The sequence below is a fragment of the Paraburkholderia sp. GAS334 genome (assembly GCF_050436625.1).
GTDB lineage: Bacteria > Pseudomonadota > Gammaproteobacteria > Burkholderiales > Burkholderiaceae > Paraburkholderia.
Genome location: NZ_JBNDMO010000017.1, coordinates 114,106 through 155,339, shown reverse-complemented (window position 1 = coordinate 155,339; position 41,234 = coordinate 114,106). Strand labels below are relative to the sequence as shown.

Here is a 41,234-nt window from a genome sequence, read left to right as displayed (position 1 = left end):
TTCACCAGGAATCATTTGTAGAATGCAATTGACGTCCTGCCAGACGGCAGGTCTCTATCTGCCTTGCACACAAAAATTCAGACACTCCCTCTATTGGCGTTGCCCCTGTGCGGGGCGGCACCTACTTTTCTTTGTCCTTGCCAAAGAAAAGTAGGCAAAAGAAAGGCGCCGAAAACTCCGCTCTTCCGGGTGTGTCGCTACCGGGGAATGGCACCCCATGAAGTGTCGGCCTCGCACTTCACGCAGCATGGGTCCGCGCGCGATCTGATTCCCCGCGCAGCACACTTCGTGACAAAGCACTCATTCATCCCGCTCCACGCTACGCGTGTCGCCGTAGGGCATAACCTGCACGCACACGCACACGCACACGCACACGCACACGCACACGCACACGCACACGCACATGCACATGCACATGCATGTCAGTGACGTAGGCACTGCAGTTCGCTGACTGCTTCAAGTGGATCTGGATGCGGCTCAAATGCGGACGAATCTTGTGGCGCGACCCATCCACGACGCACGTGGTGCGGAGTGGGGTGGATGAGCCCTGTGTCACGGACGGTACTGTGCGGGAGACGGTCTCGTGCGCGGACCGATGCCGCTTGAAGTGTGATGACGACACTTCATGGGTTGCCATTCCCCGGTAGCGACACAACCGGAAGAGCAGACTTTTCGGCGCCTTTCTTTTGCCTACTTTTCTTTGGCAAGGACAAAGAAAAGTAGGTGCCGCCCCGCACAGGGGCAACGCCAATAGACCGACATGACCACAAGGAAAGGCCAAAAAAACCCGAACAACAAAAAAAAAGCAAAAATCAGAAAAACAAAAAAAACCTAAACCCGATACCCAACCCTCACCCCACCCCAATGCCGCCCGGCAACAAGAACGGGCGCCGACGCATCTTTCATCAGCACAAACTTCCCACCGCCCATATCCCGCCGATAAGTCTGCAAAAGAAACCGCTTGGTACTCGAGCCAGCAGCCAGCCCCGTCCGGTCATTAAACATCCGCCGGTTACGGCAATTAGCAGCATTCCACACCGGATCCGAACCTTGAGGCTGCGAAAACTTCAGATTATGCGTAGGCAGATAACCCCGCACATCGACAGCCGCACAAAACGCGACGCGCTCATCGAGCTTGAGCAACGGCTCCTGAATCGCCGGTAAAACCCGATCGGTAAACGCAGTGAACCGCGTCATGAACTGCGGCGGATTCGTGCCGGGAACCGGCACATAGGTCTCATCGAACAGATCGGCCATCGTGATCTCGCCGCGCGCAAGCGCCGCTTCGAAAACCTTGCTCACCTTCGCCGCTGCATCCTCGACGGCTTCGATAAACCGCGTGTCGGCCGTCTCCACGCCCGTCGCGGCCGTCAGTTCGATCAGCGTCTCCGATACGCCCAGCAGATTCCCGAGCCTGTCCTTCGCCTGCACGAAGTTCTCGCTCGAATCCTCGACGCCACTCGCCATCTCCAGCACCTGCGCCTCAAGCCCGTGGCACTGTGTCTCGATCTCGCCCGTCAACGTCGCAATCTGCCCAGCTTCGGCGTTCAGCTGCGTGATCGCCTCGCCCGTCGAATGCACCACGTCGCCAATCATCCGCGTGCCTTCCCGCACTCGATGCGCGCGCGCCGTGTTAACCGAGCCCTCTGAAATCAGCTGTTCGGTCTGTTGCGTCAATTGCGCGAGCGTCGTCTCGATCTGACCGGTGGCCTGCGCCGTCTTCGCCGACAGGTTCTTCACCTCCGCCGCCACTACCGCGAAGCTCTTGCCGGATTCGCCTGCGCGGGCCGCTTCGATCGCGGCATTCAGGGCGAGCAGATGCGTCTGGCGCGCGATCAGCGAAATCTCCTCGGAGACACTGCTCACGTGTGCAAGAGCAGCCCGCAGCGCGTCGATCTGGCTCTCGATGACCGTCACGCCCTCCACCAGCCCGTGGATATCCGCCAGCGAAGCCTCCAGCGTCTGCTGCGATTCCTGCACGCCCGTCGCGGCGTCGGCGGTGACTGTGCGCATCCCGCGCGCAGCCGCGGCGATCCGCTGGTTGCCCTGCATCGTCAGCGCGGCAGATTCGCGCAGCGCACGGCACACCTGCGCCTGACGTTGAACACGCGCGGCGACTTCCTCGACATGTCCCGAGACGTCGCAGATCTCGATGCCCAGTTTGCCCGCCTGCGTCGCAATATCGCCGACCACCGAGCGCGACCGGCCCATCCGGCGAAAGCTGAACCCCGTCATTGATGTCTCCATGTTGGCGCGGTCACGTGGTCAAGCCGGGCGGGCAACCCGCGCGGATGCCGCTTCTTCTTCCCTGCGTTTACGGCACGCTTTCGCTCGACTTGATACGGACTATCCCTCGGTCGATATCATGGCGTCTTCGGCGTCGCGATCGTCGTCCATGACGCGACTGCCACCATTCAACTTCCTGCTCACCATGATCGAGGTTCTTTTTAGCGTTGCCGGCTGGCAGCAGCTCGTGCAGTTGTGGGAGCTGATCGTGCTGGTCTGCAAGTTCCTGTGGGGTCTGCTGCTTCTGCTCGGCGGCGGCTGAAAGTGGCTCGTCAGGCATTCGCCGGCGATCTCGGGTAACGTGGAGCGCGTCACAACGATATGGACAGGATCCGTCGATGAGTCAGGACTCCACCCAGCGTTTCACCAGCCGCGTCGCCGACTACGTGAAGTACCGCCCGAGCTATCCGCAAGACGTCCTCACGTTTCTGCACACCACCTGCGGTCTCGCGAGGGGCGCAAAGGTCGCCGACATCGGCGCGGGCACGGGCATCTCGGCGAAGCTCTTTCTGGACGCGGGCCACTCCGTTGTCGCCGTCGAACCGAACGAAGCGATGCGCAACGCGGCCGTCGCGTGGCTGTCGGGGTTCGATGGCTTCACGAGCGTCGCCGGCACTGCCGAAGCAACGACACTCGATGATGCCAGCGTCGATCTCGTCATCGCCGCGCAGGCGTTCCACTGGTTCGATCCGGCGACCGCCCGTCGGGAATTCGCGCGCATCCTGAAGCCGGGCGGACTCGTCGCGCTGTTCTGGAACAGTCGCGTGCTGAGCGGCACGGACTTTCTCGTCGGGTATGAAGCACTGCTGAAGCGCTACGGCGTCGACTACTCGGAAGTGTCGGAGCGATACGGCGACGATGCGTCGATGTCCGCGTGGTTCGGCGACGGCTTCGCGCACAAGGCGACGTTTCCCAATGCGCAGATGCTGGACTTCGACGGGCTGAAAGGGCGGCTGATGTCGTCGTCGTATGCGCCTAAAGCGGGGCATCCGAATCATGAGCCGATGCTCGCCGCATTACGCGATCTGTTCGACCGCACCAGGGAAAACGGGACGGTCGAATTTGCGTATGAAACACGTCTGTACGTTGGGGAAGCGTCGAATCGGTAAAGGAAGAGGGCGCATCTGGCCGTCTGCACCGACGGTGCTGGATCAGGATGACGTCGAGTGCACTGACGTAACCTGCGCGCCGGGAAACGCCTGCAGGCGCGGTTGTGATGGCGCAGCACGAAACCGCGCACTGAGCGAACCGACATCGAACGGAAGCTGAAGGCGCGCCAACGCCAACGCAAAAAAACAGGCTCCAGAATGAAGGAGCCTGTTTTTTGTTCTACCGTGCGCTACGAGATGCGCCGCAGAGGGTCAGGTATCGCTCCAGCCTCCACCGCCGGAGTCGTCACTGCTACCCGTATCGACGCCGCCACCACCGCCGTCGCTCCAGTCGTTCGAGCCTTGCCCGAAATCGACGTCGCCGCCGCCGGCTCGACGGCGCGCTTCGTCGGGATCGACCAGCACGTCGCGTTCGATGATGCGATCCCGGCCACCAGAGTTCAGCACCTGGCCGAGCAGCACACCGGTCAGCAGACCGCCCATGCCGCCGCCGAATCCGCCGCCTTGCTGGACGATCACCGGCGGCTGTTGCTGCGGCACCGGTTGCTGCGGATATGGGTAGGGCGCCTGCGGCTGACGACCGAAGCGCTCGTCGGCCTCGCGCGCATACGCCGATTCGCCGCTGCCGAGCGGGCCAGGACCATACGCGGCCGCGCCCGACGCATTCGGATCGGGACGGCCTTCCGCGCGCGCCTTCAGGCTTTCGACCTGACGTTCGAGATCGTCGAGCTGATACGGCGGCACCGGGTTCTGGCTGCCGGACAATGTTTCGACCAGCTGTCGCAGCTGTGTTTCGGCGCCTTCCACTTCCTTCTCCAGCGCCTCGTGTCCGGGCACCGTAGAAAGCTTCACATCGAGCTTCAGCGAACGCACAGCGTTGAGCAGTTCGGTCGCGCGCTTCAACTGCACGCGACGATCGTCGTCGGAGCGGGAATCGTCCTTCGCGCGCGCGCGCTTCAATGTCCAGCGCAGCACGAACGCGATTCCCGCGACGAGAAGCGCAAGGCCGACCCACAGGCCGATCGAAGGTCCATGACGTTGCGGAACCGCGGGCGACATACCCGGTTGCATCGTCGTCGACTGCTGGATCTGCGCGGCCGGCGCAGCCTGCTGCGCGAACGGCGTGTTCGCGCGATTCGTTTGCGTTGCGCCCGCGCGGGCCGCGTCGCTGCGAATGCGCGCTTCCGTCTGCACGAAGCGCGACGGATCGGTGAACCGCACTTGCGGATCGAGCGTTTTGGCCTGCTGGATCTGCGCGAGCGCGTCGGCGTAACGGCCTTCGCGGTCAAGCACCTGCGCGTACAGATAGTGCGCGCGCGCATTGTTCGGATGCGCCTGCAACACCTGCGTCAGGCCGGCGTCGGCCTGCTGCCAGTTACCCTGCTGCATGGCGGTTTCAATCTGCGTTGCTGTCGGCAGCGCGAAGGCTGCGCCTGACACCAGCATCAACGACATGAACGCCGCTGCAAAAAATCTTTTCATGATGCGGACCGGGCGACTTCACGCCCGTCTCCATGGCAATCGATATCAGATGCAACGTAACGCATCAGTCAAGGTGCGGATCGGCGATGATCGAACCTGACCGATGAACGCGCCGCACCGGACCGGCGACTTACTGCTGTCCCGGCGTGTTCAACTGCTTCTTCAATGCTTCAAGGCGATCTTCCACCGAAGGGCCGCGATTCAGTTCCGCGAGCTTGTCGTCGAGCGCCTTGCCGCTTTTCACGTCGGCGGAATTCAGGCGGGCGTCGGAACGTGCATTCGACAGCGCGACCTTATCTTCCAGCTTCTGGAAATCTTCGGAAAGATTCTTGCCGCCGATGCCACCGAGTGCCGTCGCCGCGACATCTTTCGCCTGTGCGATCTGCTGCTTCGCCTGCAGGATGTTCGAGCGCGCGTTCAGGTCGTTACGACGCTGACGCATTTCGTCGATCTGCTGTTTCAGTTGATCGACCGATGGTTCGAGCGTCGACAGTTCGGAAGCCAGTGCGTCGCGTTCGGCCTCAGCCGTCGCCTGCGCGCCGAGCGCTTCGCGGGCGAGCGCTTCGTCGCCGGACTGCAGCGCGCGCTTCGCGCCGTCTTCGTATTTCTTCGCCTTGTCGGCGGCGACGTCGCGCTTGCTTTGCTGCGTTGCGACCTGCGCCTGGATCTCGATTTGTGAGTTCTCCGCTTTCGCGATGCTGTCGTCGAGTTCCCGCACGATCTGGCGCGAATCGCGCGAAGGATCCTGCACGGAATCAGCCGCGTCGTTCAGGAGACCTTTGAGCGTGCGCGAGACGGTGTCAAATAGCGACATGAATACCTCCGTAGATTGAATTCGGCGCTGGGAAATCCGGGCGCATTTAACTGACAGCTTACGCCGCTGCGCGCTTCATTGCGCAGGCGACCGGTCCTGACATCGGGCCGATTCCGCGAATTGCAATGGCTGCGTTTTCGATCGCGCCACTGCCGTGGATTAACTGTCACGAAAAGTGCGAAGGCTGCTCCAGTCGCTCGCGGATATTACACCACGGCATGTCTTAAAACGGACTTAAGGTCGCGTTTCACAAAGGTTTCAAAACGCAGTCTGTTTACCGCGTTTCTACCCGTGTTTCAGTGGTGTGGGAAAAGTCATTCCGGATGGATCCGGCAGAGATCGGGCCGCAGCCGGCGGCCCGATGGGCGACGATGCCAGTTACGCAAAACGGCCGTCCGTGGCCGGGTCGCCGTGAGGATTGCTATCGGCGTCGTGCTCCGCGTCGATGCGCGACCGGGGCCGCAGTGCATCGCTCGCGCCAGGCGGATGTGCTGCGAGCGAAGCGGCTTTTGCCGCCGCCACGCGCGCAACGGCTTCGGCTGCGTTGCGCATTTCTTCTTCAGTTGCGGTCGCGGGGTCGAACGCGGGCGAATCCGGCAGGTCTTCCGCGGGTGCGTGCGTTCCGTCGATGGGCGTGGCGTCCGCATGAGACGGCGCGTGCGCGGCGTCGACATGACCGGCTTGACCGACAGCGCCCGGCGCCGGCTTCACAGGCACGAGCCCGGGCGGTAACGCCGCGGGTTCCGCTGGATGCGTGTGGCGCGTGCCGCGCGCAGCCTTGCGCAATGCCTCGTTCAGCGCGTCCGGTTCGCGTGGCGCGCGTAGCCGGTCGACGATGCTGGCCGCTTTCACCTGCTCGCTGGTCGCGCCGAAGTTCAATACGGCACGCCGCATCAGTTCGCTGACGCTGATGCCGAGTCCTTCGGCGGTCGAGGCGATCGCGCGTTTCTGCGCGGGCGTGACGAATACGACAATGCGTTCGCTAGGCTTGTTCATGGTCGGCTCGCGTGCGTTTTACGCGTTTATGCGTCTGACGGCTGGTTATGGCGGGCGGCCGCCCCGAAAAACCGGAGCGACAAGCCCATCATAAGGCGACTCGCGCGGATGCGAAATGGGCATCGCAGCAACAGCACACTGGCAAAACAACAACACCCCAACACAAAGACAGGGACAAAACCGTGCGCCGCGCGAAAAGGCCGTGACTTCAATGAGTTGTAGCCTTTCCAGCGCTATTGTCCACAGACCTTTGCACATTTTGTGTGGATAACCGCGCTTACGCTGACAAAAGGCCTGCAACATCTTGCGGGGAACCATCCGCAGGGAATTCTTACAAAAAAATCGGCTTGGCCGCTGCCCGATTTCTTTAAAATGCGCTGTTACGTTGCGCCGGCTGTTGTCTGCCGTGCGCTGTGCGACCGCCGGGGGTGTTGGGTCGCACGGGAGCGTCCGCCTGTTTTCGTTCTTTCGTATGGGGCGATGCGGCGCTTTTTCGCCAGCATGTAAACCCGTCGGTGTGGCCAGCGCAGTGTTGCGCAGCCCGCCACGACCATGATCCGTGCGCACGCAGGGCGTGCGCAGAAGGCGTGCAGCCAGGCGCTAACCATTCCAGTCATGCCAATTATCAAACGACCGCCTTCAAGTTATCCGGCCGACGACCGGAATCCCAACCGCCGCAACGCCGGCTCCCATTCAGACCGCTACGACGCCCGTGACGACGCGCCACCCGGCCGCGCGTTCGGCGCGACCATCGCAATCTGGTTTGCGGGACTGATTGCCATCGCGGCTGTTGTCGGTGCGCTGATCGTGGGTTATGCGCTCGTCGTGATGGGGCCGCAACTGCCGTCGCTTGACGCGCTCACGGACTACCGCCCGAAGGTGCCATTGCGCGTCTATACGGCGGATCACGTGCTGATCGGCGAATTCGGTGAAGAGCGCCGCAGCATTGTGCGTTTCGCCGATATCCCCGACCAGATGAAGAAAGCGGTCCTCGCGATCGAGGATTACCGCTTCTACGAACACGGTGGTGTCGACTTCGTCGGCATTCTTCGCGCGGGTCTGACGGACCTGATGCATGGCGGCAGTTCGCAGGGCGCGAGCACGATCACGATGCAGGTCGCGCGCAACTTCTTTCTATCGAGCGAGAAGACCTACACGCGCAAGATCTACGAAATGATGCTGGCGTACAAGATCGAGCGCGCGCTGACGAAAGATCAGATCCTCGAGGTATACATGAACCAGATCTATCTGGGCGAGCGCGCTTACGGCTTCGCAGCCGCTGCGCGCGTGTACTTCGGTAAGGACCTGAAAGACATCACGCTGGGGGAGGCCGCGATGCTGGCCGGCCTGCCGAAAGCGCCGTCGGCGTACAACCCGGTTGTCAATCCGAAGCGCGCGAAGATCCGTCAGGAATACATCCTGAAGCGCATGCTCGATCTGAACTACATCACGCAGGCGCAGTACGACCAGGCCGTGAAGGAAGAGATTCACGCGAAGGTGTCAGGCAACGAATACAGCGTGCATGCCGAATACGTCGCGGAAATGGTGCGGCAGATGATGTACGCGCAGTATCGCGACGAAACGTACACGCGCGGCCTGAACGTCACGACGACAATCGATTCCGCCGACCAGGACGCCGCCTACCAGGCCGTGCGCAAGGGCGTGATGGACTACGAACGTCGTCACGGCTATCGCGGGCCCGAAGCCTTCATCGAGTTGCCGTCGGATAGCGACGACCGCGATCAGGCCATCGACGATGCGCTTGCCGATCATCCTGACAATGGCGAAATCGTCGCGGCTGTCGTGACCGCGGCGACGCCGAAGGAAGTGAAGGCGCAGTTCGTCGACGGCACGGTCGCGACCGTCAACGGCGACGGGCTGAAGTTCGCCGCCGCTGCACTGAGCCCGCGTGCGACGCAGGCGCAACGTATCAGGCCCGGTTCGATCGTGCGCCTCGTCGCCGATGCGAAGGGCAACTGGCAGATCACGCAGCTGCCGCAGGTCGAAGGCGCGCTGGTCGCGCTCACGCCGCAGGACGGCGCGATCCGTTCGCTCGTCGGTGGCTTCGACTTCAACAAGAACAAGTTTAACCACGTCACGCAGGCATGGCGGCAACCTGGCTCGAGCTTCAAGCCGTTCATCTATTCGGCATCGCTCGAAAAGGGCCTCGGACCGGCGACCATCATCAACGATGCGCCGCTGTCGTTCCCGCCGTCGACACCCGGCGGCGACGCATGGGAGCCCAAGGACGACGACCAGCCGGACGGCCCGATGCCCATGCGGCTCGCGCTGCAGAAATCGAAGAATCTGGTGTCGATCCGCATCCTGTCGTTTATCGGCACGAAATACGCGCAGGACTTCGTTACGCAACGCTTTGGCTTCGACGTCGACAAGACGCCACCGTATCTGCCGCTCGCGCTCGGCGCCGGTCTCGTGACGCCGCTGCAGTCGGCGGGCGCCTACTCGGTGTTCGCGAACGGCGGCTACCGGATCAATCCCTATCTGATCGCCGAAGTCACCGATGCACGCGGCCAGCCGATTTCACGTGCGCAACCGCTGACGGCTGGACGCGATGCGCCGCGCACGATCGAGCCGCGCAACGCGTACATCATGAACAGTCTGCTGCACTCGGTCGCCACCGCCGGCACGGGCGCGGGCACGAACGTGCTGCATCGTTCGGACCTGCAGGGCAAGACCGGTACGACGAACGATGCGAAGGACGGCTGGTTCGCCGGCTATCAGAAGTCGCTGGTCGCGGTGGCGTGGATGGGTTACGACCAGCCGAAGACGCTCGGTAGCCGCGAATTCGGCGCGCAGCTGGCGTTGCCGATCTGGGTCGAGTACATGCAGCGCGCGCTGCGCGGCGTGCCGCAGGAAGAGCCGCCGATGCCCGATACCGTGGCCCAGATCGACGGCGAACTGTTCTATTCGGACATGACGCCGGGCAGCGGCTTCGTCGCGAGCATCGGCATGGATGCGGCGAATCCGCTCGCCGGTGGAATGAATGTGGTGGGTGGCGTGGGGCCGGCGGGCCTGACGCCGCCGGATGTTTCGTCGAACGAAAAAAAGCAGATCATGGACCTGTTCGAATCGAACAAGCCGTGACGCAAATACCAACGACGTAAGGCGCATCCGGACCGTTCTGGAGTTCGGTGCGCCGGCAGACTATAATCTGCACGTTTAAATAAGTTTCTTTCCTGCCCCGCGATTACGGCGGGGCAATTTTTCCCGCAACAGGCGCAGCGCTTCACCTGGTTTCAGGCGCGCGCGATGCAGGTCCGTTCTGGCCGTCGGTGTGTCCGCTTTCCCGCGCGACGCGTTTTCGCCACATACGCATCACTAACGGGTACTCCCTTGAAGAATCGCATTCTCCTCTGTCTCGCGACAGGTTTGCTGCGCGCGCTCGCGTGGCTGCCGTACGGCGCCGTCGCGCGCTTCGGGGTGGGACTTGGCTCGCTGCTGTATCGCATTCCCAGTTCGCGCCGGCGCGTCGTCCACACGAATCTGAAGCTGTGTTTCCCCGACATGAGCGACGCCGAGCGCGAGCGTCTTGCGCGCGCCCACTTTCGTCACGTGATCCGAAGTTTTGTGGAGCGTGGCATGCAGTGGTTTGGCAATGCGAAGTCGCTGGCGCGGCTTGTCGAAGTGGAGAGCGCCATCGATCTCTCCGAAGTACACGCCCGCCCGACGATCTTCGTCGGCTTCCATTTTGTCGGCATCGAGGCAGGCTGCATGATGTACTCGACGCGGCATCCAGTTGCGTCGCTCTATACACCGATGTCGAACGCGCTGTTCGATGCGATGGCGCTGCGTCAGCGGGCCCGTTTCGGCACGGAGATGATCCCGCGCAGCAACAGCGTGCGTCATGCGTTGCGCGTGCTGCGTGCGGGCAAGCCCGTGATGCTTGCCGCCGACATGGATTTCGGTCTGCGTGATTCTGTATTCGTGCCGTTCTTCGGCGTCGAGGCGTGCACGTTGACGTCGGTCTCGCGACTGGCGAAGGCGGGCAATGCGCGCGTCGTGCCGTTCGTTACCGAAGTGCTGCCCGAATATCGCGGCTACCGGCTGAAGATATTCGAGGCGCTGAGCGACTTTCCGTCCGATGACCCCGCGATCGACGCGCGTCGTATTACGGCGTTTCTTGAGACGCAGGTGCGCCGCATTCCGGATCAGTACTACTGGGTCCACAAACGGTTCAAGCATCGCCCGGCGGGCGAGCCCGCGGTGTACTGACGCGCGAGGCGCGATATCGTTGCAGCGGACGAAAGCGTCGTGCGATCAGCGAGTTACGCGCACTGTCAGAACGTTATCAACAGGCCTTTCAACATTATCTGTGGATAAGCGAAGCGCGTGAGCTTCGCACCACGCGATGGATGCCAGCGGGGATCGCGCTGCACGATCCTGATCCGCCCGTCGCAATCCTTTTCCGCTCAGGCACTTGACGCGTTCGCCCCTGGCTTATCAACAGCCCTGTCAACAGAAACTGTGGATAACCTGCGCGGTTCGATCCGTCCTCAGCGACACGCAAACCATCGACGCGACACATTTCGCGCCGCGGGACAAATTCGTTGCACACTCAACGTGTTATCGCGCCTGTCAGATAGTTCTCCACAGGCTCATCAACAAAAACTGGGGATAACCGCTGCGCGCGATCAGTTGCGCGCAACGCCATCCGTTCCCGGCTTCGCCTCCGGCAGCGGATTCCCCATCGCCTGAAACAGCGCGGCCGTATCGCTCAACCGCGCGCCGGTATAGCGGATCTCATCGAGCTGCGCATTACGGAACTGCTGCTCGCCCGAACGGGCAGCCGACACCGGCACCGCGCCGAGTCTGTACCGCGCCGACGTTTCATCGAACACACCATGCGCCGAGCGCGCCGCGAAGTTCGCCGCATCGAGCGACTGCGCATCGTGTTCGAGTGCGGCAAGCGTATCGGCGACGTTCTGGAACGCCGCCAGCACGGTCTGCTTGTACTGCGCGGTGGCGGCATCATACGAATCCACCGCCGCACGACGCTGCGCGAGCAATGCACCGCCGTGGAAGATCGGTTGCGACAGCGACGCACCGATGCTCCAGATCGCGCCCGCGCCCGATAGCGCCACCGGCCAGCTAAAGCCGCCCTGGCCCATCGATGCCGTCAGCGACAGGCTCGGAAACATCTGCGCGGTCGCGACGCCGACATCGGCAGCGGCGGCCTTCAACGCAGCATCCGCCGCCTGAATATCCGGTCTCGACTTCAGGAGATCCGAAGGCACCGAAACGGGCACCTGTTCGGGCACGTGAATGTGCGCGAGATCGAGATCGGGCGGCGCCGCGTCGGGCGTTCGACCGAGCAGCACAGCGAGCGCGTGCCGCGTCGTCGTCCACTGCTGGCGCAATCCCGGCAGACTCGCCGCGAGCGACGCCGCGCTTTGCTGCGCATTGAGCGCATCGCTGTGTGAGACCGCGCCGAGATCATAGCGACGCACCGTATCGCGCGCCTGGTCGTTCGCGAGCGAGACAAGGCGCTCGGTGGCGTCGATCTGCGCGTGCAATGTCGCGGATGCGATCGCCGCCGACACGATATTGGCCGCAAGCGCCCGACGTGCCGCGTCGAACTGATACGCCTGCACATTCACGCGCGAGGCAAGCGCGGCGTTTTCGAGTCGCGCCGCGCCAAAGATATCGAACGTGTAATGCGCCTGCACCTGACCGACAAACGTGTTGTACAGGAACGTGTTCGGCCCGGCTTCCGGAATCGCCAGCGCGCGTTGGCGCGCCGCCTGGCCGCCTGCATCGATCGTCGGCAGCAGTGAACTGCCGATCTGCGCGCGCAACTGTTCGCGCGCTGCAGCGAGACTGCGGTCGGTGGCCGCGAGCGTTGGGCTGTTGCGCAAGCCTTCGTCGACGAGCGCGTTCAGATCGTCCGACTGAAACTGCTTCCACCATTCGGGCACCGCTTTCGCGCCCACGACAAACTGCTGCGTGACGCCTTGTGCAGGCACGGTTTGCGTCGGCTGCGCTTCGGCGCCGTAATGCGCTGGCGACGGCATCGCGGGCGGATCGCCGTTCGGCCCGAACGAGCAGGCCGCGAGGACGAACAGCGTCAACACAGCGCCGGACGTGACCCTGAGACTGCGCGTGGAAAAAACATGACTCATGATCAGACTCCCGTTTGCGCAGACGAGGGCGGCGTCGGCTCGCGCTCGTCCTTGCGCACCCTGAACGACACCGCGTAGAGCGCCGGCAGGTAGAACAGCGTGAGCACGGTCGCGCTCGTGATACCGCCCATCAACGCGGTCGCCATCGGCCCGAAGAAGTTCGAGCGCAAGAGCGGAATCAGCGCGAGCACGGCGGCCGCCGCCGTCAACGTAATCGGCCGGAAGCGGCGCACGGTTGCGCCGACGATCGCATCGAAGCGCTTGTAACCCGCGGCGATATCCTGCTCGATCTGATCGACGAGAATCACCGAGTTACGCATGATGATGCCGAACATCGCGATCACGCCGAGCATCGCGACGAATCCGAACGGCTGGCCAAACAGCAGCAGCGTCGCGACCACGCCGATCAGGCCGAGCGGCGCCGTCAGCACGACCATCAGTACGCGGCCGATGCTCTGCAACTGGATCATCAGCAGCGTCAGAACAGCGATGATCATGATCGGCATCTGCGCGTTGATCGACGTTTGTCCCTTGGCACTTTCTTCCACCGAGCCGCCCACTTCGATTCGATAACCGACCGGCAATGTTGCCCGGATCTGCGCAAGCGATCTGTCGACGCTGTTCGTCACGTCGATGCCCTGCGCACCGGCGGCTACGTCGGACTGCACGGTGATCGTCGGCTGCCGGTCGCGTTCCCAGATCACACCGTACTCAAGGTCGTTGCGCAGATGACCGAGCGTGCCGAGCGGCACCGCGCCGTTCGGCGTCGGCATCGCGAGCGTGAGGAGGTTCGCAGGGTCGACGCGTTCGCTCTTCGGCGCGCGCAGGTCGACGCTGATCAGCTTGTCGCGTTCGCGATATTGCGTGACGGTGTAACCGGAGAGCGTCATCGCGAGGAAGCTCGAAATGTCTTCTGATGCGACGCCGAGTTCGCGCGCCTTTTTCTGGTCGACTTCGAAACGTACCGAGCGCTCGGCCGGTTCGTCCCAGTCGAACTGGACGTTGCTTGCGCGGTGATCGGCGCGCATCGTCGCCGCGACGCGTTCGGCGATTGAGCGCACGGTCGCAATATCGTCGCCGCTGACGCGGAACTGCACCGGATAGCCCACCGGCGGCCCATTTTCGAGGCGTGACAGACGCGTGCGGATCGCCGGAAACTCGTTGCGCAGTTTAGGTTCCAGCCACTGCGCGAGCTTCTCGCGGTCTTTCACCGATTTCGCCGTGATCACGAACTGCGCGAAATTCGGCAGTTGCAGTTGCTGGTCGAGCGGCAGATAAAAACGCGGCGCGCCGGTGCCGACGAAGTCGACGGTGTGATCGATTTCCGGCCGGCCTTCGAGTGCCTTTTCGAGGCGCTGCGCCTGGCGCAAGGTTGCCTCGAACGACGCGCCTTCAGGCAGGCGCACGTCGACGAGCAGTTCCGGCCGGTCCGAACTCGGGAAGAACTGTTGCGGCACGAGCGTAAAGCCGGCGAGGGCGACGATGAACAGCAGCACGGTGATGATAAGCACGATGAAGCGCCGCTCGACGCACCAGCCGATCCAGCCACGCAGGCGTCCATAGAAGCGCGTGTCGTAAATGTCGTGTTCGTGATCGTGCGCCTCGTGTGCCTGACGCTTGCGCTCGGGCAGCATGTGATAGCCGAGCATCGGAATCAGCACGACGGCCGCGAGCCACGAAGCGATCAGCGCAATCGCCGATACTTCGAAGATCGAACGCGTGTATTCGCCGGTGCTCGATTTCGCGAGCGCGATCGGCAGAAAACCGGAGACTGTGACGAGCGTGCCCGTCAGCATCGGAAACGCTGTGCTGGTGTAGGCGAACGCAGCGGCACGCGTGCGGCTCCAGCCCTGTTCCAGTTTCACGGACATCATCTCGACGGCGATGATTGCGTCGTCGACAAGCAGGCCGAGTGCGAGCACGAGCGTGCCGAGCGACACCTTGTGCAGGCCGATATCGAACAGATACATGCACAGCGCGGTGACGGCGAGCACGACCGGAATCGAGATCACGACCACCATCCCAGTGCGTACGCCGAGCGAGATCAGGCTTACCACGAGCACGATCGCGATGGCTTCGGCGACGGCTTCCAGGAAGTCGTCGACCGAACGGGCGACCGCGTGCGGCATGCTCGACACTTCGACGAGATTCAGACCCGCCGGCAGATGCGCGCGCAGCATGGCGACCCTTTCGTCGAGCGCCTTGCCGAGGCGGATCACGTCGCCGCCGGGATCCATCGTCACACCGATGCCGAGCACCGCGTTGCCGGCGAAGCGCATCTGCGTCGCAACGGGATCGTCGTAGCCGCGTTTGATGGTCGCGATATCGCCGAGACGGAATGAGCGGTTGTTGATCCGGATCAGCGTGTCGGCGAGTGCGTTCACGTCCTTGAACTGGCCCGTCGGACGCACGAAGACGCGGTCGTCGGTGGTGGTCAGCGTGCCGGCCTGCGACACCGCGTTCTGCGAGTTGATCGCCTGTGCAAGCTGCTGCGGCGAGATGCCAAGACGCGTCAGCTGCGTGTTCGCGATCTCGATGTAGATGTGCTGGTCGGGATCGCCGAAATAGTCGATCTTGCCGACGCCCGGCACGCGCAATAGCACGGTGCGCAGTTCGTCGGCGTAGTCATGCAGTTGCGCGGCCGAAAAGCCGTCGCCTTCGAGCGTGTAGATGTTGGTGTAGACGTCGCCGAATTCGTCGTTGAAGAACGGCCCCTGCACACCTTGTGGCAGCGTCGCGGCGATGTCGCCGACTTTCTTGCGCACCTGATACCAGGTTTGCGGCACGTCCTTCACGGGCGCGGAATCCTTCATCGAGAAAAACATCAGCGATTCGCCAGGGCGCGAATAGCTGCGCACGAAATCGATCGCGGGCGTCTCCTGCAGCTTGCGGCCGATGCGGTCGGTAATCTGCTCCTGCATCTGGCGTGCGGTCGCGCCCGGCCAGAACGTGCGGATCACCATCACGCGGAACGTGAACGGCGGGTCTTCCGACTGCGCGAGCCGCGTGTAAGCGAGGATGCCGAAGGCGGTCGCCATCGCGATCAGAAATACGACGAGCGCCTGATGCCGCAGTGCCCAGGCGGACAGATTGAAACGGCCTTCCTCGCTGCGATGATTGTCCGGTTGCGCGTCGTCCTGACGCGCGTTTTCCTGCGATTGCGGTGCGGTCATGACGCGAAGTCCTCGGGATGCAGCGGCGCCATCACGCGGACCTGTTCACCGGCGGTCACCGTATGAACGCCTTGCAATACGACGCGGTCGCCGTCGTTCAATCCCTGCGAAACGGCGATCGTGCGTTCGTTATAGCGCGCGACCTGCACGCGACGCAGTTCGAGCTTGTCGTCGCCGGCACGCACGATCCACAGCGCGGGCGCGTTGCCGTCGTGGAAGAGTGCGGTGGCGGGCACGATGAACGAACTCGCGGCGCTCGCTGCGGAGGTGTGCTGCATGAGCGCGATATCGGCGGTCATGCCGAGACGGACATCGGGACCGGCGTTGTCGAGCGTGAGTTTCGCGCGATACGTGCGGCTTTGCGGATCGGCAGCCGGCGAGAGTTCCCGCACGCGCGCCGTAAAGGTTCGACCGGGCAAGGCGGACAACGTGACCTTCGCGACCTGTCCGACGGTGAGCGCGGCGAGCGTGCCTTCCGGCACATCGCACACCACGTCGACATCGCCCGTCCACGCGAGATTGTAGACGGCCTGACCCGCCGATACGTTCTGCCCCGTATCCGCCTGTTCCGCGGTGATGACGCCTGCGTGATCGGCTTCCAGCGTCGCGTACTGCAACTGGTCTTTCGCGAGCGCGGCCTGCTGCTGCGCCTGGTCGCGCTGGGCGATCGCCGACGCGTATGAATCTTCCGTCTGTTCGAGCTGGGCCTGCGAGATGAGGTTGTCGCGCGCCTGGGCGCGATCGCGGTCGAACTGCTGCCTGGCGTAGACGGCGCGCGATTTCGCGGCGTCGAGTTGCGCCTGCGCGCTTGCGGCGTTTTTCTGCGCGTCGGCCGGATCGAGGCGGGCGACGATTTCGCCGTTCTTCACCGTATCGCCGAGCCGCACGCGCCGCTCGATGATCTTGCCCGCGATACGAAACGACAGCGGCGTGGAGTAGCGCGCCTGCACTTCGCCGGGCAGCGTGGCGGCTACCGGCTGACCGTCCGGATGAACAGCTTGAGCTACGACCGGACGCGGCGAGGGCGCGGCGGCCTCCTTGCGATGACAGGCGCTCAGCACCGTCAGGACGCTCAACACTGCGACGAGAGCAGCGGTGCGCAACGGCGCGACACCTGCGTGCTGGCGGGACTGCCTGCGCGGCAAAACTGACGCGCTAAAACCAGGACGATTCACGATAACCCCAAAAACTGACGTGGCGAACAGGACGGCAAACAGGGACTGCGAACGGGTCCGACAGGCGGCAGCGGCGGCCAGCGGGCGCGGATCAAAAACGTGATGCAAGACGCTTGCTTCAGATTACGGTATGGATTCTAATACACACCTGTATCTGAATGCAAAGCAGAATCGGATCAATCTGAATGTTAGACTCCGCCGATGAAACGAAAACGCCTCACTCGCGAGCAGAGCAAAGACCAGACGCGCGAACGTCTCTTCGACGCTGCGCTCGTCATGTTCATGAAGAAGGGATTTGTCGCGACGAGCGTCGAGGACATCGCCGGCGCGGCGGGTTATACGCGCGGCGCGTTCTATTCGAACTTTCGCAGCAAGCCGGAGCTGTTCCTCGAATTGCTGAGACGCGATCACGAGCAGATGCAGGCGGATCTGCAAAGCATCTTCGAAGGGGAGTCGACGCGCGAGGGCATGGAAAAGCGCGTGCTGACCTTCTATAGCCGTCTGCCGTTCGACAACAAGTGCTTCCTGCTATGGGTGGAGGCGAAGCTGCTGTCGGCGCGCGACGCCCGTTTCCGCACGAAATTCAATGAATTCATGCGTGAGAAGCGGGAGCAGATGGCGGCGTACATCGTGGAATTTTCGGCACGCGCCGGCACGCCGCTGTCCCTTCCGGCTGAAACGCTGACCCTGGGCCTCTTTGGTCTGTGCGATGGCGTGCAGTCTTTCTATACGGCCGATCCGCACATTACCGACCAGATGGTCAAAACGGTGCTGTCAGAGTTTTTTGCGCGGGTCGTGTTCGGTCGCGGCGCGGACGAACTGCTTTAACCGGCGGCCTGCTTCTGCCGCTGCAGGCGCTTCCAGCTTTTCCGGCGTTTGCGGTGATCAGCTTCCGAGGCCCGGCCCGTAGTTGCTGCCGATCAGCTTTGTCACGGACGTGATATCGGTGTAATCCTGCTCGGGCAGGCCGTCGAGCATCGACAGCACTTCATTGCTTGCGCCGGCTTCGCGCGCGGCGTCGACGAGCGAGTCCTTGTTGGCGGGATATGAAATGGCTCGCAGGATGTCGGAAATCTGCAGATCGATCGATTCGCCGGGAATAGGAGTGCCGGTCATGCGCGAGGTCCTTGTTCTACGTACGTTGCTGCTGCGTGCATGGGTTTGAAACGCTCCGGCGGCGCCGGTCGCGCTGTGCCCGACGCGTTCAGGGGAAAATTCGGGTGAATCAATTCGTGCCGCTGACCGCTCAGGTCTGCAGATGCTCATCCCTGGCGACAAAACCGCGGTCGAGGTGCTTCGACTTCGGCAGCGCGATGAATTCCCAGCGCTGCGTCTTGCGATCGTTCATGACGGCGACGTCCGGCGCTGCCGGGGCGACCGGCGCCTCTTCCGCTTTCAGCGTCGCCTGAGTGGGGCTTTGATTACGACCGGATGCCGTGCTTTCGTATGCCGTGTGAACGGGCGCAGCAAAACACGACGCCGACAGCGTCACCATGGTCAACAGCGTCGAGATTTTCATCGCCCGAGCTCCTTTGCTCTTGCAGCGCTGAGGCTGCAGCAAGCGCTGTGCCAATGCGTCATCCCGCAGCGTGACACCCGCCTGGCGCGGACCGCGAAAGCGGGCGCCATCTACCATCTTAGGTCGCAAATCGACCGGACGCCGCAGCAAAAACGACAAGGCCGCGTCAATGCGATGGTGAGATTTGCAATTTTCGCAGCCAGCTGTGGTTCCGTCGCGAACGATCGTGCCGCGTTGATGTTGCAACGCAGTATTTTCTGCTGCCGGATGGCGATGCGACGACGTTAAAGCGACGACCTATCCGCGTTCAGACAACGCGCTATCGCAGCACATCGAACTGCGTCCACGGCCACGACGGCCGGTCGTGCATGTAGCCGTTCAGCCAGTTCCATTGCGGGTGGCGCTTCATGAAAGCCTGCGCGTCGAACGGGCGGCCGCACGGATGACCCCAGCGGGCCCAGAACGCCATCTCGCGCGCCATTTCGCTGTCGACCACCTTGCCGTCGTTCGCGCCCCACGGGTTGAACGGGCCGTGATCGGAGCCGCCAAAGCGCTGGTCGTCGAGTTCCAGATGGCCGCAGATCGTGCGAGAGCACGGGTTGTCGCTGCGATCGAGGTAGACGTCATGATGGTCGGCGATCATTTCTTTCGCGACGTCGATATCGATCTTGCCGTGATGCTGCTCGGCCAGTTGCATGAAGCGCAGGCGCCGCGCGCCGTTCCTGCGCACGTCGGTGTAATCCTCGCCTTCGCCGACGCATTCCTGATTGCGGATCTTCAGGTCGGTCGCGGTGTTGTAGCCGCTGTAGAAGCCGTTCTTCGTGCGCTCGAAGCCCGAAAAGTGCAGGCCGAGTTCGTAACGGGCGATCTCGCCCGTCTTGACGTCGCCGAGCAGCCAGCTGTTCGCGTAGCCGCCGTTGTTCGCGACCGCGAATATCTCGCACCATTCGCCGATGCTGTTCGCGTACTGCGTCGCGCGCCGCGAGCGGTAGAACTCGGGCGCGCCGGCCGCGTTGTAGCCGGCAAAGTTGGAGATGGTCGTCTCCGTCACCATCAGGCCGGCGGACGTGACCCAGAAATCCGTCAGGCTCGAAATGCAGCCGGGCAACCCCTGCATCAGGATGCGGTGGCCAGAATCGGGGACGATGTCGAACACGACGTTGAACGCGTCGCCTGCGGCGTAGCGGTCCCACGAGTTGTGCGCCATGACGATGCGACCGTCGCGCGTCGCGTCGCCGGTGGCGATGAAGGCGCTGCAGTGGTGGCCGCGGCGTCCGCGCCATGGCTTCAGGCCGAGACGCGGCTGCTGCTGGGCCACGTGCGCCGGCCACCAGCTTTGCAGCAGATCCATGTAGCCGTTCCATGCCAGCACGTCGGCGAACGGCAGCTTCGCGCCGTCGGCGATGCCCTGGATTTCGTCGGCGAATTCGGTGTCGAGGCGCGGCGCGAATTGCGAGACGGCGGCATTGACGAACGTGTCGAAGTCTTCGCCGGTGTCCCACTTCGCGAGATAGCGGGCCGTGCTGATCGCATGCTGGATCTCGGCCGCGAGAAGCTGGCCGTGCTGTTCGCCACGGTCGTACGGTTCGCCTTCGATATGCACGAAAATCCAGCCGGCATGATCGCGGCGGACTGCGTCGCCTGAAGGGTCGCTCATCTTCGCTCCGGGTCGAAAAGACGGTCACGTGGGGTCACGCTTTCGTCTGCGCTCAACCGGAGAGCGCGGCTCGGCGTGCTGCGTGGCCCGTTTTCAATTCTAGAACCCTAACGCGCCGGATTCATCCGGAAATATGCATCGAGCAGCGACGTCTTGTACACGACGCCCGCGAGCGTCGGACACGCGGCGCTTTCGATCACCGGCAGCCGCTCGCCCTGAAACGCCATGAAATGCTGCAGTGCGACGCCGAGCGGCATATCGGGCGTCAGCACGTCGAAATGCGGCTGCAGATAATGCGCGGCGGTGCGCGTCGAGGTGTCGTGTTTGTCCAGCAGGTCGGAGGTGATGTCCTTTAGCGCGACGACGCCCAGAAAGCACGCCTTGTCGTCGACCACGTACAGATATTTCACCGGATATTCGAGGAACACGCGCGTCATGTCCTGCACGGTCGCGGTCAGCGGCACGATCGTCTCGGCGGGTTTGATCAGCTCGCGCATCTGCGTTGCACGCAGGCGCATGCGTTCCTGTTCCTCGCGGTTGCGCACCAGCGTGATCTCGTACATCGACGTCTTGCCGATCGCGCGCGACACGAAATACGCAACCACGCACGACAGCATCAGCGGCAACACGACCTGATAGCTCAGCGTCATCTCGAAGATCATCAGGATCGCCATCAGCGGCGCCTGCGTCGCGCCCGCGAGGAACGCGCCCATGCCGACCATCGCATACGCGAACGGTGCCGACGTGCCGTGCGGCCACAACGCGTGCATGCCGAGGCCAAACAGCGAGCCGAGCACGGCGCCGACAAACAGCGTCGGCGTAAAGATCCCGCCGACGGCGCCCGAGCCCGCCGTCGCGGCCGTCGCGACGAGCTTGAAGATGAGCACGAAGATCAGGGCGGTCCACGTCCACGGCGAATGCAGGATCGAGTTCACGACGCTGTAGCCGTTGCCCCATACATCCGGCGACCACACCGACAGAACGCCGACGACCAGCCCGCCGAGCGCGAGCTTGACCGGCAACGGCAGTGGCATTTTGCGAAAGCTCGCCTTGGACAGATCGAGCAGCCGCAGGAACTGCGGCGCGGCCGCGCCACACAGGAGGCCGAGCGCGACGAAGAGCAGCACCTCGACGCCCGTTACCGGCGGGAACACGGGCATCTCGTACGGCGGCTTGTAGCCGGCGAATTCGCGCATCGTGATGTTCGCGACCACCGAGGCGACCACCACCGGCCCGAAGCTTTCCATCGCGATCGAGCCGAGTACGATCTCGGTCACAAAAAACGCGCCGGCGATCGGCGCGTTATAGGCGGACGTGATACCCGCGGCCGCTCCGCAGGCGACCAGCAGGCGCAGACGCGGCGGGTCGAAATGCACCCAGCGGCCGATCAGCGAAGCGCAGAGCGCTGCGAGCTGCACCATCGGACCTTCACGGCCGATCGAGCCGCCGCTTGCAATCGTGAACAGCGACGACACGCTGCGCCACAGGCTCAGCCGCACCGGCACGATGCCATCGCCGATCGCGACGGCTTCCATGTAGTCGGTATGACTTTTTTTATCGGCGCCCCGACGCGCGACCAGCAGAAAGAAGCCGGCGATCAGACCGCCCGCCGCCGGCAACCAGATCCGCACGGTCCACGGCAGCCGTTGCGCCATTTCGACGATGCCACTTGCGCTGCCGGAAATCGCGAACTGAAGGAGCGCGATGCCTTCGCGAAACGCGACTGTCGCAAACGCGCCGGCGACGCCGACGATCACCGACCACACCAGCATCGTATGGTCGTCGGACAGGCGGAACAGTGTCTGGGCGCGCGTGCGCAGCTTCAGCAGGAATGAAAGCACGAAAGAAACAGGGTAGAGAAGAGGTTGGAGGGCGCGCGCCAGCATAGCAGCACGCGTGTTGTGTGAGTCGCGTTCAACGCACGGCCTTGTCGAGTTCCGGGTAGTGCCGGAAGACGCACGCTTCGTTGTGCGGAATGCGTCGGTCCGACTCGAGATACGCCGCGAGTTTCGGCCGCGCGATGACTGCGTCATGCAATGCGGCGAGCCGCGGCCAGTGCTCGCCGAAATGCTTCATCGCGAGCGGGAACGCGTAGTACAGACCGTCGATCAGCTGGAACATGGACAGATCGACGTACGTCAGCGCACTGCCGACAAGCCAGGCGTCGCCATCAGGGTTCTGCTTCAGCACGCGCTCGAAGTATTTCATGAACTTCGGAAGGCGATTGTCGATGAAATCGTGCGCGCGTACCCTGGCGGCATCTTTCTGGTCTTCGTAATACAGGCCGGTGGCGAGCGGATGATGCGTGTCATGCACTTCGGTGACCATATCGGCGATGGTCAGCTGCAGGCCGTTCACGACGTAGCGCAGCGCTTCGTCATCGGGCGTGAGGCCGAGTCTGGGGCCGAGGTAAAGCAGGATGTTGGCGGTCTGCGCGATGACGAGATCGCCGTCCTTCAGGAACGGTGGTGCAAACGGCGGATGCGGCTCGCTTTTGCTCCTGAGCACGTTCATCATCGCGCCGGTGCCCAAACCGTCGCTGTCCGGCTCGCGGGTCACTTCGATATAGTCGGCGCCGGCTTCCTCCAATGCCAGCCGCACGAATTCGCCGCGGCCTTGCAGGCCGTCCCAGTAAAAGAGTTCATAGGCCATCGATCGATCCTCGCTCGGGTTGTGAGTTCGACTGCGCGAGCAGAAAGTATGCCGCGCCGGCGCGCGATGTTGTTGCTGTTTAGGCGCTCTTTGAGCGGTCGACAGAAACCTGCACGTGAGCGCGATCGGGCAGCCATGCGAACTCGCGTATGAACGGGCGCGCACCATCGCGCCGCGAAACGCAAAAAGCCCCGCGCGAGGCGGGGCTACCGATCGGGCCGGTCGGGCGGGGCGTGCTAGCCGAGCAGGCGTTCGACGGCCCACGTAATCCCCAGTCCGCCGCCGACCAGCCACACATACAGGATCAGTCCGGTCGTGAGTGCACGCGGGCCGGCCTGCTTCACCGCCGAGATGCGGGTTTCGATGCCGAGCGCGGTCATGGCCATCGTGAGCGCGAAGGTGTCGAGCGTGTTCAGCGTATGCGTCGCGGCTTGCGGCAGCACGTGCATTGAGTTGACGATCACGAGCGCGAGGAAGCCCAGCGCGAACCAGGGTACAGCAAGCTTGCGCGTCGTGGCCGCGCCGTTCGCCTTGCCACTCGCAACTGCACTGCGTGCCGACCGGTTGAGCCACACACCGAGCGCGAGCAGCACCGGCACGAGCAGCATCACGCGGGTCATCTTGACGATCGTCGCGATATGCGTGGCTTCCGGGCTGACATTGCTCGCCGCGCCGACAACCTGCGCAACCTCGTGGATCGTGCCGCCGAAGAAGAGACCCGCGCCAAGCGTGTCGAGATGCAGCCAGCCTGCGTGATAGAGCACCGGATAGAGGAACATCGACAGCGTGCCGAACAGCACCACGCTGCCAACTGCCATCGCGCTTTGATGCGGCTTCGATTGCAACGTGGATTCGAATGCGAGCACGGCGGCCGCGCCGCAGATCGCGCTGCCGGCGGCGGTCAGGAGCGCCGTGTCGCGATCGAGCTTCATCAGCTTCATGCCGACCCACGTGCCGATCGCCAGCGTGCTGACGACGATCAGCACCGATTCCACCAGCCCCGGCAAGCCGACCTGGGCGATTTCCTGCAGGCTCACGCGCAGCCCGAAGAACGCAACCGCGATGCGCAGCAGCTTGCGCGCCGAAAAGTTGACGCCAGCGGCCCAGCTTTCGGGCATGCCGTCACGCAGCGCATTGCCGTAGATCGCGCCGGCCACGATGCCGATGATCAGCGGGCTCATCCCGAGCCCCGCGATGAACGGGAGCGACGAAATGCTGGTGACGGCCGCGGCAAAAAGCGCGACGAAGAGAACGCCGTTGAGCTGGCCGCGCGTTGACGGCGCCTGACGGGCAATAGCTGGAGCGGAGGCGGTGGACATGGTGTTCGTCCTCAATGAATCAGTTCGATGCGATGGCCTAATCCTAATTTGAATATATCGATATGAAAAATCGTCATTTGTGACGTAAAATATCGGTTAATCTGATATTTAAGCGCCATGACCCCCGATCAACTGATAACGTTTGCCGTAGTTGCCGAGCACCGGAACATCAGCCGGGCCGCGGTGGCGCTGCATCTGTCGCAGCCGGCGGTGTCTGGCCAGTTGCGCCAGTTGCAGGACGAGTTCGGCGAGGCGCTGTACCAGCGTGACGGGCGCGGTGTTCGCCTGACGCCAGCGGGCGAGCAGCTCGCAAGCTACGCAGCGCGACTGCGCGACACGTGGCAACAGGCGCATGCGTATCGCGACGCACTGCGCGGTATGGAACGCGGCACGCTGCGCATCGGCGCGAGCACCACGCCCGCGAGCTATCTGCTGCCCTATCTGATCGCGGAGTTTCACCGGCGCTATCCGGAAGTCACGCTCCATACCGCCGACGGCAACACGTCGGACATCGTCGGCGCGCTCGGGTCGGTCGACATCGCGATGGTCGAAGGGCCGGTCGGCTCCGACCTGCCGCCCGATACAGCCGTCCACCCATGGAGCGAGGACGAGATCGTCGCGATCATGCCGCGGACGCATCCGTTGGCCGCAGCGCGCGAAGGCTCGCCCGCTTCTGACTGGAATTTGACGCTCACCGAGCTCGGCGCGCACGCGCTGGTGCTGCGCGAAACGGGCTCGGGCGTGCGACAGATGGTCGAGCGGGCGTTTGCCCGCGCGGCCGTGCCGATGCGGGTGGCACTCGAGATCGCGGGCGTCGAGGGCGTCAAGGAAGCGGTGCGGGCAGGGATGGGCATCGGTTTCGTGTCGGCGATGTCCATGCGCCACGAAGACCACGTACTGCGTCTTTTCTCGCTCGCGCCCGAGCCCCTCACGCGTCGTTTCTCGATCCTGATTCCGCACGCGAGCGCGCCATCGCGGGTCGCGGAACGTTTCCTGGAACTGAGTCTGGCGGGCGCCGGGTGACGACGCACGCGTTAAGGAACCGGTTCCAGGGGATTTCCACTATGGCGCCGTGCAATCCCGAAGCGCAGTATTCTTCCAACGAAGCGCATGAGCGCTTTTTTGAAATTTCGAAATGGAACCGGTTCCATATGCATGGGACGGGTCGAACGAAGGGTAAATCCGACATGCCTGATATCGTGATCGTAGCTAGCTCATTCGGCGCGGACGCCATCCGGCGCGACGGGCATCAGGCGTGGCTGAGTCCGGCGGCAACGGCCGGCGCCTCCGCGTTCGAAGTGCGGCGTGAGCTGTTTACCTCAGAAGAAGACACCGCGCCGGACGTCCTCAACGACCTCGGCGAAGCGATCGACGAACTCGGCATGTGGTCGGTCTATTCGACGCCCGAGTCGCTTTACACCTCCGAAGGCGCGCTCGACCTGGGCGCGCTGCGTCTCGCGCTCGCCGAAGGCGAAGCGCTCGGCGCGCGCTTCGTGAAGCTGCAACTCGGCGGATTCGCGACCGAAGCCGGCGGCGCCGCGATCGCGGCGTGCCTGCGCGATGCGAACATCCGGCTCGTCGTCGAAAACGGACAGCTGAAAGAAGGGGGTGAGCTTGCGCAGTTCGTGCGCCTCTTCGAGGCACTGGAACGCGAGGGCTATCGGGACGTACTCGGCATGACGTTCGACATCGGCAACTGGCAATGGCCCGGGGAAGCGCCGCTGGAAGCCGCGCGACAACTCGCGCGGCACGTCGAATACATCCACTGCAAGGCGGTGACAGGCGAAGGCGCGCGGCGTTTCGCGGTCGCGCCCGCGGCCGACGATCCGGTCTGCGCAGCCGTCCTGCCGTTGCTGCCGCGTGATGTGCCGCGCGGCATCGAGTTCCCGTTCGACACGGGCCGCCTCCATGCGGACGCGTCTCGCTATGTGGCGTGGCTCGCCGCCGCGTAGTCCTGCAAGATCGACTTAAGCGACTTAAGCGACGTACCCGACACAAGCTGCGCGGCCCGTAAGGAATGTGCGGTACAAAGGACCAGCCATGAAACCGACACTCGATGTCATCACCTACGGCGAAGCGATGGCGATGTTCGTCGCGGCAGAAACCGGCGCGCTTGCCGACGTGTCCCGCTTTACACGGCGCATCGCCGGCGCCGATCTGAATGTCGCGATCGGGCTCTCACGCCTTGGTTTCAAGGTGGGCTGGATGAGCCGCGTCGGCGACGATTCGTTCGGTCAGTACGTGCGCGACACGCTGGCGAAAGAAGGCGTCGACGGCGGCTGCGTCACCACCGATAAGCGTTATCCGACCGGTTTCCAGCTCAAATCAAAAAACGACGACGGCAGCGATCCGACCGTCGAATATTTTCGCAAGGGTTCGGCGGCAAGCCATCTGTCGGTTGAAGACTACGTGCCGGATTACGTGCTGCCTGCGCGCCATCTGCATCTGACGGGTGTCGCGCCTGCGTTGTCCCCGACATCGTGCGAGCTGGCCTTCCATCTGGCGAAGGAAATGCGCGCTGCCGGCAAGACGATCTCGTTCGATCCGAACCTGCGCCCAACGCTGTGGCCGTCGCGCGAAGCGATGGTCGCTTCGTTGAACGCGCTCGCCGCACATGCCGACTGGGTGCTGCCCGGCATCGGCGAAGGCGAGATCCTGACCGGCCATACGAAGCCTGAGGATATTGCGGGCTTCTACCTCGATCGGGGCGCGCGTGGCGTCATCATCAAACTCGGCGCGAAAGGCGCATATTTCCGCACCGCCGACGATGCAGGCGTGATCGCTTCGCAGCCGGTCGCGAAGGTGGTGGATACGGTCGGCGCGGGCGATGGATTCGCGGTGGGCGTCGTCAGCGCGTTGCTGGAAGGGCGCGCGTTGCCGGAAGCGGTCGCGCGCGGCAACCGCATCGGCGCGCTGGCGATCCAGGTGATCGGCGATTCGGAAGGCCTGCCGACGCGCGCCGAACTCGACGCGCTCGAACGCGGAAACCTCTTCGCTACCACAGACACAGAACGCAACGTATCAGAGACGCTGCACTGAACGTGCAATAAGGCGCGACACATTCATTTATTGTTTCAGGGCTCAAGGAGACACCCATGGCCACCTCATCACTTGCGATCCGCCGCTGGTGGACGATCATGCCGATCGTCTTTATCACCTACAGCCTCGCGTACCTCGACCGCGCGAACTTCGGCTTCGCGTCGGCGGCCGGGATCAATCAGGATCTCGGCATCAGCAAAGGCCTGTCGTCGCTGATCGGCGCACTGTTCTTTCTCGGCTACTTCTTTTTCCAGATTCCGGGCGCGATCTACGCCGAGCGGCGCAGCGTCAAGAAGCTCGTGTTCTGGAGCCTCATTCTGTGGGGCGGATGTGCGGCGCTGACCGGCATGGTCAGCAATATTCCGTCGTTAATGGTGATCCGCTTCGCGCTTGGTATCGTCGAAGCGGCGGTCATGCCGGCGATGCTGATCTTTATCAGCAACTGGTTTACCAAAAGCGAACGCTCGCGGGCCAATACGTTTCTGATTCTGGGCAATCCCGTGACGGTGCTGTGGATGTCTGTTGTGTCGGGCTATCTCGTGCATTCGTTCGGCTGGCGTCACATGTTTATTGCGGAAGGCGCGCCGGCAATCCTCTGGGCCGTGATCTGGTGGTTCATCGTGCAGGACAAGCCGGCGCAGGTGTCGTGGCTCGCGCCGCATGAAAAGAAGGCGCTCGACGACACGCTGCGCGCCGAGCAGGCCGCGATCAGGCCGGTGCGCAATTACAGCGAGGCGTTCCGCAATCCGGCTGTCATCAAGCTGTGCGCGCAGTATTTCTGCTGGAGCATCGGTGTCTATGGTTTCGTGCTGTGGCTGCCGTCGATCCTGAAGAACGGTTCAACGCTCGGTATGGTCGAGACCGGCTGGCTGTCGGCGCTGCCGTATCTCGCCGCAACGATCGCGATGCTTGCGGCCTCGTGGGCTTCGGATAAACTCAATGCCCGCAAGGTGTTCGTGTGGCCGTTCCTGCTGATCGGCGCGGTGGCGTTCGCGGCCTCGTATGCACTCGGTTCGACGCACTTCTGGATGTCTTACGCGCTGCTCGTGATAGCGGGCGCCGCGATGTACGCGCCGTACGGCCCGTTCTTCGCGATCGTGCCGGAACTGCTGCCGAAGAACGTCGCTGGTGGCGCGATGGCGCTGATCAACAGCATGGGCGCGCTCGGATCGTTCGTCGGCTCGTATGTGGTCGGCTACCTGAACGGCGCGACCGGATCGCCCGCGGCATCGTATGCGTTCATGAGCGTGGCGCTTGTCGCCGCCGTGATCCTGACCCTCGCGGTCAAGCCGCAACCTGCGCAGCACACACCTGCACTCGCTACGCCGTTGCAAGGAAAATAAGCCGATGAAGAACAAGATTGTCGCGTACAAGCCGTTGCCCGCCGATGTCATGTCGTATCTGCGTGAACACGCAGACGTGGCCGAAGTCGACGCCGCGCAGCACGACGCGTTGGTTGCCGCGTTGCGGGACGCCGACGGCGCGATCGGCGCGAGCGTGAAGATCACGCCCGCGATGCTCGACGGCGCGACGAAACTGAAAGCGCTGGCGACGATCTCGGTCGGCTTCGACAACTACGATGTCGCGGATCTCACGCGGCGCGGTATTCTGCTGGCGAACACGCCGGACGTGCTGACCGAATCGACGGCCGATACGGTGTTCTCGCTGATTCTGGCAACGGCCCGGCGCGTCGTCGAACTCGCGAATGTCGTGAAAGCGGGCGAATGGAAACGCAGCATCGGCGCTGAACATTTCGGCGTCGACGTGCAGGGCAAGACGCTCGGTATCGTGGGTCTGGGACGCATCGGCGGAGCGGTCGCGCGACGCGCGGCGCTCGGCTTCAACATGCGTGTGCTGTACACGAACCGCAGCCCGAATGAACAGGCGGAAAAGGCGTACGGCGCACAACGCGTCGAACTCGCGGAGCTGCTGGCGCAATCCGACTTCGTCTGCCTGCAGGTGCCGCTCACGAAGGAAACCCGTCACCTGATCGGCGCGGCCGAATTCAAGGCGATGAAGAAAAGCGCGATCCTGATCAACGCGTCACGCGGCCAGACCGTCGACGAAGCCGCGCTGATCGATGCGCTCAAGGCCGGCACGATCCATGGCGCGGGGCTGGACGTGTTCGAACAGGAACCTGTCGGTGCGGATTCCCCGTTGCTGTCGATGAAGAACGTCGTCGCGCTGCCGCACATCGGTTCGGCCACGCACGAGACGCGTCACGCGATGGCGCGCTGCGCAGCCGAAAATCTCGTCGCGGCGCTCGACGGCAGCCTGCGCACGAACATCGTCAACCGTGATGTACTGAAGTCATGAGCACGCCCGTTCGCGCGGCCGCTTTGCGGCGCGCCACCATCAGCGACGTTGCGCGGGAAGCGGGCACGGGCAAGACCAGCATCTCGCGCTATCTGAACGGCGAGACGAATGTGCTGTCGCCCGATCTGCGCGCGCGGATTGAAGCCGCGATCCAGCGTCTCGACTATCAGCCGAACCAGATGGCGCGCGGTCTCAAGCGCGGCCGCAACCGGCTGATCGGCATGGTGGTTGCCGATCTCACCAATCCGTACACAGTCGAAGTGCTGCAGGGTGTCGAAGCGGCGTGCCACGCGCTCGGCTACATGCCGCTGATCTGCCACGCGGCGAACGAAGTCGAGATGGAGCGCCGCTTTCTGGCGCTGATGACGACGTATCGTGTGGAGGGCGTGATCGTCAACGCGCTCGGCGTCTGCGAGGAGACGCTGCGGCCGGTGGGTGGCGGCGGTATTCCAGCGGTGCTGGTCGACCGGACCGTGGAAGGGCTGAGCGCCGATATGGTCGGGCTCGATAACGCGGCGGCCGCGCAGCTCGGCACGCGCCATCTACTCGAACGCGGCTTCGACGAAATCTGCTTCGTCGTGCAGCCATTCGACAACATCAGTTCGCGACGCCAGCGTGAAGCGGCATTTGGCGAAGTGATGCGCGGCGTGAGCGGGGCACACGGTCTGACGGTCGTGCTCGATCTTGGCGACGAAACCGCCACCCAGCGCGCGCTAGACGCGCTCGACCACACGGTCGACGCCGCTGCGGCCGCGGGCAGACGCATCGCGTGGTTCGCGGCCAATGCGCCCGTCGCGCTGCGCCTCGCGCTGCATCTGAAGACGTGCTACGGCGCGCACTGGCAGGAGCGCGTCGCGCTGCTGTCCTTCGACGATCCCGACTGGGCCGAACTCGCCGGCATCTCGACGATCCGTCAGCCGACGTACGACATCGGCTATCGCGCAGTCGAGTTCCTGAGCCAGCGCATCGATGGTGCGACCGAGGCCGCGCGTGACTGTCTGCTGCCGGGCGAACTGATCGTCCGCGCGTCAACCGGGCGCTGATCTGCGATCATCGATTCTCAACGGTGCTAACAGGGTCCGAAAGTAACTAACGCTCAATGTCCCAACCACAATGCCGCCGAATGAACCGTCGGCCCGCGTAATGCGGCGACTGGGCGCGATGGTCTATTCCCCGTGGCGCAGTCTTGATTTGTCACTCTGTCGCGACGGCACTGCCGCCCAGATACGCTGCGCGAACCCGGCTATCCTGCGCCAGATCCTGGGCGGGGCCGGCGAGCGCGATGCGGCCGCTTTCCAGCACGTAGGCCCGATGAGCGATGCGCAGTGCCTGGCGTGCGTTCTGCTCGACGAGCAGGATCGAGGTGCCTTCGCTGCAGATGTCGGCAATCATGCCGAAGATCACCCGGACCAGTTTCGGGGCCAGTCCCATGGACGGTTCGTCCAGCACGACGACGCGTGGCCGCAGCATCAGGGCGCGTGCGATTGCCAGCATCTGTTGTTCGCCACCGCTGAGCGTGCCCGCCAACTGACTGCGTCGCTCCCCGAGCCGCGGGAAAGTCCGATAGACCTCAGTCATGCGTTGTTCCAGCAAGGCGCCGTCGGCCCGGATCAGATAACCGCCGAGCCGCAGATTTTCCTCGACTGTCAGCGCCCCGAACATGCGACGGCCTTCCGGCACATGACCGAGACCCAGGGCCACGATCTGGTGGGCCCGCAGTCCGGTGAGCAGGTGCCCGGCCATCACGACCTGCCCAGCACGTGGGCGAATCAGGCCGGAAATGGCGCGTAGCGTCGTGGTTTTGCCCGCCCCGTTGCTGCCGAGCAATGCCACGATCTCACCTTCTGCGACGTCCAGCGATATGCCATGCAGAACCTCTACGTTCCCATAGCTCACGTGCAAATCGCGGATTTCTAGGAGTCCCACAGCGATTTCTCCCCGGCGGCATCGTCAGCCGCTTCGTCTATTCCGGCTGTACCGAGATACGCGTCGATCACACGCGGGTCGGCCTGGATCTCGATTGGCGGACCCTCGGCGATGATGACGCCATGGTCCATGACGATGATCCGGTCCGACACGCCCATCACCAGCATCATGTCGTGTTCGATCAGCAGCACCGTGACGCCAAGATCCCGAATACGCCGGATCAATTCCATCAGCGCGTGCTTCTCGGTCGGATTCATCCCCGCGGCCGGCTCGTCCAGCAGCAGGAGATGCGGGTTGCTGGCGAGCGCACGAGCGATCTCCAGCCGGCGTTGATCGCCATAGGGCAGGTCGGCCGCGCGTTCGCCCGCCCGGGCGCGGAGGCCGACGAAGCTGAGCCAGCCCAGGCCCTCTGTCGCGTGATCGGCCGCCTCGGAATGAGCGGAGGGTAGCGCAAGCAGCTCGGCGATCAGCTGCGTTCGGAGCCGATGGTCCATGCCGATCAGCACGTTCTCGAAGGCAGTCATGTTGGCAAACAGGCGGATGCCCTGGAAGGTGCGCGCCATGCCGCGGTGGACGATGCGATGCGGTGCTCCGCCCACCAGCGAGGCGCCGCGCCAGAGAACCTGACCGCCGGTCGGACGGGTCACCCCTGTGAGACAGTTGAACACCGTGGTCTTGCCGGCGCCGTTCGGGCCGATCAGGCTGAGGATCTCACCGCTGCGCACCGTAAAGCTGACGTCGCCAACTGCCAGCACCCCGCCAAAGCGGCGCTGCATGTTGCGCACCTCGAGCATGATTTCATCGGTGACGGTCTCCCGAGGCACGGGCTTTGCGGCGCCGGCGCCCTCGCGTGGCGGCGCCACGCGGCGCAGTGGCGCCGGCCACAGGCCTTGCGGCCGGAGCAGCATCAGGATCACCAGCCCGATCGCGAACCCGAAGATGCGCCAAAGGTTGAGGAAACGCAGCATCTCGGGCAGGCCGGCAACGATCACGGCGCCGAGTATCACGCCAGGAATGCTCCCTCGACCGCCAAGTACGACGATGATCAGGATCGTGACGGACTGCAGATAGGTGAAACCGGTCGGGTCGATCGTCCCGAAGCGTGCAGCGAACAGGCTGCCGCCAAAACCGCCGATCAATGCGCCCATGACGTAGGCCAGCAGTTTGACGCGCAGCGTCGGCACGCCGACGGCCTCGGCAGCCGCCTCGTCCTCGCGGATGCTGGTCCAGGCGCGGCCGAGCCGCGACTGGCCGAGCCGGATCGCGAACACGAGCACCAGCACGAGAAACGCGATGCCCAGTTCGTAGACCGCATGGGGCGAACTGATCTCATAGCCGAACAGGCTGGGGCTGTCGATGCCGTATATGCCGTTCGGGCCGCCCGTAATCCGAAGGTTGGTGGCAATGATGCGCGTGATCTCGCCGAACCCAAGCGTGACGATCGCCAGGTAGTCGCTGCGCAGACGCAGGGTGGGGTAGCCGATGACGATGCCCGAAGCGCCGGCAAACGCGAGGCTGAACGGCAGCGTTTCCCAGAACGAGAAGTGCAGCAGTGTTTCCAGCAGCGCCGTCGTGTAGGCACCGATTGCAAAGAAGGCTGCATAGCCCAGATCCAGCAGCCCGGCATAGCCGACTACGATATTCAGCCCGAGGCCGAGGATCGAATAGGTGGCGATGGTCAGGCCGACATCGACGATATAGCTGCTGGCGACAGCCGGCAGCGCCACGGCAGCGACAAGAAGACCGGCGCCGGCCGCAGGGCGGCGCCAACGCGCTGAAGTCGGCGTCGTGCCCATGGCCTACATTCTCTCGACGACGCGTTCGCCGAACAAGCCAGTCGGCTTGATCACGAGCACACCGATCAGCACGCCGAACACCAGCACATCGGTCCACTGCGACGAGACATAGCCGGCGCCGAAGGCCTCGAGCAGGCCAATCAGGATGCCGCCGGCCATCGCACCTGGAATGTTGCCGATGCCGCCGAGAACGGCGGCGGTGAAAGCACGAAGACCCAGCACGAAGCCCATGAAGAAATTGATCTGGGTGTAGAAGAGCCCTTCCATGACCCCTGCGACGGCGGCCAGCACGGAACCTAACAGGAAGGTCAGCTGGATCAGCCGCTCGACATTGACGCCCATCAGACGTGCCGCGTCCTGATCGATCGCCAGCGCGCGCATGGCCGTGCCGAGGAACGTGTGATGGACGAAGAAATACAGCGCCAGCATCAGCGCAAGGCTCACCGCGATGATGCCTATCTGTGTGAAGCTGACCCGCACGCCGAGCAGATCGAATCCTGCCTGGCTGAGCACATGCGGATAGGTGTCGAAGCCCGCGCCGTAGAGCAGCAGCACGCCGTTCTCCAGCGCGAGAGAAACGCCGAGCGCCGTGATCAGAATCGACAGCCGCGGCGCGCGCAACAGCGGCTGGTAGGCCAGCCGCTCGATGGCGAGGCCGAGGGCGCCGGTGACCGCCATCGAAGCGACGAGCGCAATCAGCAGCGTCAGGGCGAGCGGCAGGTGCACCGCGGCGAGCGCCGTCAAAGCGGTCCAGCCGACGAACGCACCGACCATGAACAAGTCGCCGTGAGCGAAGTTGATCAGCCGGATAATCCCGTAGACCATCGTGTAGCCGAGGGCGACGAGGGCATAGAAAGAGCCGGTCGTCAGCCCTTCGACGACGAACTGGAAAAAGGTGCTCATGGCCAGGCCCGGCGCGCGTCAGGGCCTACTTCATCGCCACCCAGTGTCCACCTGAATCAAGTCGCTGGTAAGGCGTGAAATTGCCGCCGCGCACGGTAATGACGATATACACCGCGTTGCTGCGGTCGCCTTTCGCGTTGAAGCCGATCGTCCCAGTCACGCCCTGATAGCCCGAGATCTTGTGCAGAGCAGCACTGACGGCCGCGGGCGCCGTCGATTTTGCGTCCGCGATCGCTTTGGCGGTGACTCCGACGGCATCGTATTCGTAGACGGAATAGGGGCCGGGACCTTGCCCGTAGGCCTTCGTATAGTCGTCGACATAGCCGTGCGCGGCGCTCAGGAACTGTGCCAGCGGCGCCGTTGTGATGACCATGTCGTCGGCCGCGGGGCCGGCTGTTTTCATCAGCGTGGGGTCGTTGGTGGCGTCGCCGCCCATCAGCGTCATCTTCAGGCCCAGTTGCCGCGCCTCCTTCACCAACAGGCCGGCTTCGGCGAAATAGCCGGTGTAATAGATAACGTCCGGCTTCAGTGCGGCGACATGGGTTAGCGTCGGCGAGTAGTCCATCTGGCCGGGCGTGATCGCATCGTCGTAGACGACATCGACGCCGTTCTTCTTCAGCGCTTCCACCGTGTTGTCGGCGAGGCCCTTGGAATAGGTCGTGTTGTCGTTGATGACCGCCGCACGTTTTGCGTGCAGGAAGTTCTTGATGAAGTTGGCGGCGAACGGACCCTGCTCGTCGTCACGGCCGATCGTGCGGAACACGTTCTGGTAGCCCATCTCGGTCAGTTTGGGATTGGTCGACGCGTCCATCACGTAGGGAATGCCGACACGGTGAAAGGTCGTCAGTTCTGGCAGCGCTGCGCTTGAGCAGTAACCGCCTGCCACCGCGACGACTCCCGCATCGACAAGTTTCTGCGCCGCCTGTACCGCTGTCTGCGCGTCGCAGGCGTCGTCTTCCGGCACGAGCTCGATCTGCTTGCCGAGCACGCCGCCGGCCGCATTGATTTTCGCGGCGGCCAGCTTTGCGCCGTTGACGATGTCCTGGCCGGCATTGGCGCTGCTGCCTGATAGCGGCGCGGGCACGCCGATCTTGATGGTGGCGCCCTGGCTTCGGGCCAGGCCGGGGACCGTGCCGGCGAGCACGGCCAGAGCGGCCATGGCCGCGATTGTCGTTCGCCGTAAGACGCGAACCGCGTCGGGCGTGCCATTCTTCTGAGCAATCATGTTAGTGACTCCTTATTGTGAAAGGGATCAAAGCGATCCGCCACGCGGATAGACCGGTGACATCAGAAAGCGGACGAAAACGTGTGTTCGCGTGCAATGCATGATCTGCTGGATCAACGGCCTGGCGGGCAGGCTCACCGCGGCGCCGTCAGGAAAGTGCTCCTTTCATGATAGGTCTCGCCGCACATTGGACGGGCTAGGGTATCCGCGTATAAACCACCATCCAACGCGCCGGCGGCGCTATATTTGAACCATGGGTACGGGAGTTACGCATGAAAAGCGTCGTACTGGGGGGCGGAATCGCAGGCGTCACGGCAGCCTGGTACCTCGCGAAAGAGGGTCGCGAGGTCACGGTGATCGACCGCCAGCCGGACGTCGCGCTCGAGACCAGCTTTGCCAACGCCGGCCTGGTCGCACCGGGGCATTCGTATACATGGGCCTCTCCGCGTGCGCCGAAAATCCTGCTGAAGTCGCTTTTCGTCGAAGGGCAGGCGCTGCGGCTCAAGCTCAACGCGGACCCGCACATGTGGATCTGGTGCCTCCAGTTCCTGCGAAACTGCACGGCGGAGCGCTCCCGCGTGAACACGACGCGCAAGGTCACGCTTTGCCGCTACGCGCAGACGCAACTGCAACAGCTGACCGCCGCCGAGCACCTGCAATACGACCGCATTAGCCGCGGCCTGTTGTATCTCTATCGCGACGAAGCGTCTTTTGCGCGCGGCAGGCAGAACATGTCGATCCTTAAGGACAACGGCCTGCCGCTCAAAACGCTCGATGCGGCAGCGGTCGTCGCGCGGGAACCCGCGCTTGGGGCTGCGCGAGACAGGATTGCCGGGGCAATCTATTGCCCTACCGACGAGAGCGGCGATGCACACCTCTTCACCCGTGCCTTGAAGACGGCGTGCGAACGCCTTGGCGTGCGTTTCGAATTCGACAGGCCGATCAGTTCCATCGAGGCATCAGGCGACCAGATAGTCGGGGTGCATACGCCGGCGGGACTCGTGCGCGGTGACGAGTTCGTGCTGGCGCTCGGTTCCTGGTCGCCAATTGTGGCGCGTCGTCTGGGCTATCGGCTACCCGTGTATCCGGTAAAGGGCTACTCGGCCACTTTCCCGGTCGGGCCGGATCACCGTCCGCCGGATCTTGGCGGCGTCGATGAGAACAACCTCGTGGCGTGGGCGCGTTTTGGCCAGCGGCTGCGCTTTACTGCAACCGCGGAATTCGCCGGCTATGACACCCGCCACACACCCGCCGACTTCACGACCATGCTGCGGGCCGCACGCGAGCTGTTCCCCAGCGGCGCCGACTATGACAGGCCGTCCCACTGGGCCGGTCTGCGCCCGATGACGCCAGAGGGTACGCCGTTGATCGGCCGCACGCGTCACAGGAACCTGTATCTGAACACCGGGCACGGACACATGGGGTGGACGATGTCGTGCGGCACCGCGAAACTGCTGGTCGACATCATGGCCGGTCGCGAGCCCGAGATCGACATGACAGGGATGACACTGAAATGAACACGAGTGCACTGCCGGACGACGCCTACGCAAGACTCGATTTCGTGCTGGACGACGGCATCTGCCGGCGTGCGGCCATTGGGCTCGTGGTGCTCGCCACCGATCATACGATCGAACACGAATGGCGCAGGCTGCTGACGCAGGATGGCGTGGCGTTCTACGAAAGCCGCGTGTACAACTCGGCGGACATTACGCCCGAACGGCTGATGGAAATGGACTCCCGCATTGCAGCGGCGGTGGCGCTGATTCGCCCTGGCGAGCGGATCGATGTCGTGGCGTTCGGCTGCACGTCGGCCGCGATGGTGATCGGCGAGGAAAACGTGTTCGCGCGCATCCGCGAAGCACGTCCCGGCGTCGCATGCACCACGCCCATCACCGCTGCGCTCGCTGCGTTGCGTGCGCTCGGCGTGCAGCGAGCCGCACTGCTGACGCCCTATGTGCGTGCGATCAATAGCTTCATGCGGGACTACATCGAGGCGCGGGGTGTCGGCGTCACGCGTATGGCGTCATTCGAGCATGCAAACGACAACGAAGTTGCGCGGATTGACGCTGCGTCTCTGCGAGCCGCCGTCGAGCACCTTGCACAGAACGCCGACGTGGACGCGGTTTTCGTGTCGTGCACAAGCCTGCGCGTCGCCGGGCTGATTCCAGAACTCGAGGCGAGGACCCGCAAGCCAGTGATATCGAGCAACTTCGCGATGGCCTGGCATGCGTTGCGGCTCGCCGGTGTGGAGGATTGCGAGCCTCATCTGGGGAGGTTGTTCGCGCTTTGATCGTAGAAAGCGCCGCGCCGGCCCAGGCAAATTGCCCGACCGGCAGCATCCGGATCCACTAATGCTCAACACCCACACTTCCACTGCGGCTGCGCCAACGTCATCCCGTGCTGCCCCTTGTACGCGGCGACCGGGGGTGAGGTCCATCCCTTCAGCATCTGCGGAGCGAGCCGGTAGATCTCGATGCCGAGCGGACGGCATACCTCCAGCGGATCGCGCGCGTCCGGCCCCCACATCGGCAACGACAGATCGCCGCCCGGGCAGGTCGACAGCGCGCACAGCAGGTCGATTTCCGCGAAGAACTCAAGGTAATCCCCCTTCTTCGCGGGGCATGCCTTCATGAAGTACTTGTCTTCGAGATTCAGCCCGGTGCACTGGAACACGTTCAGCACGTCGTGCACGTCATATTCGGTCAAGCCATACGGAGCGATTGCGCGCGTCAGGTTCGAGTGGCAGTGGAAATGGAAATCCTCGCCAGTCAGCATGCGGTTCACGTACGGATCGCAACGCGTGCCGAGCAGGTCGTGAACGCGGCCGCCATGCTCGTCGACGCCGTAGTCGGCGAGGCTGTCGTCGGTGATCGTCACCATTGGACGCAGGAAAGGCAGCGTCGACCACAAACGGTCGAATGTGCTGACGTGCGCCTGCTGCAACTGGCGCGTGCGCGATGCCCACATGCGCTCGCGCGGGTTGTGCAGGTTCCACATGTTCAGGTCGGCCACTTGCGGACCTTCGATCGTGACGATGCGAAACACATGACCGGCCGGTACGGCCCACGCCTGACCCGAGCGGATCGGCACGACGATCGATTCGAGCAGCGTGCGCGTATCGTGCTCAGAGGCGATACGTTGATAAAACGCTTTGTCCGGGTCGAGCGCGGATCCCTTGGTGGACTGATAGGCGGCGGGGTAATTCAACATGATGGAGACTCCTTCATAAGACACACGGACAGGCTGCGCCTGTTACGCGCTGTTGCCTGTTCGAGCAGTGGCCGTGAATCGGTGAATAAAGCTGGAATGAGGAACACGAATTAAAGGTAATCGAGCAGCGCGTGCTCCGATTGCTTCAGGTAACCGGCGAGCGCGGCGCTCGCCTCTGCGGTGCGCCCGCTCGAGATCAGCTCCAGAATCTGCTGATCCTTCGCGATCCAGGGACGCTGGAAGCGCCGCTCGTCGGGGGCCGAGGCAAACACGAGGCGCAGTTGCGCCAATATCGTCGTGAAGAATGTGTCGAACAGCGGGCTGCCGAGCAACTGCACGATGCGCCGGTGAAACAGCAGGCTGTAGGTGCCAACGCTGCGCCAGTCGCCTTCGTCCGCAGCAGTTTGCGCGTGCACGACTGCGTCGCGCATCGCCGCGATTTCATCTTCCTCGATCGGGTCCTCGCGCATCAGGGCTTGCAGTTCGAGCGTGCGCCGCACCCGATAGATGTCGCGCACATCGTGGCGCGTCAGGGTGCGCACGATCACGCCGCGATGCCGGTAATGCACCGCGAGCCCTTCACGGCACAAGAGACGCAGCGCTTCACGCAGCGTGTTGCGCGAGACGTCGTGCGCCCGGGTGAGATCGTTCTCGACGAGTGCGGTGCCCGGCGGCAATTTGCCTTCAATGATCTCGTCGCGGATCGTCGACAGGATCCGGTCCGTGACTGATTGCTCGGGTTCCTGGCCAGTGAGGGCGGTAACAGTTGAGTGCGAGGTGGGCATACGGTGTTTTATGCAAGATGGACGTCTTTGAGGAAGCTGGCGATCCGCGAAGTCTTGTCGAGCGTCGCCAGTTCGTGCGGTGGCGCATCGCTCACGATCGTGCCCGCTTCCATGAACACGATACGGTCTGAAATACGGAACGCAAAGTTGATTTCGTGTGTGACGATGATCATGGTCATGCCTTCCCGGGCGAGTTCCTCAATGACCTTCAGTACTTCGTTGACCAGTTCCGGATCGAGCGCCGAGGTCGGTTCGTCGAACAGGACAATCGACGGCTGCATCGCCAGTGCCCGCGCAATCGCGACGCGCTGCTGCTGACCGCCGGACAACTGATGCGGATACTTGTGCGCATGCGCGGCCATGCCTACCTTTGCCAGCAAGCGCATGCCGGCTTCGTCGAGCGGGGGCCCGTTCAGACGCCCGTGATAGTGGGGCGCGAGCGTCACATTCTGCAGCACCGTCTTATGCGGGAACAGGTTGAAGCTCTGAAACACCATGCCGATATCGAGGATGCCGCGCATGTACTGCGCATGCGGCACCTTGCCATGCCTCGCGCGTGGCGGCCACAGGAACGCCTTGTCATGCAGGCGCACTTCGCCGCCGTCGAGCGTCTCGAGGCCGTTCAGCGTGCGGATCAGCGAAGTCTTGCCCGAACCCGACGGGCCGATGATCGACACCACTTCTCCTGCGCGCACGGTCAAGTCGATCCCCTTGAGCACTTCATGATCGCCGTAGCGTTTGCGGATGCCGAGGGCTTCCAGCGCACGCACCGCGCTGCTGGCTCGCGCTGTGCGAACGCCGTTCGCTGCGTGCACGGGCCGTGGTGTTTCCACAGGAATGAAGGCGGCCCCAGCCTGCGTGCGGCGCGTGACGTCGAGGTGCTTCTCGAGCATCTTCAACGCATGGCCGAATACGGTGACAATCAGCACATAGTAGAACGAGACGGCCAGCATCGTCTCGAGCACCTTGAAGTTCTGCGTGTACAGGCGTTCGCCGACCAGCAGGATTTCCGCCAGCGAAATGACGGACACGAGCGACGTCAGCTTGACGATCGTAACGTACTCATTGATGAGCGCGGGCAGCGCGACGCGAAACGCCTGCGGCAGCACGATCAGCCGTTGCAGGCCGACGAAGCGGATACCGAGCGCCTTGCCCGCTTCGAGCTGCCCCTTGTGGAGCGACAGCAGGCCGCCACGATGGATCTCGGCGATGTAGGCCGCTTCGCTGATCGAGAGCGCCAGCAGACCGGCCCAGAACGGGTCGGACAACAAGGCGCCCGTCCAGGGCAGCACCTGCGGCAGGTTATAGACAAAGATCAGCAACACCAGCAGCGGCAGGCTGCGAAAGAGCCAGATGTAGGTGCTGCACGCGACGCGTAGCGGCATGAGGGCGGACTGCTTGCCGAGCGCAAGTGCGAAGCCTGCCACAATGCCGATCAGCCAGGTCGCGGCGCTCAATTCGACCACGAGCCAGGTGGCTTTCCAGAAAGCGGCGTCAAACAACAATGAAGCCGTGTAGTGCCAGTCGAATACCATGTGCTTCCCCTCACGGCGTGCAGCCACGAGGGCGCGGGCGAGTGCCCGGCCTCAGGCTGCGCGCGACGTGCCGTTAGTTCTGTGCCGTACCGAGCGCCAGGGCAATGTCATTGCCGGTCGGCTCGGCGACGTTGTACTGCTTGAGCAGTGCCTGGTATTCGCCCGCCTGCTTCATCG

34 protein-coding genes (1 of these 34 running past the window's edge) are annotated in these 41,234 nt (G+C 63.5%); 13 read left to right on the top strand and 21 right to left on the bottom strand.

Annotation, left to right across the window (positions count from 1 at the left end):
* Window positions 1-831: 831 nt before the first annotated feature.
* The gene (locus P3T21_RS26515; RefSeq protein ID WP_429258936.1) at window positions 832-2,235 is read right to left on the bottom strand and encodes a methyl-accepting chemotaxis protein; all 1,404 of its coding nucleotides are present in this window, start codon (window positions 2,233-2,235) and stop codon (window positions 832-834) included.
* Between the two features lie 160 nt (window positions 2,236-2,395).
* Here P3T21_RS26515 and P3T21_RS26510 point away from each other — a divergent pair, with 160 nt between their 5' ends.
* Window positions 2,396-2,548, top strand: a complete 153-nt coding sequence (locus tag P3T21_RS26510; protein WP_429258935.1) for a hypothetical protein — start codon at window positions 2,396-2,398, stop codon at window positions 2,546-2,548.
* Between the two features lie 76 nt (window positions 2,549-2,624).
* Window positions 2,625-3,395, top strand: a complete 771-nt coding sequence (locus P3T21_RS26505) for a class I SAM-dependent methyltransferase (protein ID WP_429258934.1) — start codon at window positions 2,625-2,627, stop codon at window positions 3,393-3,395.
* 252 nt (window positions 3,396-3,647) lie between these two features.
* On the opposite strand, the gene P3T21_RS26500 is transcribed toward P3T21_RS26505, so the two are convergent.
* From P3T21_RS26500 to P3T21_RS26490, 3 genes are all read right to left on the bottom strand, one after another.
* Window positions 3,648-4,877: a tetratricopeptide repeat protein gene (locus tag P3T21_RS26500; RefSeq protein WP_429258933.1), complete on the bottom strand. Its 1,230-nt coding sequence runs from the start codon at window positions 4,875-4,877 to the stop codon at window positions 3,648-3,650.
* A gap of 130 nt (window positions 4,878-5,007) precedes the next feature.
* A complete protein-coding gene (locus tag P3T21_RS26495) occupies window positions 5,008-5,691 on the bottom strand; it encodes a PspA/IM30 family protein (protein WP_429258932.1) in 684 nt (227 codons plus the stop codon).
* A 378-nt stretch (window positions 5,692-6,069) separates the two neighbouring features.
* Entirely contained in the window at window positions 6,070-6,687 is a 618-nt protein-coding gene (locus P3T21_RS26490) for a plasmid mobilization protein (protein WP_429258931.1), read from the bottom strand.
* A 615-nt stretch (window positions 6,688-7,302) separates the two neighbouring features.
* Between P3T21_RS26490 and P3T21_RS26485 the strand changes: the two genes are divergently transcribed.
* Window positions 7,303-9,792: a penicillin-binding protein 1A gene (locus P3T21_RS26485; RefSeq protein WP_429258930.1), complete on the top strand. Its 2,490-nt coding sequence runs from the start codon at window positions 7,303-7,305 to the stop codon at window positions 9,790-9,792.
* A 249-nt stretch (window positions 9,793-10,041) separates the two neighbouring features.
* Window positions 10,042-10,920, top strand: coding sequence for a lipid A biosynthesis lauroyl acyltransferase (locus P3T21_RS26480; protein ID WP_429258929.1), 879 nt, complete (start codon window positions 10,042-10,044; stop codon window positions 10,918-10,920).
* A 419-nt stretch (window positions 10,921-11,339) separates the two neighbouring features.
* Here P3T21_RS26480 and P3T21_RS26475 read toward each other — a convergent pair whose 3' ends face one another.
* The 3 genes from P3T21_RS26475 to P3T21_RS26465 are packed head-to-tail and all read right to left on the bottom strand — an operon-like array spanning window position 11,340 to window position 17,103.
* Entirely contained in the window at window positions 11,340-12,827 is a 1,488-nt protein-coding gene (locus P3T21_RS26475; RefSeq protein WP_429258928.1) for an efflux transporter outer membrane subunit, read from the bottom strand.
* A gap of 2 nt (window positions 12,828-12,829) precedes the next feature.
* Entirely contained in the window at window positions 12,830-16,000 is a 3,171-nt protein-coding gene (locus P3T21_RS26470; protein ID WP_429258927.1) for an efflux RND transporter permease subunit, read from the bottom strand.
* Window positions 15,997-17,103: an efflux RND transporter periplasmic adaptor subunit gene (locus P3T21_RS26465; RefSeq protein WP_429258926.1), complete on the bottom strand. Its 1,107-nt coding sequence runs from the start codon at window positions 17,101-17,103 to the stop codon at window positions 15,997-15,999. The genes P3T21_RS26470 and P3T21_RS26465 overlap by 4 nt, the downstream gene beginning before the upstream one ends.
* A gap of 273 nt (window positions 17,104-17,376) precedes the next feature.
* Here P3T21_RS26465 and P3T21_RS26460 point away from each other — a divergent pair, with 273 nt between their 5' ends.
* Window positions 17,377-18,003 carry a TetR/AcrR family transcriptional regulator gene (locus P3T21_RS26460; protein WP_429258925.1) on the top strand — a complete coding sequence of 209 codons (627 nt, stop codon included), beginning with the start codon at window positions 17,377-17,379 and terminating at the stop codon, window positions 18,001-18,003.
* 57 nt (window positions 18,004-18,060) lie between these two features.
* Here the strand turns inward: P3T21_RS26460 and P3T21_RS26455 are convergent, their stop codons facing one another.
* The 6 genes from P3T21_RS26455 to P3T21_RS26430 form a co-directional block, all read right to left on the bottom strand.
* Window positions 18,061-18,291 (bottom strand): DUF2795 domain-containing protein, encoded by a 231-nt coding sequence (locus tag P3T21_RS26455; protein ID WP_429258924.1) that lies wholly within the window; start codon window positions 18,289-18,291, stop codon window positions 18,061-18,063.
* Between the two features lie 130 nt (window positions 18,292-18,421).
* Window positions 18,422-18,694: a hypothetical protein gene (locus P3T21_RS26450; RefSeq protein WP_429258942.1), complete on the bottom strand. Its 273-nt coding sequence runs from the start codon at window positions 18,692-18,694 to the stop codon at window positions 18,422-18,424.
* Between the two features lie 319 nt (window positions 18,695-19,013).
* Entirely contained in the window at window positions 19,014-20,351 is a 1,338-nt protein-coding gene (locus P3T21_RS26445; protein WP_429258923.1) for a C45 family autoproteolytic acyltransferase/hydolase, read from the bottom strand.
* A gap of 107 nt (window positions 20,352-20,458) precedes the next feature.
* Window positions 20,459-22,192, bottom strand: a complete 1,734-nt coding sequence (locus tag P3T21_RS26440) for a ClcB-like voltage-gated chloride channel protein (RefSeq protein WP_429258922.1) — start codon at window positions 22,190-22,192, stop codon at window positions 20,459-20,461.
* A gap of 73 nt (window positions 22,193-22,265) precedes the next feature.
* The gene (locus P3T21_RS26435; RefSeq protein WP_429258921.1) at window positions 22,266-23,003 is read right to left on the bottom strand and encodes a glutathione S-transferase; all 738 of its coding nucleotides are present in this window, start codon (window positions 23,001-23,003) and stop codon (window positions 22,266-22,268) included.
* A gap of 236 nt (window positions 23,004-23,239) precedes the next feature.
* Window positions 23,240-24,322: a YeiH family protein gene (locus P3T21_RS26430; RefSeq protein WP_429258920.1), complete on the bottom strand. Its 1,083-nt coding sequence runs from the start codon at window positions 24,320-24,322 to the stop codon at window positions 23,240-23,242.
* A gap of 117 nt (window positions 24,323-24,439) precedes the next feature.
* Here P3T21_RS26430 and P3T21_RS26425 point away from each other — a divergent pair, with 117 nt between their 5' ends.
* The 6 genes from P3T21_RS26425 to P3T21_RS26400 all read left to right on the top strand — a co-directional run bounded on the left by P3T21_RS26425 (window position 24,440) and on the right by P3T21_RS26400 (window position 30,720).
* A complete protein-coding gene (locus P3T21_RS26425) occupies window positions 24,440-25,345 on the top strand; it encodes a LysR family transcriptional regulator (protein ID WP_429258919.1) in 906 nt (301 codons plus the stop codon).
* 164 nt (window positions 25,346-25,509) lie between these two features.
* Complete coding sequence (locus tag P3T21_RS26420; RefSeq protein ID WP_429258918.1) at window positions 25,510-26,274, top strand: sugar phosphate isomerase/epimerase family protein; 765 nt, start codon at window positions 25,510-25,512, stop codon at window positions 26,272-26,274.
* 88 nt (window positions 26,275-26,362) lie between these two features.
* Window positions 26,363-27,361 carry a sugar kinase gene (locus P3T21_RS26415; RefSeq protein WP_429258917.1) on the top strand — a complete coding sequence of 333 codons (999 nt, stop codon included), beginning with the start codon at window positions 26,363-26,365 and terminating at the stop codon, window positions 27,359-27,361.
* Window positions 27,362-27,417: 56 nt separating this feature from the next.
* The gene (locus P3T21_RS26410) at window positions 27,418-28,704 is read left to right on the top strand and encodes an MFS transporter (protein ID WP_429258916.1); all 1,287 of its coding nucleotides are present in this window, start codon (window positions 27,418-27,420) and stop codon (window positions 28,702-28,704) included.
* A 4-nt stretch (window positions 28,705-28,708) separates the two neighbouring features.
* Window positions 28,709-29,677, top strand: coding sequence for a 2-hydroxyacid dehydrogenase (locus P3T21_RS26405; RefSeq protein WP_429258915.1), 969 nt, complete (start codon window positions 28,709-28,711; stop codon window positions 29,675-29,677).
* Window positions 29,674-30,720 carry a LacI family DNA-binding transcriptional regulator gene (locus tag P3T21_RS26400; protein ID WP_429258914.1) on the top strand — a complete coding sequence of 349 codons (1,047 nt, stop codon included), beginning with the start codon at window positions 29,674-29,676 and terminating at the stop codon, window positions 30,718-30,720. Before P3T21_RS26405 ends, P3T21_RS26400 begins: the two co-directional genes overlap by 4 nt.
* Window positions 30,721-30,871: 151 nt before the next feature.
* Here P3T21_RS26400 and P3T21_RS26395 read toward each other — a convergent pair whose 3' ends face one another.
* From P3T21_RS26395 to P3T21_RS26380, 4 genes are read right to left on the bottom strand one after another with little or no spacing between them, the layout of a single operon-like run.
* The gene (locus P3T21_RS26395; RefSeq protein WP_429258913.1) at window positions 30,872-31,603 is read right to left on the bottom strand and encodes an ABC transporter ATP-binding protein; all 732 of its coding nucleotides are present in this window, start codon (window positions 31,601-31,603) and stop codon (window positions 30,872-30,874) included.
* Window positions 31,591-33,399 (bottom strand): ABC transporter permease subunit, encoded by a 1,809-nt coding sequence (locus tag P3T21_RS26390; RefSeq protein ID WP_429258912.1) that lies wholly within the window; start codon window positions 33,397-33,399, stop codon window positions 31,591-31,593. Before P3T21_RS26390 ends, P3T21_RS26395 begins: the two co-directional genes overlap by 13 nt.
* A gap of 3 nt (window positions 33,400-33,402) precedes the next feature.
* Window positions 33,403-34,302, bottom strand: a complete 900-nt coding sequence (locus P3T21_RS26385) for a branched-chain amino acid ABC transporter permease (protein WP_429258911.1) — start codon at window positions 34,300-34,302, stop codon at window positions 33,403-33,405.
* A gap of 25 nt (window positions 34,303-34,327) precedes the next feature.
* The gene (locus tag P3T21_RS26380; RefSeq protein ID WP_429258910.1) at window positions 34,328-35,527 is read right to left on the bottom strand and encodes a branched-chain amino acid ABC transporter substrate-binding protein; all 1,200 of its coding nucleotides are present in this window, start codon (window positions 35,525-35,527) and stop codon (window positions 34,328-34,330) included.
* 272 nt (window positions 35,528-35,799) lie between these two features.
* Between P3T21_RS26380 and P3T21_RS26375 the strand changes: the two genes are divergently transcribed.
* Both P3T21_RS26375 and P3T21_RS26370 read left to right on the top strand, forming a co-directional pair.
* Complete coding sequence (locus tag P3T21_RS26375; protein ID WP_429258909.1) at window positions 35,800-37,044, top strand: D-amino acid dehydrogenase; 1,245 nt, start codon at window positions 35,800-35,802, stop codon at window positions 37,042-37,044.
* A complete protein-coding gene (locus P3T21_RS26370; RefSeq protein WP_429258908.1) occupies window positions 37,041-37,817 on the top strand; it encodes a maleate cis-trans isomerase family protein in 777 nt (258 codons plus the stop codon). Before P3T21_RS26375 ends, P3T21_RS26370 begins: the two co-directional genes overlap by 4 nt.
* A gap of 65 nt (window positions 37,818-37,882) precedes the next feature.
* On the opposite strand, the gene P3T21_RS26365 is transcribed toward P3T21_RS26370, so the two are convergent.
* The 4 genes from P3T21_RS26365 to P3T21_RS26350 form a co-directional block, all read right to left on the bottom strand.
* Window positions 37,883-38,737 (bottom strand): urea carboxylase-associated family protein, encoded by an 855-nt coding sequence (locus P3T21_RS26365; protein ID WP_429258907.1) that lies wholly within the window; start codon window positions 38,735-38,737, stop codon window positions 37,883-37,885.
* A 110-nt stretch (window positions 38,738-38,847) separates the two neighbouring features.
* On the bottom strand, window positions 38,848-39,522 hold the full coding sequence (locus P3T21_RS26360) for a GntR family transcriptional regulator (RefSeq protein WP_429258906.1): 675 nt from the start codon (window positions 39,520-39,522) through the stop codon (window positions 38,848-38,850).
* Window positions 39,523-39,530: 8 nt separating this feature from the next.
* Complete coding sequence (locus tag P3T21_RS26355; RefSeq protein WP_429258905.1) at window positions 39,531-41,057, bottom strand: amino acid ABC transporter permease/ATP-binding protein; 1,527 nt, start codon at window positions 41,055-41,057, stop codon at window positions 39,531-39,533.
* A gap of 73 nt (window positions 41,058-41,130) precedes the next feature.
* A protein-coding gene (locus P3T21_RS26350; RefSeq protein WP_429258904.1) for an ABC transporter substrate-binding protein crosses the window boundary here: on the bottom strand, window positions 41,131-41,234 show its end. It continues 766 nt past the right edge of the window; 104 of the gene's 870 nt are visible here — the last part of the coding sequence; its start codon lies beyond the right edge, outside the window — the gene reads right to left on this strand; its stop codon occupies window positions 41,131-41,133.

Bases quoted from the DNA above. Each gene is read 5' to 3' on its own strand.
- P3T21_RS26515 (WP_429258936.1), bottom strand. From the start codon at position 2,235: ATGACGGGGTTCAGCTTTCGCCGGATGGGCCGGTCGCGCTCGGTGGTC.
- P3T21_RS26510 (WP_429258935.1), top strand. From the start codon at position 2,396: ATGACGCGACTGCCACCATTCAACTTCCTGCTCACCATGATCGAGGTT.
- P3T21_RS26505 (WP_429258934.1), top strand. From the start codon at position 2,625: ATGAGTCAGGACTCCACCCAGCGTTTCACCAGCCGCGTCGCCGACTAC.
- P3T21_RS26500 (WP_429258933.1), bottom strand. From the start codon at position 4,877: ATGAAAAGATTTTTTGCAGCGGCGTTCATGTCGTTGATGCTGGTGTCA.
- P3T21_RS26495 (WP_429258932.1), bottom strand. From the start codon at position 5,691: ATGTCGCTATTTGACACCGTCTCGCGCACGCTCAAAGGTCTCCTGAAC.
- P3T21_RS26490 (WP_429258931.1), bottom strand. From the start codon at position 6,687: ATGAACAAGCCTAGCGAACGCATTGTCGTATTCGTCACGCCCGCGCAG.
- P3T21_RS26485 (WP_429258930.1), top strand. From the start codon at position 7,303: ATGCCAATTATCAAACGACCGCCTTCAAGTTATCCGGCCGACGACCGG.
- P3T21_RS26475 (WP_429258928.1), bottom strand. From the start codon at position 12,827: ATGAGTCATGTTTTTTCCACGCGCAGTCTCAGGGTCACGTCCGGCGCT.
- P3T21_RS26470 (WP_429258927.1), bottom strand. From the start codon at position 16,000: ATGACCGCACCGCAATCGCAGGAAAACGCGCGTCAGGACGACGCGCAA.
- P3T21_RS26460 (WP_429258925.1), top strand. From the start codon at position 17,377: ATGAAACGAAAACGCCTCACTCGCGAGCAGAGCAAAGACCAGACGCGC.
- P3T21_RS26455 (WP_429258924.1), bottom strand. From the start codon at position 18,291: ATGACCGGCACTCCTATTCCCGGCGAATCGATCGATCTGCAGATTTCC.
- P3T21_RS26450 (WP_429258942.1), bottom strand. From the start codon at position 18,694: ATGAAAATCTCGACGCTGTTGACCATGGTGACGCTGTCGGCGTCGTGT.
- P3T21_RS26445 (WP_429258923.1), bottom strand. From the start codon at position 20,351: ATGAGCGACCCTTCAGGCGACGCAGTCCGCCGCGATCATGCCGGCTGG.
- P3T21_RS26435 (WP_429258921.1), bottom strand. From the start codon at position 23,003: ATGGCCTATGAACTCTTTTACTGGGACGGCCTGCAAGGCCGCGGCGAA.
- P3T21_RS26430 (WP_429258920.1), bottom strand. From the start codon at position 24,322: ATGTCCACCGCCTCCGCTCCAGCTATTGCCCGTCAGGCGCCGTCAACG.
- P3T21_RS26425 (WP_429258919.1), top strand. From the start codon at position 24,440: ATGACCCCCGATCAACTGATAACGTTTGCCGTAGTTGCCGAGCACCGG.
- P3T21_RS26420 (WP_429258918.1), top strand. From the start codon at position 25,510: ATGCCTGATATCGTGATCGTAGCTAGCTCATTCGGCGCGGACGCCATC.
- P3T21_RS26415 (WP_429258917.1), top strand. From the start codon at position 26,363: ATGAAACCGACACTCGATGTCATCACCTACGGCGAAGCGATGGCGATG.
- P3T21_RS26410 (WP_429258916.1), top strand. From the start codon at position 27,418: ATGGCCACCTCATCACTTGCGATCCGCCGCTGGTGGACGATCATGCCG.
- P3T21_RS26405 (WP_429258915.1), top strand. From the start codon at position 28,709: ATGAAGAACAAGATTGTCGCGTACAAGCCGTTGCCCGCCGATGTCATG.
- P3T21_RS26400 (WP_429258914.1), top strand. From the start codon at position 29,674: ATGAGCACGCCCGTTCGCGCGGCCGCTTTGCGGCGCGCCACCATCAGC.
- P3T21_RS26390 (WP_429258912.1), bottom strand. From the start codon at position 33,399: ATGGGCACGACGCCGACTTCAGCGCGTTGGCGCCGCCCTGCGGCCGGC.
- P3T21_RS26385 (WP_429258911.1), bottom strand. From the start codon at position 34,302: ATGAGCACCTTTTTCCAGTTCGTCGTCGAAGGGCTGACGACCGGCTCT.
- P3T21_RS26380 (WP_429258910.1), bottom strand. From the start codon at position 35,527: ATGATTGCTCAGAAGAATGGCACGCCCGACGCGGTTCGCGTCTTACGG.
- P3T21_RS26375 (WP_429258909.1), top strand. From the start codon at position 35,800: ATGAAAAGCGTCGTACTGGGGGGCGGAATCGCAGGCGTCACGGCAGCC.
- P3T21_RS26370 (WP_429258908.1), top strand. From the start codon at position 37,041: ATGAACACGAGTGCACTGCCGGACGACGCCTACGCAAGACTCGATTTC.
- P3T21_RS26365 (WP_429258907.1), bottom strand. From the start codon at position 38,737: ATGTTGAATTACCCCGCCGCCTATCAGTCCACCAAGGGATCCGCGCTC.
- P3T21_RS26360 (WP_429258906.1), bottom strand. From the start codon at position 39,522: ATGCCCACCTCGCACTCAACTGTTACCGCCCTCACTGGCCAGGAACCC.
- P3T21_RS26355 (WP_429258905.1), bottom strand. From the start codon at position 41,057: ATGGTATTCGACTGGCACTACACGGCTTCATTGTTGTTTGACGCCGCT.